The sequence below is a fragment of the Variovorax sp. BGA-UO-ETr-C22 genome (genome assembly GCF_059567965.1).
This window is the reverse complement of record NZ_JCAQPA010000011.1, coordinates 115,343-160,000: the sequence shown is the minus strand read 5'-3', so window position 1 is coordinate 160,000 and position 44,658 is coordinate 115,343. Positions and strand designations below refer to the sequence as shown.

Genomic DNA, 44,658 nt, shown 5'->3' with positions numbered 1-44,658 from the left:
GGGCGGGACACGAGAAATCCTGTCTGAATATGGGGGGACCATCCTCCAAGGCTAAATACTCATCATTGACCGATAGTGAACTAGTACCGTGAGGGAAAGGCGAAAAGAACCCCGGGAGGGGAGTGAAATAGATCCTGAAACCGCGTGCTTACAAAAAGTAGGAGCCCGCAAGGGTGACTGCGTACCTTTTGTATAATGGGTCAGCGACTTACATTCAGTGGCAAGGTTAACCGAATAGGGAAGCCGTAGAGAAATCGAGTCCGAATAGGGCGATCAGTCGCTGGGTGTAGACCCGAAACCAAGTGATCTATCCATGGCCAGGATGAAGGTGCCGTAACAGGTACTGGAGGTCCGAACCGACTAGTGTTGCAAAACTAGCGGATGAGCTGTGGATAGGGGTGAAAGGCTAAACAAACTTGGAAATAGCTGGTTCTCTCCGAAAACTATTTAGGTAGTGCCTCAAGTATTACCATCGGGGGTAGAGCACTGTTTTGGCTAGGGGGTCATGGCGACTTACCAAACCAAGGCAAACTCCGAATACCGATGAGTACAGCTTGGGAGACAGAGCACCGGGTGCTAACGTCCGGACTCAAGAGGGAAACAACCCAGACCGCCAGCTAAGGTCCCTAAAATTGGCTAAGTGGGAAACGAAGTGGGAAGGCTAAAACAGTCAGGATGTTGGCTTAGAAGCAGCCATCATTTAAAGAAAGCGTAATAGCTCACTGATCGAGTCGTCCTGCGCGGAAGATGTAACGGGGCTAAGCCAGTTACCGAAGCTGCGGATTTGCAATTTATTGCAAGTGGTAGGAGAGCGTTCTGTAAGCCTGTGAAGGTGCGTTGTAAAGCGTGCTGGAGGTATCAGAAGTGCGAATGCTGACATGAGTAGCGTTAAAGGGGGTGAAAAGCCCCCTCGCCGTAAGCGCAAGGTTTTCTACGCAACGTTCATCGGCGTAGAGTGAGTCGGCCCCTAAGGCGAGGCAGAGATGCGTAGCTGATGGGAAACAGGTCAATATTCCTGTACCGATTGTTAGTGCGATGTGGGGACGGATCTTAATAGGTCATCCAGTTATTGGATTATTCTGGTTTAGTTGGATGTAGGCGTGCATTAGGCAAATCCGGTGCACATATACCGAGGCCAACGATCGAGCGGACTTGTCCGTGAAGTGACTGAACGAGGTTCCAGGAAAAGCCACTAAGCTTCAGCTAACAACGACCGTACCGCAAACCGACACTGGTGCGCGAGATGAGTATTCTAAGGCGCTTGAGAGAACTCAGGAGAAGGAACTCGGCAAATTGACACCGTAACTTCGGAAGAAGGTGTGCCCTATTAGTGTGTAGTGAACAACGAAGCATGAATGGGTTGCAAAAAATCGGTGGCTGCGACTGTTTATTAAAAACACAGCACTCTGCAAACACGAAAGTGGACGTATAGGGTGTGACGCCTGCCCGGTGCTGGAAGATTAAATGATGGGGTGCAAGCTCTTGATTGAAGTCCCAGTAAACGGCGGCCGTAACTATAACGGTCCTAAGGTAGCGAAATTCCTTGTCGGGTAAGTTCCGACCTGCACGAATGGCGTAACGATGGCCACACTGTCTCCTCCTGAGACTCAGCGAAGTTGAAATGTTTGTGATGATGCAATCTCCCCGCGGAAAGACGGAAAGACCCCATGAACCTTTACTGTAGCTTTGTATTGGACTTTGAACAGATCTGTGTAGGATAGGTGGGAGGCTTTGAAGCAGGGTCGCTAGATCTTGTGGAGCCAACGTTGAAATACCACCCTGGTGTGTTTGAGGTTCTAACCTAGGTCCATTATCTGGATCGGGGACAGTGCATGGTAGGCAGTTTGACTGGGGCGGTCTCCTCCCAAAGCGTAACGGAGGAGTTCGAAGGTACGCTAGTTACGGTCGGACATCGTGACGATAGTGCAATGGCATAAGCGTGCTTAACTGCGAGACTGACAAGTCGAGCAGATGCGAAAGCAGGACATAGTGATCCGGTGGTTCTGTATGGAAGGGCCATCGCTCAACGGATAAAAGGTACTCTGGGGATAACAGGCTGATACCGCCCAAGAGTTCATATCGACGGCGGTGTTTGGCACCTCGATGTCGGCTCATCTCATCCTGGGGCTGTAGCCGGTCCCAAGGGTATGGCTGTTCGCCATTTAAAGAGGTACGTGAGCTGGGTTTAAAACGTCGTGAGACAGTTTGGTCCCTATCTTCCGTGGGCGCTGCAGATTTGAGGAAGCCTGCTCCTAGTACGAGAGGACCGGAGTGGACACACCTCTGGTGTATCGGTTGTCACGCCAGTGGCATTGCCGAGTAGCTAAGTGTGGAAGAGATAACCGCTGAAAGCATCTAAGCGGGAAACTCGTTTCAAGATGAGATCTGCCGGGGCCTTGAGCCCCCTAAAGAGTCGTTCAAGACCAGGACGTTGATAGGTCAGGTGTGGAAGCGCAGTAATGCGTTAAGCTAACTGATACTAATTGCTCGTGCGGCTTGACCCTATAACTTTGATCAATCTGATCAAGGTGTTATGCCAAGTTGACGCATTCAAAATAATTCGCCAAAAGCTGATTCCAAACTCTATGAATTCGTTTGATTGATCGTGTGATCAGTCAGACAACCCTTTATGCCTGATGACCATAGCGAGTTGGTACCACTCCTTCCCATCCCGAACAGGACAGTGAAACGACTCAGCGCCGATGATAGTGCGGGTTCCCGTGTGAAAGTAGGTCATCGTCAGGCTCTTACAGCCCAGAAAACCCCAGTCAGCAATGACTGGGGTTTTTTGCTTTGCGCAATGCAAAGACCAAACGCATAAAAAGCGCTGACTCGAAAGAAGCAGCGCTTTTTTATTGCAGCAGACAACCACCAATCAGGCGTTGCGGACTCCCAAGGCATCGGATTGCGCTGCGCCGACCGCAACCAGCTCTGCCAACAGGTCTCCCGTCAGATCGACCAACGACGCATCGGCAAAGANGAAAACCCCAGTCAGCAATGACTGGGGTTTTTTGCTTTGCGCAATGCAAAGACCAAACGCATAAAAAGCGCTGACTCGAAAGAAGCAGCGCTTTTTTATTGCAGCAGACAACCACCAATCAGGCGTTGCGGACTCCCAAGGCATCGGATTGCGCTGCGCCAACTGCAACCAGCTCTGCCAACAAGTCTCCCGTCAGATCCTCCAGCGACTCGTCAGCAAAGAAACGAGCCCCGATCCGCTCGAAATAGGGCGTTCCGGCCAGCCACGCACCCCACTCAGCGTGCGACACCGCATGCAGCTCCAGAAGCTTGAACTTCATCAGCACCTTCATCGCGTGACGCGCGTGCTTCACCGGGTCTCGCTCTAAGCCAGCTAAACGCTTGCGCGCCGTCTGCAACGCGCGCTCGACATCGGCGAAAACGCCGCCATGCCCTAGAATCACCTGCTGCGGCGACAATTGACCTGCGCCCAAAACAAAAAAAAGCCCGATGAGATGAACTCATCGGGCTTTCTATTGGGCCTTCAAAACCCGCACTTCGCAGGCTCCATGAGCCCGCGAGAAGAGCTTACTTAAGCCGCCAGCCGCTGCTCAATCGCAGCCTTCGTCTCCGGCAGTTCCTTCGGCAGATGGTGTGCCAGCTGCTGGAACAGTTCCGTGTGCAGCTTCAGCTCAGCCTGCCAGGCCGCCTTGTCGATGCTCGTGACCGTCGCGAACTGCTCGGCGCTGAAATCCAGGCCGGTCCAGTTCAGGTCTTCGTAGCGCGGGCTCACGCCGGTGATGTGCTCGACACCTTCCGTCGCCTTGCCTTCCACGCGGTCGATCATCCACTTCAGCACGCGCATGTTCTCGCCGTAGCCTGGCCAGACGAACTTGCCGTCCGCGCCCTTGCGGAACCAGTTGGTCGTGTAGATCTTCGGCAGTTGGGCGCCCGAGGCTTGCAGCTTCTTGCCCAGGTCGAGCCAGTGCTGGAAGTAGTCGCTCATGTTGTAGCCCATGAACGGCAGCATGGCGAACGGATCGCGGCGCACCACGCCCTGCTGGCCGGCGGCCGCAGCGGTGGTTTCCGAGCCCATCGTGGCGGCCATGTAGACGCCTTCGACCCAGTTGCGGGCTTCGGTGACCAGCGGCACGGTCGTCGAACGGCGGCCGCCGAAGATGAAGGCGTCGATCTTCACGCCCTTCGGATCGTCCCAGGCTTCGTCGAGCGCGGGGTTGTTGGTGGCGGCGACGGTGAAGCGCGCGTTCGGGTGGGCGGCCTTGGCGCCGGTTTCCTTGGCGATCTGCGGCGTCCACTCCTTGCCTTGCCAGTCGATGCAATGCGCGGGTGCGTCGCCCATGCCTTCCCACCAGACGTCGCCGTCGTCGGTCAGCGCCACGTTCGTGAAGATCACGTCACGGTGCAGGCTGGCCATGCAGTTCGGGTTGGTCAGGTCGTTGGTGCCCGGAGCCACGCCGAAGTAGCCGGCTTCGGGGTTGATGGCGCGCAGCGTGCCGTCGGCTTGCGGCTTGATCCAGGCGATGTCGTCACCGATGGTCGTGACCTTCCAGCCGTCGAAGCCCGCCGGCGGGATCAGCATCGCGAAGTTGGTCTTGCCGCAGGCGCTCGGGAAGGCGGCGGCCACGTGGTGCTTCTTGCCCTCGGGGCTGGTTACGCCGAGGATCAGCATGTGCTCGGCCAGCCAGCCTTCGTCGCGGCCCATGTTCGAGGCGATGCGCAGCGCGAAGCACTTCTTGCCCAGCAGCGCGTTGCCGCCGTAGCCCGAGCCGTAGCTCCAGATCTCGCGCGTCTCGGGGTAGTGAACGATGTACTTGGTCTTGTTGCAGGGCCAGGTCACGTCCTTCTGGCCGGCCTCGAGCGGTGCGCCCACGGTGTGGACGCAGGGCACGAACTCGCCGTCGGTGCCCAGCACCTCGTACACGGCCTTGCCCATGCGGGTCATGATGCGCATGTTGACGGCCACGTAGGGGCTGTCGGACAGCTCGATGCCGATGTGCGCAATGGGCGAGCCCAGCGGGCCCATGCTGAACGGCACCACGTACATGGTGCGGCCCTTCATGCAGCCGTCGAACAGGGGCTGCAGCGTCGCGCGCATCTCGGCCGGGGCCATCCAGTTGTTGGTGGGGCCGGCGTTTTCCTTCTGTGCGGAGCAGATGAAGGTGCGGTCTTCGACGCGTGCCACGTCGCTCGGATCGGACATCGCGAGGAACGAGCCCGGGCGCTTGGCGGGGTTCAGTTTCTTGAAGGTACCGGCGTCGACCAGCTGCTGGCAGAGGCGGTCGTATTCTTCCTTGCTGCCGTCGCACCAGTGGATGGCCTCGGGTTTGCACAGCGCGGCCATTTCGGCCACCCAGGCGATCAGCTTGGCGTTCTTGACGTATGAGGGCGCCTGAATGGGAAGGCCCTTCATCGTGGGTGCGTTCATCGGAAATCTCCTAAGTTGAAAAATCGTCTTTCCGAACGGGGCGCCGCGCCTGACCAGGCACGGAGGTCCGTTTGAGAAAACGTTTCGCTTCGGGAGATTGCGTCAACGCGGGCCGCACAGCCCGCGGACAAAAGCGCGAAAGCCTGTCAGCTCAGGCGAGAAAAACGGCGATCGACGCCAGCAGCAGCATCAGCACGCCGCCAGCCAGCGGGAGCACGAGCGGCATCAGGTGAACGACCGATTCGACGGCGTCATGTTCGGCGGCGGCAGCGTGGCCGTGCTCGGCGGGGGTGGGATGGGACATCGGGAAATACCTCGAATACGCAAATGACAACGCATCAAATGCAGTCAACCGCAAATGACAAAACTCCCGCCATTTTACCGGCGAGGCGCCGTCAGCGGGTCTAGGGGGTTGCGAGGAGCCCTCAGTGCTGCTCCACCGCTTCGAAACCGGCGTCTTTCAGGGCACTCAACACGCTCGCCAAGTGGGCCCGGCCGCGCGTCTGCAGCACCAGCTCGACGTCGACATTCTGCGCCGCCAGCATGGTGAAGGCGCGCTGGTGGTGCACCTCGTCGACGTTAGCGCCCGCTTCGGCCACGGTGGCCGTAATCTGGGCCAGCGAGCCCGGCACATCGCGCGCGCTGACGCGCACCCGGGCGAGCCGTCCGGCCCGCACCATGCCGCGTTCGATGATGGCTGCGAGCAGCAGCGGATCGATGTTGCCGCCTGACAGCACCAGGCCCACGCGCTTGCCGCGAAAGCGTTCCGGGTGCCGGATCAGCGCCGCCAAGCCGGCCGCGCCCGCGCCTTCGACCAGGGTCTTTTCGATCTCGAGCAGCATCAGCACGCCCTGCTCGATGTCGCCTTCGTCCACCAGCAGCAGGTCGTCGACCTTGGCGGCGATGATCTCCCGCGTCAGCACGCCCGGCGTGCCGACCGCGATGCCCTCGGCGATCGTGCTCGTGCCCTGCGCGTGGTGCGTGCCCTTGACGGCATTCACCATTGCCGGAAAACGCTGCGTCTGCACGCCGACGATCTCGATGCCGGGCTTGATCTCGCGCGCCGCCACGGCCATGCCGGCGATGAGCCCGCCGCCGCCGACCGCCACCACCAGCGTGTCGAGATCGGGCACTGCGTCGAGCATCTCGAGCGCGATCGTGCCCTGGCCGGCAATGATGGCTTCGTCGTCGTAGGGGTGCACGAAGGTCAGGCCTTCGCGCTCGGCCAGCGCCAGCGCATGGGCGCGCGCCGCGTCGAGCGTGTCGCCGTGCAGCACCACCTCGGCGCCGAAGCCGCGCGTGCGCTCGATCTTCACGCCGGGCGTGAAGCGCGGCATCACGATGAGTGCGCGCAGGCCCAGCCGCTGCGCGTGATAAGCCACACCCTGCGCATGGTTGCCGGCCGACATGGCGATCACGCCGCGCGTGCCGCCTTCAGAAAGATCGACCAGTTTGTTGCACGCGCCACGCTCCTTGAAGGACGACGTGAACTGCAGGTTTTCGAACTTCAGGAACACCTGCGCGCCCACGATTTCAGAGAGCGTGCGCGACTCCACGCAGGGCGTGTTGAGCACCTGGCCCTGCAGGCGCGCCGCGGCGCGACGGATAGCTTCGATTCCGACCATGGCGCGCATTGTGGCTGGAATCCAGCGGATCAGGGTTTTTACTCTTTCGGCGTCTTCCCGAAGCCAAAAGTCTGCGTTATGGTCGCTCCAAGTATTTCCTCGCAGGAGGTTGCCTGATGGTCAAGCGTGCGGGTGTCGATGTGGTGGCTGCTGCGGTGCGCGGGCAGGCCTTGCCTTCGCCCGGCCTCAAGGAAGCACCGGTGCTCGAGCTCATGTGCTCGCACTTCGTGCTCACGCTCGCCGCCAAGCAGGGGCCGCGCTTCAATGTGCGGCGCGATATCAACGGATTGCTCTCGCTCACCGGGCGCCACCTCGTGTGGCCCGCCGCGGTGCTGCAGCGATTGCGCGAGTTCCTGGGCCGCCGCTGTGCGGGCAACGAGGCGTGGAAAGGCGTCGAAGATTTCGACGGCCGCACGCTGCTCGAACGCCACGGCGTGTGGCGTGGCCCCTATGAAGAAGGCACGCTGTTCTTCTACCTCGACGAGTACGCGAAAGACCAGCCGAAAGACCTGCTCTCGGTGCTGGCCGTCACGCGCGACTGGCTCACGCACGCGCTGCGCAAGCAGTCGACGCTGGTCGAGAAGAACATCGACGCGCTCGCCGGCCTGCTGCAGCTCAACAAGGCCGAGCGCGCACTGCTCCTGTACGGCACGCTCGCGCGCTACCAGCGCGACCTGCGCTCGCTGCTGGTCGAGTTCAAGGTCAACAACGCGCCCGAGGCCTATGCCGCCATCGCCGACATCGCGGGCGTCAATGCGAGCGAGGTGGGCGAGGCGCTGCGCGCGGGCTCGCGGCTGGAGCGCATCGGCCTCGTCGAGAACCTCATCTCCGAGCACAACATCACCGACCTTGCCGACCTCATGAAGGTCAGCGAGAAGCTGCCGCCTGTGCTGATGCGCGAGTACCGCGACCACAACGAGCTGATGGCCGTGTTCACGCGGCCCTCGGCCAAGAGCGCGCTCACGCCGCACGACTTCTCCTTCGTGCAGGAAGACGCGCAGATGCTCGTCACGCTGCTGCGCGCGGCCGTCGCGCGCAAGGAGCCCGGCGTCAACGTGCTGCTCTACGGCCCGCCCGGCACCGGCAAGACCGAGCTGGCCAAGGTGGTTGCGCAGGCCGCGGGCCTGGAGCTCTTCGAGGTCGAGTACGCCGACCGCGACGGCAACTCGCTCAGCGGCCGCGACCGCTACCGCTCGCTGCAGATCGCGCAGGTGTTCCTCAAGGGCAGCGCGCAGGCCGCGCTGCTGTTCGACGAGGTCGAGGACGTGTTCCCGCCCATCAGCACCGAGGCCGCGCAGTTCATGGCGCGCGCCGAGCAGATCCCCGCGCCCGCCAGCGGCAGCGTGAGCGGCAAGGCCTGGGTCAACCAGATCCTCGAGGCCAACCCCGTGCCCACGCTGTGGGTCACCAACCGCATCGAGCAGATCGACCCGGCCTTCCGCCGCCGCTTCGCTTATCACCTGGAACTCAAGTCGCCGCCGCCCGGCGCGCGCGAGCAGCTCGTCAAGAAGACGCTCGAAGGCGTGGTCGTGTCCGAGGCCTTCACCGCCAAGCTGGCCGAGCGCAAGGGCCTCACGCCCGCGCAGATCCGCACCGCCGTGCGCTTCGCCGGCCTGGCGAAGACCGACGAGGCTTCGGTCGAGGCCCTCATCGAGCGCCAGCTGCGCAACGCCGACCTCGCGCTGGGTACGCTCGACAAGAGCCCGGCCGAGCGCCGCAGCGTCACCGCCTACGACCTGGACATGCTCCACGTCGAGACCCGCTTCGAGATCCCGCGCATCGTCGAGGCGCTGAAGGCGCGCGGCCACGGCACGCTGTGCTTCTACGGCGCGCCCGGCACCGGCAAGACCGCGCTGGCCGAGCACATCGCCAAGGCCGTGGGGCGCCCGCTCATCGTCAAGCAGGCCAGCGACCTCATGAGCAAGTACGTCGGCGAGACCGAGCAGAACATGGCCGCCATGTTCAAGGAGGCCGAGTCCGAGAAGGCCGTGCTGCTGCTGGACGAGGCCGATTCGTTCCTGCAGGACCGGCGCGGCGCGCAGCGCACCTACGAGGTCACCGAGGTCAACGAGATGCTGCAGGGCATGGAGCGCTTTCGCGGCGTGTTCGTGTGCACCACCAACCTGCTCGACCGGCTCGACCAGGCGGCGCTGCGGCGCTTCACCTTCAAGATCAAGTTCATGCCGCTCACCGCGGCCCAGCGTGAGCGCATGTTCGTCACCGAGGCACTCGCGGGCGACGCGGCCCTGCTCACGGGCGAGGTGCGCGCGCGCCTGGCGCTGCTGTCGCAGCTGTGCCCGGGCGACTTCGCGGCCGTGAAGCGGCAGACCGACATCCTCGCGGCCGAGTTCTCGGCGGCGGAGTTTCTCGAACAGCTCGAAGCCGAGCACCGCATCAAGCCCGAGGTGCGCGAATCGCGCGGCATGGGCTTCATCCAGTAGCGGGCGCGCGTCCCGCCCCCGCGCCCCGAACAAAAACCGATCAGCACTGTCCGCCACCGCGGACGCCAGGAGGACCCCGATGGCCTTTCGCAATGCACACGCGTCGCGGCGCTCGCGGGCCCTGGCCGCCACCACCGGCGCGGTGGCGCTCGCCCTGGCCGGCCTGCTGGCGGGGTGTGGCGGAGGCGGCGGGGGAGGAGGTGGCGGCGGTGGCTTCCCGATCGGCGTGCTGCCGACGCCCGCGCCGGGAGGCGGAGGCAACGGGGGCGAGGGCGGCATCGTCGCGTCCTCGACCGTCGCCGGCCAGTGCGTCGCGCCGCGCCGGGGCACCAACCCCGCGACGGGCCGCGCCTATCCCGACACCGCCGGCACCGTCGACAACGAGAAGAGCTGGGTGCGCGGCTGGATCGACGAAACCTACCTTTGGTACAACGAGGTGCCCACGACCCTCAAGGCGTCCGACTACGCCACGCCGTTGACCTGGTTCAGCGTGCTCAAGACGCAGGCCACCACGCCCTCGGGCCAGCTCAAGGACCGCTTCCATTTCTACCTCGACACCGAGGCGTACCGCCTGGAGTCCGAGGGCGGCGTGTCGGTCGGCTACGGCATGGACACGGCGGCGGTGCGCAGCTCGCCGCCGCGCAACATCCGCCTCGCCTTCGTCGAGCCGGGTTCGCCGGCGGCGGCGGCCGGCCTGGCGCGCGGGGCCAAGCTGGTCGCGGTCGACGGCGTCGACGTGGTGGCCAGCACCGGGCAGGCCAATGTCGACATCATCAACCGCGCGATCTCGCCGCAGGTCCTCGGCGAGAAGCACACCTTCACCTTCGAGGTGAGCGGCACGCGCGGCAGTCCGATCGAGCTCACGGCCCAGCGCATCACGAGCACGCCGGTGCTGTATACCCGCACCATCGGGCCGGCCGGCAACCGCGTGGGCTACCTGCTGTTCAACGACCACATCTCGACCGCCGAGGGGCAGCTCGTCACGGCCATGAACACGCTCAAGCAGGACGGCGGCGTCCAGGACCTCGTGATCGACATGCGCTACAACGGCGGCGGCCAGCTGCGCATCGCGAGTCAGCTGGCCTACATGGTGGCCGGGCCGGGCCCGACGAACGGCAAGACCTTCGAGTTGCTGACCTTCAACGACAAGAACCCGTACCGCACCACGCTCGCGGACAACCTCACGCCCTTCTTCACGACCACCCGGGCCGGCCAACCCCTGCCCACGCTGGGCCTGTCGCGCGTCACGCTGCTGACGGGCCGCAGCACCTGCTCGGCCAGCGAGTCGGTCATCAACAGCCTGCGCGGCGTGGGCGTCACGGTCAACCTCGTGGGCGCCACCACCTGTGGCAAGCCCTACGGGTTCGTCCCGCAGGACAACTGCGGCACCACCTACTTCGCGGTCAACTTCAAGGGCGTCAACCAGGCCGGCTTCGGCGACTACGGCGACGGCTTTGCACCCAATGCCAGCTGCGCCGTGGCCGACGACTTCGACCACCTCCTGGGCGACGCCGCCGAAGGTCGGCTGGCCGCGGCGCTGCGGCTGCGTGACACCGGTTCGTGCACCGCGGCCACGGCATCCGCCAAGGCCGCGGACGCCCCGGGCCTGGAGAAGGCCGCCGCGCCGGTGGAAGAAGACGAGCCCTTCCTGCGCCCCCGCTCGCCGCTGCGCGAGAACCGGCTGATCGACCTTGTGCCCAACCCGGGCTGATAGACGGCCTGACCCCGCGCGCGAGGCCGGCGCCAGCCTCGCGGAAAACCCCTAGCCGCACCCCATTGCCACGCCTGCGGCCTGCCACTTAGAGTTTGGCAAACGTTTGCGCAAAGGTTTGCGCAAACGTTTTCACTCCTGGCGCTCCTCTGGGAACCGGGCTTGAAACCAAACACTTAGGAGAAGCAGATGCGCAAATGGACAGTGACGACCTTCTGGCTCGTCGTCGTGGCCGTGCTCACGGCATGCGGCGGCGGGGGCGGCAATGACGGCATCGGCCTGGCGCCCGGGTTCGCCGCGCCGCCGGTGGCGCAGAAAGTCATCATCGACAGCGACTACAACACCATGAGCGACGACGGCCAGCTCGGCGTCATGGCCGCGCAGCTGCAGGCCGAGGGCAAGGTGCAGGTGATGGGCATCAGCGTCGTCTCGGGCAACCAGTGGCTCAAGCAGGGCGTGGCCGACGCGCTGATGTCGGTCGAGCGCCTGGGCGTGGGCCAGCGCATCGGCGTCTACGTGGGCGAGAACTACGCCATCAACCACGACTACGCCACCATCGAGGCCGAGATGAAGGCCGGCGCGGGCGGCGACGGCTACCTGGGCGCCTGGAGCGGCCCCGAGCCCAAGACCGACGCCGACCTCAAGCCCTCGCCCGACGGCTTCGCCACGCGCACCGTGGTGCAGCGCAAGAGCGCGGTCGACTTCATCATCGACACCGTCAAGGCCAACCCGAACGAAATCACCATTCTGGCCATCGGCCCGCTCACCAACATCGCGCTGGCCGTGAAGAAGAGCCCCGAGATCGTGCCGCTGATCAAGAAGATCATCTACATGGGCGGCGCCGTCGACGTGGCCGGCAACACCACCCATTTCGCCGAGTTCAACTGGTGGTTCGACCCCGAGGCCGCGCAGTTCGTGGTGCGCCTGCCGATCCCGCAGGTGGTGGTGCCGCTGGACGTGACCGACACCGTGTTCCTCACCAAGCCCGTCTACGACCGCATCGCGCACCCGGCCAAGCCGACGGCCGTGACCGAGGTGTTCCGCAAGCTCAACGGCTACGGCTTCAGCGGCACCAACGGCTTCGAGAACAACCCGAACTACACGCAGAACATCTGGGACACGCTGGTGCTGGCCTACCTCATCGATCCGCGCTACGCCACGCAGACCGTCGAGCGCTATGTCGACGTGGTCGCCAAGCCCGGCGCCGCCGACAACGGCCGTTCCATCGGCTACACCACGCCGCCCGCGGGCGTGCCGCTGCAGAAGATGACGGTGGTGAAGAAGTTCGACAACGCGCGCTTCTTCGAGCTCTACATCGACCTGCACACGCGACCGGTGCCGATCACGCTGCCGGCGAGCGGCTCGTAAATCAACTGTCGCCCACAGCCTGCGCGCGGGGCCGGAGCGCCGATACTCCAGCCCTCGAACAGGGAACACACGCATGCTGATCGGCATCGATATCGGAACCTCCGCGGTCAAGATCGTCCTGACCGACCTGCAGCTGCTGCATGTCGTAGCCACGGTCGATCGGCCGCTTACTTCGCAGTACCCGCAGCCGCTGTGGTGCGAGCACGACCCCGACCAGTGGTGGGCTGCCGTGGCCGACGGCCTCGACGAACTGGCGCGCACGCACCCGACAGCGATGGCCGGCGTGCAAGGCATCGGCCTGTCGGGCCAGATGCACTCGCTGGTGCTGCTCGATGCGGCCGACCGCCCCGTGCGCCCCGCGATCTTGTGGAACGACGGCCGCGCCGCTGCCGAGGCCGCCGAACTCATGCAGACCGACCTGGCCCTGCGCCGCGCGGTCGGCGTGCAGCCGATGGCGGGCTTCACCGGCCCCAAGCTGCGCTGGCTGCGCACCCACGAGCCCGAGGCCGTGGCGCGTGCCCGCTCGCTGCTGCTGACCAAGGACTACGTGCGCCTGCAGCTGTCGGGCGAGAAGGTGACCGACGTCACCGACGCGGCCGGCACCTGGCTGTTCGACCAGGCGCAGCGCCGCTGGTCGCCGCAGGCGCTCGCCGCCTGCGGGGTCGATCCCGCCTGGCTGCCGCGCGTGGTCGAGTCGTGCGAACCCTGCGCCACCGTGCGCGATGCATTGGCTGCGCGCTGGGGCTTGCCGCGCGGCGTGCCGATTGCGGGCGGCGCGGGCGATGCCGCGGCGGGCGGCGTCGGCATCGGCGTGGTCGGGCCGGGCGACGGCTTCGTGTCGCTCGGCACCTCGGCGCAGATCCTGGTGGCCGACACCGCGCACCGTCCCGATCCCGAGCGGCTGGTGCACGCCTTCTGCCATGCGCTGCCGCAGCGCTGGTACCGCATGGCGGCGCTGCTCAACGGCGCGAGCCCGCTCGCGGCGCTGGCGTCGTGCACCGGCGGTGCCTCGGTCGGCGCGCTGCTGGCCGAGGTCGAGGCCGCGTACGCCGGGCCCTCGCGCCTGCTCGCGCTGCCTTATCTGTTCGGCGAGCGCACGCCGCACAACAACCCGTTCGCGCGCGGCGCGATCGTCGGGCTCTCGGGCGCCACCACGCGCGCCGACCTGATGCAGGCGGTCTGCGAAGGCATCGCCTTCTCGCTCGCCGACGGGCTGGAAGCGCTGAGCGCGCAGACGGCGCGGCCCGAGCGCCTGGCGCTGATCGGCGGCGGCGCGCGCTCCGCCTTCCTGGCGCAGCTGATCGCCTCGGTGCTCGACGTGCCGCTGGTGCTGTACGAATCCGCCGACCGCGGCCCGGCCTTCGGTGCGGCGCGGCTCGCGCGGCTGGCGGTCACGGGCGAAGACCCGGCGGGTGTGGTCGTCGCGCCTGCCGTGCGCCAGGTGCTGGCGCCCGACGCCGCCTTGCATGCGGCCTACCAGCCCCGGCTGGAGGCCTTCCGCACGCTCTACCGCGCGATGGCGCCCGTGTGGGCATCGGTGGCCTGACGAGGCGCTCGTCGGCTCAGTCCGGCGTGAGCCCGGCGGTGTCCACCACCTTCTTGTACACGTCGAACTCGGCGGCGATCTGCTGCGTGAATTCCTGCGGCGTGTTGCCGACGACGAAGGAGCCGGTGTCCTGGATGCGCTTGCGCACGGCAGGATCTTCGAGCGACTTGCGCGCCGCCGCGTGCACCTTGTCCACCACGTCCTTGGGCAGGCCCTTGGGGCCCACGATGCCGTAGTACGCCATGCGGTTCACCGGCGCGAGGCCGACCTCCTTGAAGGTCGGCACGTCGGGCAGGTCCTTCAGGCGCTCGGACGCCGCCACGACGATCGGGATCAACCGGCGGTCCTTGATGAAGGGCAGCGCCGACGGCAGGTTGTCGAAGATCATCGCGACCTGGCCCGCGACGGTGTCGTTGAGCGCCGGGCCCGACCCCCGGTACGGGATGTGCGTGACGGACGCGCTGGCCATGCCCTTGTACAGCTCCATCTGCAGGTGCCCGATGCTGCCCGTGCCTGCGGTGGCGTAGGCGTACTTGCCGGGATTCTTCTTCAGCACCTCGATGAAGCCCTTGTAGTCCCGTGCCGGAAAGCTGGGGTGGACCGCAATGACATTGGGCGTGGCCGCCAGGTTGATGATCGGCGTGAAGTCGGCCTTCGGGTTGTACGGCACCTTGGGGTTGATGGCCGGATTCGCCGCCGTCGTGGACACCGTACCGATGCCCAGCGCGTAGCCGTCGGGCGTGGCGCGCGCGGTCTCGGCGGCCCCGATCGCGCCGCCCGCGCCCGACTTGTTCTCGACGATGACGCTCTGCCCCAGGTGCCTGCCCAGGGGCTCGGAGATGACGCGCGCAATGATGTCCGTCGTGCCGCCCGGCGCGAACGGCACCTGCAGCTTGACGGGCTTGTCGGGGTAGCCCTGCGCATGGACGGGCACGGCCGCTGCCAGCAGGCAGGCGAGGGCGAACAGGGTGGGGTTTTTCGGCAAGGTGTCTTCCTCCTCTTGGATTGATGGAATGGGTGGGATGAGTGGGGGGCGGGTCAGGGGCTCCGCGGAATCAGGCAGCTCGCATCGAGCTCACCCGGGTCGTTGACGCCGAGCATCGCCATGTTCCGGTCGACCTCGTCCCGCAGCAGCCGGATCGCGTGCGTGACGCCCGCGTGGCCGCCCACGGCGGCGGCATACATGAACGGCCGGCCGGCGAACACGGCCTTGGCGCCCAGCGCCAGCGCCTTCAGCACATCGCTGCCGCGGCGCACGCCGCCGTCGACCATCACGGGCAGTTCGCCCGCGGCGTCCAGCACCTGCGGCAGGGCGCGCAGGGCCGGGGCCGCGCCGTCGAGCTGCCGGCCGCCGTGGTTGGAGACGATGAGGCCGTCGGCACCGAGCTGCCGCGCGCGCCGCGCATCGGCCGGATGAAGAATGCCCTTCAGGATCAGCGGTCCGCGCCACTGCTGCCGGATGCGGGCGATGTGGTCCCAGTGGATGTGGTCGCGGCCGGTCGTGTCGCGGATCGCGGTGCTGGAGAAAAGAGGCGCGCCGCGCGTGGCGAACGAGTTCTCGAAATGCGGCATGCCCTGCGCCACGAAGGTCCGCGCGAGCGTGCCGAGCAGCCAGCGCGGCCGCACGAGGCCGTCCCAGGCCAGCCGCAAGCTGGGCCGCAGCGGCGTCGTGAAGCCGGCACGCACGTTGTTTTCGCGGTTCGCCCAGACCGGAATGTCGACCGTGACGACCAGGTGGCGAAAGCCCGCGCCGGCGATGCGCGCCACCAGGCCGTCGATGCGCGCCGCATCGCCCGGCAGGTAGGCCTGGAACCACGTGCCGGGCGCGGCCTGGGCCACTTCTTCCATCGGAATGAGCGAGGTGCCGCTCATGACCGCGGGAATGCCGGCCGCCTGCGCCGCCTGCGCGAGCACCAGGTCGCCGCGGTAGGCCGACAGCGCGCTGATGCCGACAGGCGCGATCCCGAAGGGCGACGCGTAGCGCTGGCCGAACAGCGTGACCTCCTGCGAGCGCCGGGAGACGTCGACCAGCACCCGGGGCAGGAAGTCGTGCGCGTCGAACGCGGCGCGGTTGGCGTCCAGCGAGCGGTTGTCTTCCGCCGCACCGGCGATGTAGCCGAACAGCGGGCGCGGCAGCCGGCGCTTGGCCGCGTGCTCGAAGTCCTGCAGCGACAGGATGCCGGCCAGACGCCGCGGCGTCGCGGCGGCAGCAGCAGGGGCTTGCGCCGGCGCGGTGCGCGGGGCATCGAAGGCACGCGAGAAAACAGTCATGTCCGCCATCCAGTCAGTCGTTCGGTCCGCGCGGACTGTAGGCGTGCAGAAGGTTTAAAAAAAGCGAATTTATGGTAATTTGCCATTTCGCTTTTTTCGAAATGACAGAGGGGGACGGCGCATGACGCTGAAGCAACTGGAGGCGTTCTACTGGGCCGCGACCTGCGCCAGCTTTGCGCTTGCGGCGCAGCGGCTGCACCTGTCGACCTCGTCGCTGTCCAAGCGACTGGCCGAGCTGGAGGTGTCGCTCGGCGCGTCCTTGTTCGACCGCGCCGGGCAGCGGGCCACGCTCACGGATGCGGGTGAGCGTTTCCTGCCGCGCGCCGCCGCGCTGCTGCTGGCGGCCGACGAGACGAAACGGTCGATCGGCGCGCCCGCCAGCCTCGGAGGTCGCTGCACCTTCGGCATCGGAGAACTGAGTGCGCTGACCTGGCTGCCCCAGCTCGTCGCGCACGTCGGTCGGCACCTGCCGGACCTGCGCCTGGAGCCGCATGTCAACTTCGGCTCGGCGCTGGACGAGCGCCTTCGCAACGGCGAGCTCGACTGCGCGGTGATCGCCGGGCGCTCACCGCACCACGGGCTGATCTCGTCGCACACCGTGGGCCAGGCGCATTTCGTGTGGGTGGCCGCGCCCGCGCTGGCGGGCAAGACCACGACCCTCGGCGCGCCGCTGCTCGCGCAGCATCCCATCGTGACGCTGCCGACCGGCGCGGGCACCAGCCGCCTGCTTGACGAATGGCTCATGGCCGAGAACCTCGAGGCGCCGCATCGCCTCAGCTGCAACAGCTGGGGCGCCGTCGCCGGCCTGCTGATCGAGGGGATCGGTGTCGGGTTCCTGCCGGAAGGCTGGGCGCGCCTGCTGTCGCGCCGCGGCGACCTGCGCATCCTGAAGACCCGCCAGGCCCTGCCCGCGCTGACCTACACCTTCCAGAAGCGCAGCAACGACGAGCGCCATCTGCTGACGGCCATGCGCGCCGCGGTGCTCGCGTCCATCGATTTCTCGAAGGCGGCCCGCCTGCTCTAGGTGGAGAGGGTCAGAAGGCTTCGCACACGCGAAGCACTTCAGAGCCGTAGGCCTCGAGCTTCTTCGTGCCGATCCCGCTGATGCCCTGCAGGTCTTCGAGCGTCGCGGGCGCGCGCTCGGCAATGGCGGCCAGCGTGGCGTCGTGGAAGATCACGTAGGCCGGCAGGTTGTGTTCCTTGGCCACCTCGGCGCGCCAGGCCTTGAGCGCCTCGAAGCGCTTCTTGCCCACGTCGTCCAGCGAGGCGGCCGCCGGCGACGGTGCGCCCTTGGCCACCTTCTCGCGCCGGGGCTTGCGCTCGGCCGGCGACGACACCGACTCGCGCAGCGACACCGAGGTCTCGCCCTTGAGCACCGCGCGCGAGCCCTCGGTGAGCTTCAGCGTGTTGAACGCTTCGGCGTCCACCGCCAGCGCGCCGGTGGCGATCAGCTGGCGCAGCACGCCGCGCAGCGCCACCTCGCTGAACTCCGCGCCGATGCCGAAGGTGCTGATGCGCTCGTGGCCGAACTGCTTGACCTTCTCGGTCGCCTTGCCGCGCAGGATGTCCATGATGTGGCCCGCGCCGAAGCTGATGCCGCTGAGCTGCTGCACGCGGTAGATGGTGCTCAGCAGCTTGCGCGCGGCATCGGTGCCGTCCCACACCTGCGGCGGGTTCAGGCAGTTGTCGCAGTTGCCGCAGGGCGTGCTCTTCTCGCCGAAGTAGCCCAGAAGGCGCACGCGGCGGCAGTCGCTGGCCTCGGCCAGCGAGAGCAGGGCGTCGAGCTTGCCGCGCATCACCTGCTTGAACTCTTCGCCGGCCGGGCTCTCGTCGATCATGCGGCGCTGGTTCACCACGTCGTTCAGGCCGTAGGCCATCCAGGCGTCGGCGGGGGCGCCGTCGCGGCCCGCGCGACCGGTTTCCTGGTAGTAGCCCTCGATGTTCTTGGGCATGTCGACGTGGCCCACGAAGCGCACGTCGGGCTTGTCGATGCCCATGCCGAAGGCGATGGTCGCGACCATCACGATGCCTTCCTCGCGCAGGAAGCGGTCCTGGTGCTTCTGACGCACCGCCGCGTCCAGGCCTGCGTGGTATGGCAGCGCGTTGATGCCGGCGCCCTGCAGCGTCGTCGCGAGGTCTTCCACACGCTTGCGCGACTGGCAATAGACCACGCCCGCGTCGCCCTCGTGCTCGCGCTCGATGAAGCGCAGCAGCTGCGTGGTGGCGTCTTTCTTCTCGACGATGGTGTAGCGGATGTTCGGGCGGTCGAAGCTGGAGACGAACTGGCGCGCTTCCTCCAGCTGCAACCGTTCGACGATGTCGGCGCGCGTGAGGTCGTCGGCCGTGGCCGTGAGCGCGATGCGCGGCACGCCCGGGTAACGCTCGTGCAGCACGGTGAGCGCGCGGTACTCGGGGCGGAAGTCGTGGCCCCACTGGCTCACGCAATGCGCCTCGTCGATGGCGAACAGCGAGAGCTTGCCGCGCTCGTTCAGCGAATCGAGCTGCGACAGGAAGCGCGGCGTGTTCACCCGCTCGGGCGCCGCGTACAGCAGCGTGATCTCGCCGCGCAGCATGCGGCGCTCCACGTCCTGCGTCTGCTCCCAGTCCAGCGTGGAATTGAGGAACGCCGCGCTCACCCCCGCCTCGTGCAGCGCGCCGACCTGGTCGTGCATCAGCGCGATCAGCGGCGACACCACCACCGCCACGCCGCGCCCCGCGCGCTGCCGCGCGATGGCCGGAATCTGATAACAGAGCGACTTGCCGCCGCCCGTGGGCATGAGCACCAGCGCGTCGCCGCCGCCCACCACGTGCTCCACGATGTCCTGCTGGGCCCCGCGAAAGCGCGCGTAGCCGAACACGTCGTGAAGGATGTCGGCGGGGGCCGCGCTGCCGGAGCTGCTGCCGTCGCTGGACGCGTCGAAGGGGCGGGGAGCGAGGGAAGACACAGGCGGGGGTGCGAAGGGCGGGGGAGGGGGAGAAAAGGGCCGGAGCCGGGGCGGACGCCGATTGTCCCCCAGCGGCTCCGATATGACTGTGGCACGGCGTTTGCAATGGTGAACCCCGTCCCGGCACCCCTCTTGTCTAGACAGCAAACTGGGGCATTTCTCTCGGAGATGCACCAAAACAGGACTTTCGGGTTATCCTGTATATACAAGTTGGGGCGCCTGGCAACAATGCGAGGCGTGCTGCCCATATCCCCCGGGCATGTATCGCCGAGTCACCTCTCTCAAAAAATGGAACCAGGAGTCCCCATGGTCAAGACGGTAGTTGTGAAAGTCGCTTCGCTGCTGGCAGCAGGTGCATGTGCAGCGGGCATGGCCGGAACGGCCGCCGCCCAGGACACGAAGATTTCGCTCGGCATGTCCGGCTGGACCGGCTTTGCGCCGCTGTCGCTGGCCGACAAGGCCGGCATCTTCAAGAAGAACGGGCTGGACGTCGAACTCAAGATGATCCCGCAGAAGGACCGCCACCTGGCGCTGGCCTCCGGCGCGATCCAGTGCGCGGCCACCACGGTGGAGACGCACGTGGCCTGGAACGCCAACGGCGTGCCGATCGTGCAGATCTTCCAGATGGACAAGTCCTACGGCGCCGACGGCCTGGCCGTGCGCAACGACGTGAAGAGCTTTGCCGACCTCAAGGGCAAGAGCATCGGCGTGAGCGCCCCGGGCACCGCGCCGTACTTCGGCCTGGCCTGGATGCTCAGCAAGAACGGCATGAGCCTGAAGGACGTGAAGGTGGTCTCGCTCGAGCCGCAGCCCGCCGCGCAGGCTTTCGTGGCCGGCCAGAACGACGCCGCCATGACCTACGAGCCCTACCTCTCGACCGTGCGCGCCAACCCCGCCGCCGGCAAGATCCTGGCCACCACGCTCGACTACCCGATGGTGATGGACACCGTCGGCTGCGCGCCCACCTGGCTCAAGGCCAACGCCAAGGCCGCCGCCGCGCTCACCAAGTCGTACTTCGACGCGCTGGACATGATCAAGGCCGACCCGGCCAAGGCCAACGAACTCATGGGCTCGGCCGTCAAGCAAAGCGGCGAGCAGTTCGCCAAGTCGTCGGCCTACCTGCGCTGGCAGGATAAGGCCGCCAACCAGAAGTTCTTCGCGGGCGAGCTCACCAGCTTCATGAAGGAAGCCGCGGCCATCCTGCTGGAGGCCGGCGTGATCCGCAAGGCGCCGGAAGACTATGCCGCCACCTTCGACGCCAGCTATGTCAAGTAAGGCCTTGCCGCAGATGCAACCGATGACCGCCGCTCCGGCGCGCGCCGTGACGCCGCCGCCCGCGCCTCCCGTGCGGCGCCGCGTGTTCGCGCCGCTCGAACCCATCAGCGCATCCGCGCGCACGATGCTGGGGCTGGGCTTCTTCGTGCTCTTCGTGGTGGTGTGGGGCATCGCCACGCTGGGCGGCTTCGTGTCGCCCACCTTCCTGGCGAGCCCGATCACGATGGTCAAGGAGGGCTGGCTGCTCTTCACCGAGTACGGCTTCATCGGCGACATCGGCATGACCGTGTGGCGCGTGTTCGGCGGCTTCCTGCTGGCGGCCGTCATCGCGGTGCCGCTGGGCGTGGCCATGGGCACCTGGAAGACGGTCGAGGCTTTCTTCGAGCCCTTCGTGTCGTTCTGCCGCTACCTGCCGGCCTCGGCTTTCATCCCGCTGCTCATCCTGTGGGCGGGCCTGGGCGAAATGCAGAAGCTGCTGGTGATCTTCATCGGCTCGTTCTTCCAGATCGTGCTGATGGTGGCCGTCACCGTGGGCGGCGCGCGGCGCGACCTCGTCGAAGCGGCCTACACGCTGGGCGCCAACAGCCGCGGCATCGTGGCGCGCGTGCTCATTCCGGGCGCCGCGCCGGGCATCGCCGAAACGCTGCGCCTCGTGCTGGGCTGGGCCTGGACGTATGTGATCGTGGCGGAACTCATCGGCTCCTCGTCGGGCATCGGCCACATGATCACCGACAGCCAGGCGCTGCTGAACACCGGGCAGATCATCTTCGGGATCATCGTGATCGGCGTCATCGGCCTGTTGTCCGACTTCGCTTTCAAGGCGATGAATCGCCGTCTGTTTGCATGGGCTGCACTGTGAAGAATCAACTCTCCATTCAAGGCGTCTCGCGCGTCTTCACCGGCACCAAGGGCCAGCGCACGCAGGCGCTGCAGCCGATCGACTTCGAGGTGAAGGAGAACGACTTCGTCACCATCCTCGGCCCCTCGGGCTGCGGCAAGTCGACGCTCTTGCGCATCGTGGCGGGGCTCGACTTCCCGACCACCGGCCAGGTGATGCTCGACGGCGAGCGCATCGAAGGCCCCGGCGCCGACCGCGGCGTGGTGTTCCAGAGCTACACGCTCTTCCCGTGGCTCACGGTGGCGCAGAACATCCGCTTCGGCCTGCGCGAGCGCGGCATGAGCGAGGCCGACCAGAAGGAACGCAGCGAGTTCTTCATCGCCAAGGTCGGCCTGCGCGGCTTCGAGCACCACTTTCCCAAGCAGCTCTCGGGCGGCATGCAGCAGCGCACCGCCATTGCGCGCGCGCTGGCCAACGACCCCAAGATGCTGCTGCTCGACGAGCCCTTCGGCGCGCTCGACAACCAGACGCGCGTGCTGATGCAGGAGCTCTTGCTCGGCATCTGGGAGTCGGCGCAGAAGACGGTGCTGTTCGTCACGCACGACATCGACGAGGCGATCTTCATGGCCAACCGCGTGGCGGTGTTCAGCGCGCGGCCGGGCCGCATCAAGACCGAGATCGCGGTCGACTTTCCGCACCCGCGCAGCTACACCATCAAGACCTCGCCCGAGTTCATGGACATCAAGGCGCGCCTGACCGAAGAAATCCGCGCCGAGTCGATGGCCGCTGCGGAGCATTAAGCCCCCGATGAAACGCGACCTGCCGTCCCTCGCGCTCTATGCGCAAGTCAAGGATCACATCTCCCGCAAGATCCAGGACGGCACGTGGCCGCCCGGCCACCGCCTGCCTTCCGAGAACGAGCTGGTCGCGCAGTTCGGCATGGCGCGCATGACCGTGAACCGCGCCCTGCGCGAACTCATGGAGCAGGGGCGCATCGTGCGCGTGGCCGGCGTCGGCAGCTTCGTGGCCGAGAACAAGCCGCAGTCGACGCTGCTGCAGATCGCCAACATCGCCAGCGAAATCCGCCAGCGCGGCCACGACTACCGCTGCGAGATGCTCGCGGTCGAGCGCCTCGCGGCCTCGCCCGACGTGGCGGCCTGGCTCGACCTGCGCGCGGGCGACTCGGTGTTCCACAGCGCCTGCCTGCACCTGGACAACGACACGCCCGTGCAGCTCGAGGAGCGCTACGTCAACCCGCTGGTCGTGCCCGACTTTCTCGAGCAGGACTTCACGGTCGTGCCGCCCAGCGAGTACCTGGTGCGCAACGTGCCCTTCGACCAGATCGAACACGTCGTCGATGCCGTGCTGCCCAGCGCCGAACAGGCCGAGCGGCTCGCGATGGCGCCCACCGACCCCTGCCTGCTGCTGACGCGCCGCACCTGGATCCGCAACACGCCCGTGACCTGGGTGCGCTGCCTGCATCCCGCTTCGCGCTACAGCCTGGGCAGCCGATTCAAGTCCGACGGCAACCCGACCTTCGGCTAGACAGACCGTTTTTTTTCGACCCTCAGAGGCTTACGTTTTCTCTCGCAACCACTTGTATAGACAGGTTCACATGCCAAGCAATCACACCGCCACTTCCCACGCCACATTGACCCTCACGCCCGGCAAGGTCGACCTCGCGATGCTGCGACGCATCCAGGCCGGCGGCGTGCACCTTGCGCTCGACCCGTCGGTGCAGGACGGCATGGCCAAGGCCGAGGCCGCGGTGCGCCACATCGTCGAGAACGACGAGGTGGTCTACGGCATCAACACCGGTTTCGGCAAGCTCGCCAGCACGCGCATCGGCAACGACCACCTGGCCGAGCTGCAGCGCAACCTCGTGCTCTCGCACAGCGTGGGCACCGGCGAGCCGCTGGCCGCGCCGGTGGTGCGCATGATCCTCGCGACCAAGGCCGTGAGCCTGGCGCGCGGCCACTCGGGCGTGCGGCCTGCGCTGGTCGATGCGCTGCTGGCGCTGTTCAACGCCGGCGTCACGCCCAGCATCCCGTGCAAGGGCTCGGTCGGCGCCTCGGGCGACCTCGCGCCGCTGGCCCACATGGCCTGCGTGCTCATCGGCGAAGGCGAAGCCACGCTGGCCGACGGCAAGAAGGTGAGCGGGGCCGAAGCCATGCGCAGCATCGGCCTCGAGCCCTTCGTGCTCGGCCCCAAGGAAGGCCTGGCGCTGCTCAACGGCACGCAGGTGTCGACCGCACTCGCGCTGGCCGGCCTGTTCGGCGCCGAAGACGTGTTCGCCGCCGCGCTGATGTCGGGCGCGCTGTCGCTCGAAGCCATCCAGGGCTCGATCAAGCCCTTCGACGCGCGCATCCACGCCGCACGCGGCCAGCCCGGCCAGATCGCCGTGGCCGGCGCCGTGCGCACGCTGCTCGACGGCAGCGAGATCGTGCCTTCGCACGCTGACTGCGGCCGCGTGCAGGACCCGTACTCGGTGCGCTGCATCCCGCAGGTGATGGGCGCCTGCCTCGACAACCTGGCCCACGCCTCGCGCGTGCTGGTCATCGAAGCCAACGCCGCATCGGACAACCCGCTCGTGTTCTGCGACACCGGCGAGGTGATCTCGGGTGGCAACTTCCACGCCGAGCCCGTCGCCTTCGCGGCCGACATCATTGCGCTGGCCGTGAGCGAAGTCGGCGCCATCGCCGAGCGTCGCCTCGCGCTGCTGCTCGACAGCGGCCTGTCGGGCCTGCCGCCCTTCCTGGTGCGCGACGGCGGCCTGAACTCCGGCTTCATGATCGCGCAGGTCACGGCCGCCGCGCTCGCCTCGGAAAACAAGTCGCACGCGCACCCCGCCAGCGTCGACAGCCTGCCGACCTCGGCCAACCAGGAAGACCACGTCTCGATGGCCACCTTCGCGGCGCGCCGCCTGGGCGACATGGTCAACAACACCGCCGTGGTGGTGGGCATCGAAGCGATGGCCGCCGCCCAGGGCATCGAACTCAAGCGCAAGCTGAAGAGTTCGCCGCTGGTGGAGGCGGAATTCGCCCGCATCCGCCAGAAGGTCGCGTTCCTCGAGACCGACCGCTACCTCGCACCCGACATCGAAGCCATGCGCCTGTGGGCGCTCGCGGCCGACCTGCCGGCCGCGCTGCTCGACATCCTGCCCAGCCACTCGAAGTGATCCGTACCGACCGCCACCCGACAAGGAGAACCACGCCATGAACGCACCCGACAAATTCGCCCTGAACACCCCCACCGGCGCCGATCCGCGCCATGACCCGACCCGCGTGATCCGCGCCCCGCGCGGCACCGAACTCAACTGCAAGAGCTGGCTCACCGAAGCGCCGTACCGCATGCTGCAGAACAACCTCGACGCCGAGGTGGCCGAGCGCCCGCAAGACCTCGTGGTGTACGGCGGCATCGGCCGCGCTGCGCGCGACTGGGCCTGCTACGACCAGATCCTCGCCTCGCTGAAGGAACTGGAAGACGACGAAACCTTGCTCATTCAATCGGGCAAGCCCGTGGGCGTGTTCAAGACGCACGCCGACGCACCGCGCGTGCTGCTCGCCAACTCCAACCTCGTGCCGAAGTGGGCCAACTGGGAGCACTTCAACGAGCTCGACCGCCAGGGCCTCTTCATGTACGGCCAGATGACGGCGGGCAGCTGGATCTACATCGGCAGCCAGGGCATCGTGCAAGGCACCTTCGAGACCTTCGTCGAAGCCGGCCGCCAGCACTACAACAACAGCCTCGCGGGCAAGTGGATCCTCACGGCAGGCCTGGGCGGCATGGGCGGCGCGCAGCCGCTCGCGGCCACGCTGGCCGGCGCCGTGTCGCTGAACATCGAGTGCCAGCAGTCGAGCATCGACTTCCGCCTGCGCACGCGCTACGTCGACAAGCAGGCACGCGATATCGACCACGCCTTCGAACTGATCAAGCAGCATTGCGACGCCAAGGAAGCCGTGTCGATCGCGCTGCTGGGCAACGCGGCCGACATCCTGCCCGAGCTGGTCAAGCGCGCGAAGGCCGGCGGCCTCAAGCCCGACCTCGTGACCGACCAGACCTCCGCGCACGACCTGATCAACGGCTACCTGCCCTCGGGCTGGAGCGTGCCGCAGTGGCAGGCCGCCATGAAGGACGCGTCGCAACACGACGCCCTGAAGAAGGCCGCCGCCAAGTCGTGCGCCGTGCACGTGCAGGCCATGCTCGACTTCCAGGCCATGGGCATCCCCACGGTCGACTACGGCAACAACATCCGCCAGGTCGCGTTCGACGAAGGCGTGAAGAACGCCTTCGACTTCCCGGGCTTCGTGCCGGCCTACATCCGCCCGCTGTTCTGCGAAGGCAAGGGCCCGTTCCGCTGGGTCGCGCTCTCGGGCGATCCGGAAGACATCTACAAGACCGACGCCAAGATCAAGGAGCTGTTCCCCGACAACACCCACACGCACCGCTGGCTCGACATGGCGCGCGAGCGCATCGCCTTCCAGGGCCTGCCCGCGCGCATCTGCTGGCTCGGCCTGGGCGAGCGCCACATCGCCGGCCTGGCCTTCAACGAGATGGTGAAGAACGGCGAGCTCAAGGGCCCGATCGTCATCGGCCGCGACCACCTGGACACCGGCTCGGTCGCCAGCCCGAACCGCGAGACCGAAGCCATGAAGGACGGCACCGACGCCGTCTCCGACTGGCCGCTGCTCAACGCCCTGCTCAACACGGCCGGCGGCGCGACCTGGGTCAGCCTGCACCACGGCGGCGGCGTGGGCATGGGCTACTCGCAGCATTCGGGTGTGGTGATCGTGTGCGACGGCACCGACGCCGCCGCCAAGCGCATCGGGCGCGTGCTCTTCAACGACCCGGCCACTGGCGTCATGCGCCATGCCGACGCGGGCTACGACATCGCGGTCGCCACCGCGAAGAAGCAGGGCCTGAAGCTGCCGATGATCAAGTAACGCCAGCAGGCGCCGCAGGTGAAGTAAAAAAGCGGGTCACCGACACCCCGACAAAGAAGGAGACCCGACGATGACCCTCGATGCTTCCGACCTGCAGCGCCGCGTGCGCGAACGCGTGGACGACGCGCTGGTGGCGCAGTTCCAGCGCGACGGCGCGGTCTGCATCCGCCAGCTGCTCACGGCCGACGAACTCGCGCTGCTGCGTGACGGCATCGAGGCGAACCTGGCCGCGCCCAGCCCGCGCGCCAAGGTCGCGAGCCGGCCCGACGACCCGGGCCGCTTCTTCGAGGACTTCTGCAACTGGCAGGAGATCGACGCCTTCGGCCGCTTCATCCGGCAGGCGCCGCTGGCGCCCCTCGCGCAGCGGCTCATGGGCTCGGACACCGTGCGCCTGTACCACGACCACCTGCTCGTGAAGGAACCCGGCACGCGCCAGCGCACGCCGTGGCACCAGGACCAGCCCTACTACAACATCGAGGGCATGCAGAACGTCAGCATGTGGATTCCGGTCGATCCGGTGTCGCGTGCCGCCACGCTCGAGTTCGTGGCTGGCTCCCACAAGGGGCCGTGGCTCATGCCGCGCACCTTCATGGACAACCACGCCAAGTGGTTCCCCGAAGGCAGCCTCGACGACCTGCCCGACATCGAGGGCGCGCGCGAGCGCTTCCCCATCGTCGGCTGGGACATCGAGCCTGGCGACTTCGTCTGCTTCCACATGCTCACGCTGCATGCGGCCGCCGGCGTGGAGGGGCCGAACCGGCGCCGCGTGTTCTCGGTGCGCTTTATGGGCGACGACATCCGCCACGCGCCGCGCAGCTGGAAGACCTCGCCCGATTTCCCGGGCCTGGCCGAGCGCCTGCCGGCCGGTGCGCCAATGGACGATCCGCTCTTTCCGCTGCTGGTGCGCTGAGCCTCGGTAAGACGAAGGTAGAAAGAAAAAACGCGCTCATTCCCATCGAGTGGGAATTCGGGCTTGGTCGTGAGAACGGCGAGCAAGATACTGCACGCCGCATCCACTTTCGACCGCCCAGCGATTGCCCCCGATGACGACCCCCCTTGACGCTCCCGCCCACAACGACCGCGCGCTGTTCGTGCTGTCGGTGCTGGCGCAAAGCAAGGCGGCGATGACGGCGGCCGAGCTCGTGCAGGCCACGGGCCTGTCGCAGAGCACGCTGTACCGCCAGGTCGCCACCTTGCGCCGCTGGGGCTTCGTGATGGAGTCCGAGGGCCGCTACTCGCCGGGGCCCGTCAGCGTGCAGCTGGCCAGCGGCTTCGACGGCAACTCCGACCTCGTGATGGCCGCGCGCGCCGACATGCGCGTGCTGGCGCAGCAGAGCCACGAGAGCGTGGCGCTCGTCACCCTGGTGAACGAGCGCGTCGTGTGCCTGGAGATGATCGACAGCGAACAGTCGCTGCGCTGCTCCTTCGACCGCGGCCGCAGCGTGCCCGCGCGCGACGGCGCCAGCGCCAAGTGCCTGCTGGCCCACGCGCCCGACGACGCGCGCGACCTGCTGCTCGACGGGCTGGACGAAGGCCCCGAACGCCGCGCCGAGCGCGCCGCCGAACTCGACGCCATCCGCGCCGCCGGCCATGCCGTGACCCACGGCGAGGTCGATGCCGGCGTGTGGGGCGCGAGCGCGCCGGTGCTGGCCGCGGGCCGGCGCCTGCGCGGGGCGATCACGTTGATGGCGCCGCTCACGCGCGTCGAAGGCATGGAAGCTGCATTGGTCCACATGACCGTCGTCACGGCGGCCCGCATCTCGCGCGCACTGCAGTAGCAGCCAGGCCGCCTTTTTCTTTTCTTTCTCCCTCCCTCACCTCCACGAAAGCCCTCCCCATGAACACCCGTCGCACCCTCGTCGCCGCCGCCCTGTCCGGCCTCGCCTTCTTCGGTTTCGCTGGCGCCGCGCAAGCCCAGGGCGAGCCGCTGCGCGTGGCCACCGACGCCACCTTCCCGCCGATGGAGTTCGTGGAAAACGGCAAGCGCACCGGCTTCGACGTGGAGCTGGTCGAGGCCATCGGCAAGACGCTGGGCCGCAAGATCGAGTGGATCGACATCGACTTCAAGGGCCTCGTGCCGGGCCTCATCTCCAAGCGCTTCGACATGGCCGTGTCGGGCATCTACATCACCGACGAGCGTAAGAAGGTTGTCGACTTCACCGTGCCGTACTACGCCGGCGGCCTCGTGGTCATGGTGAAGGACAACAACACCACCATCAAGAAGCCGGCCGACATCAACGGCAAGAAGGTCAGCGTGCAGGTGGGCACCAAGTCCGTGTCGTACACGAAGGAGAAATTCCCGCAGGTGCAGCTGATGGAAGTCGAGAAGAACCAGGAGATGTTCAACCTCGTGGACATCGGCCGCGCCGACGCCGCCGTCACAGGCAAGCCCGCGGCCTTCCAGTACGTGCGCACGCGCGGCGGCCTGAAGGTGCTCGACGAGCAGATCACCACCGAGGAATACGGCATGGCCATCCGCAAGGACACGCCCGAGCTCACCAAGGCCGTGAACGGCGCGATCGAGAAGCTCAAGGCCGACGGCACCTACGCCGCGATCGTGAAGAAGTGGTTCAGCGCCAACGCCAAGTAAGCGCGCCATGGACTTCGATTTCTCGCCCGTCTGGCAGGGCTGGCCCGACCTGCTGCGCGGCGCGCTGGTCACGGTGGAGATCACCGCCTGCGCGTTGGCGCTCGGTTGCGTGCTGGGCCTCCTGGTCGGCATCGGCCGGCTGAACCCGAAGCGGCGCTGGATCTACGGCGTGTGCACCGCCTACGTGGCGGCGATTCGCGGCACGCCGCTGCTGGTGCAGCTGTTCATCCTGTTCTTCGGCCTGCCGCACTTCGGCATCCTGCTGCCGGCCTTCGTGTGCGGCGTGCTGGGGCTCGGCGTGTACTCGGGCGCCTATGTGTCCGAGATCGTGCGCGGCGCGATCCAGTCGATCGACAAGGGCCAGACCATGGCCGCGCAGTCGCTGGGCATGACGCCCGGCGTGGCGATGCGCCAGATCGTGCTGCCGCAGGCCGTGGTGCGCATGATTCCGCCGCTGGGCAACGAGTTCATCGCGCTCATCAAGAACTCGGCGCTGGTGTCGCTCCTGACCATTCATGACGTGATGCACGAAGGCCAGAAGATCATCAGCGTGTCGTACCGCTCGCTCGAGGTGTACCTGGCCATCGCGCTCGTGTACTTCATGCTCACGGGCACGATGACCCTGATCCTGCGGCATTTCGAACAGAAGCTGCGCCAGGGCGGGTTGATGCGATGAGCGTGCAGCGTTTTTCGCGCGCGACCCTGCGCGCCACGCCCTGGAAGAACGGCGGCGGCACCACGCAGGAAATCGCCAGCTGGCCGCCAGGCGCGGGGCTCGACAGCTTCGGCTGGCGTGTGAGCATCGCCACCATCGCGTCGCCGGGCCCGTTCTCGGTGTTCCCGGGCATCGACCGCCAGATCATGCTGCTCGAAGGCGACGGCGTGCGCCTCTTCACGCACGACGGCCGCGTGTCGCACCGGCTCGACGTGCCGCACCAGCCCTTCGCCTTTTCGGGCGACGCCCCGATCGACTGCACGCTGCTCGGCGGCGCCTCGAACGACTTCAACGTGATGGCGCGCGGCGGCCAGTGGCGTGCCGACGTGCAGGTGCTGGAACGCGCCGCCGACATCGCGCCCGCACCGCACGGCGTGCTGTTGGCGTTGCGCGGCGAGTGGCGCTTGAATGACGGCGAAGCCCTGGCTGAAGGCGACGGCCTGTGCTGGACCGACGCCGCGCAGGCATGGCAGGCCGCACCGGCGAGCGACGGCGCGCGGCTGGTGGCCGTGCGCTTCGTGCCGGCCTGAGCGGCCCAAGCAAAGAACAGGAGATGACGATGACACCCCCCAGCGAATTCCCCTCGGCCGACGGCCTGTGGACCGGCCTGCGCCTGGCGCCCGGTGCGGCCCCCGGCGTCACCTTGGCGCCCGACGCCGAAGCCGCCCTCGTGGTCGCGCAGGGCACGGTCCGCTGGGTCGGCGCGCGCGCCGACCTGCCCGGCGAGTTCGCGGGGCTCGCGCCGCACGACGGCGGCGGTGCGCTCGTCACGCCCGGCCTCGTCGACTGCCACACGCACCTGGTCTACGGCGGCCAGCGCGCCAACGAGTTCGCGATGCGGCTGGCGGGCGCCACCTACGAAGAGGTGGCCAAGGCCGGCGGCGGCATCGTGTCGTCGGTGCGCGCCACGCGCGAAGCCGACGAAGACACGCTGTTCGCCCAGGCCGCCGCGCGCCTCGAGCAGCTGCTGGCCGACGGCGTCTGCGCCATCGAGATCAAGTCGGGCTACGGCCTGGCGCTCGAGCACGAGCGCAAGCAGCTGCGCGTGGCACGGCGACTTGGCGAGGCTTACGGCGTCACCGTGCGCACCACCTTCCTCGGCGCGCACGCGCTGCCGCCCGAGTACGCCGGCCGCAGCGGCGACTACATCGACCTCGTCTGCCACGAGATGCTGCCTGCGCTCGCCGCCGAAGGGCTGATCGATGCGGTCGACGTGTTCTGCGAACGCATCGCCTTCTCGCTCGCGGAAACCGAGCAGGTCTTCCAGGCCGCCAAGGCGCTGGGCCTGCCGGTGAAGCTGCATGCCGAGCAGCTGTCGGACATGGGCGGCGCGGCGCTGGCCGCGCGCTACGGCGCGCTGTCGTGCGACCACATCGAGCACCTGTCGGCCGACGGCATCGCGGCCATGCGCCAGTCGGGCACCGTGGCCGTGCTGCTGCCCGGCGCCTACTACACGCTGCGCGACACGCACCTGCCGCCCATCGACGAGCTGCGCGCCGCGGGCGTGCCGATGGCCGTCTCGACCGACCACAACCCCGGCACCTCGCCGACGCTGAGCCTGCTGCTGATGGTCAACATGGCCTGCACGCTGTTCCGCCTCACCGTGCCCGAGGCGCTGGCCGGCGTCACCGTGCACGCCGCGCGCGCGCTGGGCCTGCAGGACACGCACGGCGCCATCGCGCCCGGCATGCCCGCCAACTTCGTGCTCTGGAACCTGCACGACGCCGCCGAGCTGGCCTACTGGTTCGGCCAGCAGCCGGTGCGCGCCGTGGTGCGCCAGGGACGCATCGCCATCGGAGCCACCGAATGACACACACGCTTTTCGCAGCCGATGCGCTGCTGCCCGCAGGCTGGACGAAGAACGTCCTGCTGTCGTGGAACGACGCCGGCCAGCTCACGCAGGTCCAGTCCGGCGCGCAACCGCCAGCGGGCGCGCAGGTGGCGACCGGCCCGGTGATCCCCGGCATGCCCAACCTGCATTCGCACGCCTTCCAGCGCGCCTTCGCGGGCCTCACCGAGCACCGCGCCGAACAGCAGGACAGCTTCTGGAGCTGGCGCACGCTGATGTACCGTTTTGCCGCGCGCCTCGGCCCGCAGCACATGGAGGCCATCGCGACCTGGCTCTACGCCGAGATGATCGAGGCGGGCTACACCAGCGTGTGCGAGTTCCAGTACGTGCACCACGACACCGACGGGCGCCCCTACGCCGACGACGCGGCGCTGAGCCGCGCGCTGCTGCGCGCCGCGCAGAACACGGGCATCGGCTTCACGCTGCTGCCCGTGCTCTACCAGACCAGCGGTTTTGGCGACCAGCCGCCCACCGAGGGGCAGCGCCGCTTCATCCGCTCGACCGAATCGATGCTGCGCCTGCTCGACGCGCTCAAGCCCGACTGCGACGCGCAGGGCGCGCGCCTGGGCCTGGCGCCGCACTCGCTGCGCGCCGTGCCGCCCGAGGCGCTGCGCGAGGCGCTCGCCGGCCTGGACGCCATCGACCGCACCGCGCCGGTCCACATCCACATCGCCGAGCAGACGAAGGAAGTGGACGACTGCGTGGAGTGGAGCGGCCTTCGCCCGGTCGAATGGCTGCTCGACCACGCGAGCGTCGATGCGCGCTGGTGCCTCGTGCATGCCACGCACATGAACGACGCCGAGTACGAGTACGCCGCCCAGAGCGGCGCGGTCGCGGGCCTGTGCCCGACCACCGAGGCCAACCTGGGCGACGGCATCTTCGACTTCGCGCGCTGGCGCAGCCACGGCGGCGCCTGGGGCGTGGGCTCCGACAGCCATGCCAGCGTCAACGCGGCCGAGGAGCTGCTGATGCTCGAGTACAGCCAGCGCCTGGGCCGGCGCCAGCGCAACGTCGGCGCCAGCGCGGCGCAGCCGCACGTGGCCACCGCGCTCACGCTCGAAGCCGTGCAGGGTGGGGCGCAAGCTTCGGGCCGCGCGGTCGGCGGGCTGGCCGCGGGGCAGCAGGCCGACTTCGTCGTGCTCGATGCCCATCACCTCGCGCTGCAGGGCCTGTCGGCGCCTGACATGCTCTCGGCCCATGTGTTCGCGAGCCACCGCACCTCGGCCGTCGACGCGGTCTGGGTGGCGGGCCGCCCGCGCGTCACGGCCGGGCGCCACGCGCTGCATGGCGATGCCGCAGCCGCCTTCGTTGCCGCGCGCACCCAACTCCTCAAGGACTGAATTCCCATGGCCTTCACTACCACCGAACCGGCGTTCCGCTTCCGCCAGGGCACGCGCCCGCTGCTGATCTCGATGCCGCACGTCGGCACGCACGTGCCGCCCGCGCTGGCCGCCCGTTTCACCGACGAGGCGCGCCACGTGCCCGACACCGACTGGCACCTCGAGCAGCTCTACGACTTCGCCGACGCACTCGGCGCCTCGGTGCTCGTGGCCACGCACTCGCGCTACGTGGTCGACCTGAACCGTCCGCCGGACGGCGCAAGCCTGTACCCGGGCCAGAGCGTCACCGGCCTGTGCCCGGTCGACACCTTCGACGACACGCCGGTCTATGCGAAGCCCGAAGACCACCCGTCCGACGAAGAAGTTGCCGAACGCCGCGAGGCCGTCTGGCGCCCGTACCACCAGCAGCTGCAGGCCGAGCTCGATCGCCTCACGGCCGCGCACGGCACCGTCGCGCTGTGGGACGCGCACTCGATCCGCTCCGTGCTGCCGCGCTTCTTCGAAGGCAAGCTGCCCGACCTGAACCTGGGCACCGCCGACGGCAAGAGCTGCGACCCCGCGCTGGCCGCCACGCTGCGCGGCATCGCCGAATCGGCGCCGGGCTACACCGGCGTGCTCAACGGCCGCTTCAAGGGCGGCCACATCACGCGCCAGTACGGCAACCCGGCCGGCGGCGTGCACGCGGTGCAGCTGGAGATGACCCAGTCGAGCTACATGCAGGAAGCGCTGCCCTTCGACTACCTGCCCGACGTGGCCGCGGGCGTGAAGCCGCACGTGCGCCGCATGCTGGAAGCGGTGCTGGCCTTCGTCGAAGGCGGCGCCCGGTGAGCGCCGCCATCCACGCGTTCGCGCGCCCCGAGGTGCCGCCGCTGCCGCCCTACAACGCGGGGCTGTCCTCGGAGGCTGTGCGAGCGCGCTACGGCGTCAGCGAGATCGCGCGGCTGGCGAGCAACGAGAACCCGTACGGCCCCAGCCCCGCGGTGGCGCGTGCACTGGTCGACCTGGCGGCACGTGCGGGCACCTACCCCGACGCCAACTCCACGGCGCTGCGTGCCGCCATCGCGCAGCGCACCGGTGCGCAGCCCGGCGAGGTGGTGATCGGCAACGGCTCCGAGGACATCCTGCAGATGCTGTGCCAGGCGTTGCTGTCGCCGGGCGACCGCGTGCTCACGCAGCGCCCCGCCTTCGGCCTGCACGAGATCTACCCGCGCATGATGGGCGCGCAGGTCGAGCTGCTGACGCTCACGCCGGAACTCGGCTTCGACGTCGACGCCTGGTGCGCGGCGCTCGCGCGCGGGCCCAAGGTGGTGATGCTGGCCAACCCCTCGAACCCGGTCGGCTGCATGTTCGATGCCGGCGACTTCGCGCGCCTGCTCGCGGCGGTGCCCGCGGGCACGCTGCTGGTGGTGGACGAGGCCTACTACGAATATGCGCGGCTGGCGCCCGGCTACCCCGACGTGCTCGCCCTGCTGCGCACATGGCAGGCGGCGGGCGAAGGCCGCGCCCCCTGGATCGTGCTGCGCACCTTCTCCAAGGCCTGGGGCCTGGCCGGCCTGCGCGTGGGCTACGGCATGGCGTCCGACGCGGCGCTGGTGCAGCTGCTCGACCGCGTGCGCACGCCCTTCAACGTGAACCTGGCGGCGCAGGCCGCGGCGCTGGCGGCCTGGGGCGACGAGGCCTTCATGGCGCAGGCGGTGGCGCGCACCGTGCAGCAGCGCGAGGCGCTGGCGGCGCAGCTTCGCGCCCTGGCCGGGTCGGTCTGGCCGGGCCTGCGCATCGCGCCGTCGGCGGCCAACTTCCTGTTCGTCGACCTCGGCCGGCCCAACGCGCCGGTCAACGAGGCCCTGCTGGCGCGCGGGATCATCGTCAAGCCCTGGAAAGAGCCGGGCTTCGAGACCTTCATCCGCGTGTCGGTGGGCACCGACGCGGACAACGCGCGCTTCGTGCAGGCGCTGGCGGAGATCGCGGGCGGGCAAGGCTGACGCCGGCAAGACCCGCCTGCGCGCCGGGCCAGGCCGGGGTTTTTACAATCGCGGACATGACCAAGCCCCTCATCTATACCCGCGGCCAGGCGCTGCCGGGCATCCTGGCCAACCGCATTGCCATCCTCGACGGCGCGATGGGCACGATGATCCAGCGCTTCAAGCTCACCGAAGAGCAGTACCGCGGCGAGCGCTTCAAGGACTTCGAGCGCGACGTGAAGGGCAACAACGAGCTGCTGTCGCTCACGCGCCCCGACGTCATCACCGACATCCACGAGGCCTACCTCGCGGCCGGCGCCGACCTCATCGAGACCAACACCTTCGGCGCCACCACCATCGCGCAGGAGGACTACAAGATGGCCCACCTGGCGCGCGAGATGAACCTCGAATCGGCCAAGCTCGCGCGCGCGGCCTGCGACAAGTACAGCACGCCCGACAAGCCGCGCTTCGTGGCCGGCGCCCTCGGCCCGACGCCCAAGACGGCGAGCATCAGCCCCGACGTGAACGACCCGGGCGCGCGCAATGTCGATTTCGAATCGCTGCGCGCCGCGTACTACGAGCAGACCGAAGCGCTGGTCGAAGGCGGCGCCGACGTGATCCTGGTCGAGACCATCTTCGACACGCTCAACGCCAAGGCCGCGCTGTTCGCGGTGGACGAGTACTTCGACAACAGCGGCCAGCGCCTGCCGCTGATCATCAGCGGCACGGTCACCGATGCCTCGGGCCGCATCCTCAGCGGCCAGACCGTCACCGCCTTCTGGCACAGCGTGCGCCATGCGCAGCCGCTGGCCATCGGCCTGAACTGCGCGCTGGGCGCGACGCTGATGCGCCCCTACATCCAGGAGCTGGCGCGCGTGGCGGGCGACACCTACATCAGCTGCTACCCGAACGCCGGCCTGCCCAACCCGATGAGCGACACCGGCTTCGACGAGACGCCCGACGTCACCTCGCGCCTGCTGCACGAGTTCGCGGCGGAGGGGCTGGTGAACATCGTGGGCGGCTGCTGCGGCACCACGCCGGACCACATCGCGGCAATCGGTGCGGCGGTGGCGCCTGCGAAGGGCCGTCTCCTGAACAGCAACGGCTTCTACAAAGAAGCCGCCTGACGCCGGGCGCCGCGCGCGCCCTCGGCTGATTGACGGCTCCCCGCCCCACGCCTACGCTGGGGCGCACAGGAGCCTCCCATGAACGCCACATCCTTCTTGCGCCGCGCTGCCTTGGGCGCGCTCGTCCTGCTGCTGCCGCTCGCGGCGGCGGCGCAGCAGGCCTTCACGCGCGGCGCGGTCAACCTGCGCGCCGGGCCCTCGGGCGACTACCCGCTGGTGGCACGGCTCGGGCCGGGGCAGCCGGTCGACGTGGTCGGCTGCACCAGCGGCTACGGCTGGTGCGACGTGGTGCTGCCCGACGGCGGGCGCGGCTGGGTCTGGGCAAGGAACCTCGACTACGCCTACCAGCAGCAGCGCGTGCCGCTGGCCACCTACGGCGCGGTCATCGGCGTGCCCATCGTGAGCTTCGTGATCGGCAGCTACTGGGCCGACTACTACCGCGACCGCCCCTGGTACGGCGACCGGCGCTGGTGGGGCCACCGGCCCCCGCCGCCGCCGATCGCGGGCTGGCGCCCGCCGCCGCCCGTGCACCCGGGCTGGCAGCCGCGGCCCTGGCCGGGGCCTGGCGTGCGTCCGCCCCACGGACCCGGGGTCCGTCCGCCTCATGGGCCTGGGGTTCGTCCCCCGCACGGGCCGGGCATCCGGCCGCCCGTCGACCCGGGGTTCCGCCCGCCGCGACCGCAGCCGGGCTTCCGGCCCGGGCCGCCGCCGGGCGTGTCGCATCCGCATCCGGGCGGGGGCCGGCCCGGTGGGGGCGGCGGGGGTGGAGGAGGGCGTCCGCACGGCGGGGGCGGTGGGCACGGCGGTGGAGGCGGGCACGGCCACGGCCACGGAAAGAATTGACCCGGCTCACACAGCCGGCGTCCCGATGCCGGCCGCCGCCTGCCGGTCGCGCGCGATCAGTGCCACGAAGCGCTGCGCGCCCAGGCCCAGCGGCCGTTCGCGCGACCACACCACGTCCACCCACAGGTCCAGCCCGTTGCTGAGGTTCTCGAACGGGATCTCGACCAGCGCGCCCGCCGCCACGTGCGGCCGCGCGAAGTTGCGCGGCAGCCAGCCCCAGCCCAGCCCGGCGGTGATCAGGCTCAGCGCGGCCAACGCGTTGTCGGTGCGCCAGACATGCCGCGCGAACACGAAGCGCGGGTCGCTGGTGGCCAGGTCGCGCCCCGCGACCACGATCTGGCGCGTGTTCGTCAGGTGCTCCTCGCGCAGGCGCCCGCCGGCCGCCGCGCGCAGCACCGGGTGCTCGGGCGCCATCACGGCCACCATGGTGTCGCTGCCGACCTCCTGGAAGCCCTCGCGGCCGTCGAGGCTGGGGCGCTCGAACACCAGCGCCAACTGCGCCCGGCCGCTGTGCAGCAGCGCCAGCGCGTCGGCCTGCGGCGCGGCCAGCACCTCGACCTGCAGCAGCGGGTAGTCGTCGGCCAGCGCGGCCAGCGGCCCGCTCCAGGGCGCGGCCAGCAGCTCGGGCGCGATGGCCAGCGTGAGCCGGTCTTCCAGCCCCTGCGTGAGCGCCAGCGCCTGCACCTGCAACTGCCGCAGCTGGGCCGCGAGCAGCCGCGCCTGCGGCTCGAGCGAGCGCGCGGCGGACGTGGGCTGGGGCTCGCGGCCGCTGCGGTCGAACAACGGCAGCGCCAGCTCGGCCTCGAGGTTGGCGATGGCCATGCTGACGGCCGACGGCACCTTGCGCAGCGCGCGTGCGGCGGCCGAGAAGGAGCCGTGGTCGATCACGGCCAGGAAGACCTCGACGTTGTCACTGGAGAAAGCCATGGCGTACCGATCTATCAATAAAACTGAAATAAGTTAACTTTTTATATCAACTAAAAGCAAATAAAGTCCCGCCATCGCAGTCAAACACACAGAGAAACAGTCATGCAGGGCCTTCAGCGTCGGATCGTTTACATCTCCCTCTACGAGGGCATCGCCATCGTGGCGGCCAGCGCCGGCCTGGCCCTGATGTCGGACGCGGGGCTCGGTCACTCGGGCCTGCTGGCCGTGGGCGCCTCGGTGATCGCGGTGATCTGGAACCTGACCTTCAACGCCCTGTTCGAGCGCTGGGAGTCGCGCCAGGCGGTGCGCGGGCGCAGCCTGAAGCGCCGCATCGCCCACGCCATCGGCTTCGAGGGCGGCCTGATCGCCTTCCTGGTGCCGATGCTGGCCTGGGGCCTGGGCGTGTCGCTCTGGCAGGCGCTGGTGATGGACCTGGGCCTGGTGGTGTTCTTCCTGGTCTACACCTTCGTCTTCAACTGGGCCTTCGACCGCGTGTTCGGCCTGCCGGCCTCGGCCATGGGCGAAGCGCAGCCTGCATAAGCCTGCGCTTACTTAGCCGATTCACTTTGCCGGCTTGGACGCGGCAGCCGAGCGCATCGCCAGGGCTCCGCTCAGGCGCAGGCGCTCGTTCTCGTTGAAGAGCGTCTCGCGCAGCTGGGCCCGCTCGGCCTCGGGCGCGCTGGCGTAGCGGTCGAGCCGGGCGTTCCATTCCTGGGTTTCCTGGTCGAGCGTGGCCAGGCCGCGCGCCACCTCGTAGCCGTAGGCCTCGCTGCGCGCGGCAAAGCGCTCCTGGGGGCTGGCGCCACGCGCCTGCAGCGCCTCGGTCTGGCGCATCACGTCCAGATGGGCCACGGCCTCCTTGCGCACCTCGCGCTGCGCCGGCGACAGCCAGGCCTGCTCGCTTTGCGCCAGCGCCGCGGCGCGCTGCTCGGGCGTGAGGCCGGGGTTGGACAGCAACTCCATCTTCTCGGCCATGAATCGGTCCTGCCGGATCTGGTCGCCGAACAGGCCTTCGATTTCCTCGGGCGCGAAGAACTGCCGGCGCACCGCCTCGCGCGCCTCCAGGCTGCGCCGCAAAAAGGCCGGGTCGCCCGGCGCGGGCGGCTGCAAGGTGCGCAGGGCTTCCTGCATGTCGACGTAGCGCTCCAGCAGGGCCAGCGCGCGCACGCGCCAGTCCTCGCGCAGGCGCTGGGCGAGCAGGGCGGGCGCGCGGGCCATCAGCGTGGCCTTGCTGTCGGCCTGCGCTTCGGCGAGCACCTGGTCGAAGAGGGTGATGAGCTCGCTGGTGAGCAGGGCGTCGGGGGCCGCCGCAGCTTGCGGCACCGGCGGGGGCGCGCCGGGCACCGCGACCGCCGCCGTGGCGCGGGGCGCGGCGGCCTGCGGCGCATCGACCGCCCCGGGGCCGAGCGCCAGCCAGCCGGTCCCCGCGGCCACCAGCGCGACGGCGCCGATGGTCAAGGCCACACCGCGCATGCGCAGCGTCCTCAGAGCCCCGCGCTCTTGAGTCGCGCGGCCTGCTCCCTGAACAGCTCCGGCGGCTTCTTCTCGTAGTACGGGAACTGGCTGCCGTAGGTGTTGCCGAAGGCCTGGTTCACCTCGTCCAGGTGGTTCTGGCGGTAGTCGCCCAGGTGGGTGCCCAGTCGCGTGGTGCAGACCGCGAGCAGGCCGTCGTTGGCCTCGCCGAAGAAGAACAGGCTGCCCAGCGTCGACAGCGCCGTGTCGCTCGGGTCGAACAGGTTGAAGCTGGTCGACACGCCCGACCAGGAGTAGTAGCGCACGCCGTTGGCCACGGCCGCACCGCTCTTCACGTCGCACGACGAGCCCGGCGCGGGGCGCCCCTGCGGGAACTTGGCGTCGAAGGCCGCGCCGCCCGCCGTGGTCAGCGAGGCCAGCGCGTTCAGCGGCACCTCGGGCAGCTGGCTCGGGTCCTTGCCCGAGAGAAAACCGATCAGCCCCGTCAGCAGGCCGACGGCCTTCACCACCAGGGTCTGGCCGATGCCGCCTTCGGGCAGCTTGGCCAGCAGGTCGGCCACCTTCGAGCCGCCGTTGGCGCCGCCCACCGAGGTGACCGAGGCCACCATGTCCGGCGCCACCGCCGCCACGTAGCGCACCGTGGGCGAGCCCTGCGAATGGCCGATGAGGTTGAACTTGAGCGTGGGGTTCTGCTCCAGCGCGCGGATGGTCTTGAGCTCCTGCAGCAGCTGCTCGCCGCGGATCTCGGAGGTGTTGGTGCCCGACACTTGCGCCACGTACACCTTGGCGCCCGCGGCGGCCAGCCTGCCGGGGATGTCGTAGAAGTAGTCGACGCCCAGCAGGTTGTCGAAGCCCAGCAGGCCGTGGACCAGCACGATCGGGTACTTCGTCTTCGCCGTGTCGGAGGTGACGCGGGCCTCGACGCGCGTGGCGCTGTCGCCGGCGGCGGCACGCGCCGGTGGCGCATGAACCGCGAGGGCCGCGGCGGCCAGGAGGCCGCAGCTCAAGGCCACGGCGCGCATCGGGGTGGCTGCATGCTGCAACCGGACATTCCACTTCCTGGCCATCGGCGAACTCCCTTACGTTTGGTTAAAAACACGAACGTTCGTTCAGAAACGGTGGGCGCATTCTGTTGACACGTGCAGGAATGAAAACTGGGGTTTTCCCAGGGCGCAATCGAATCGACCTAAAATGCGCGACTTCCCAAGGAGCGTTGCAGCGGTTCGCCACAGAGGCGAATCGTCAGGCTTGGGGCGACAACGACGCTCGCCTGTCCGACTCTTCCGCAGGTGAGGCCATGTCCCAGATTCCCGCATCCGTTTCCGCTCCCGTCGCTCCCCCTCCCATGAAGCTGTCCGGCCTCGAGCCGGTCGCCATCGGCGAGGGCACGCTGTTCGTCAACATCGGCGAGCGCACCAACGTCACCGGCTCCAAGGCCTTCGCGCGCATGATCCTCAACGGCCAGTTCGAGGACGCCCTGGCCGTCGCGCGCCAGCAGGTGGAGAACGGCGCGCAGGTGATCGACATCAACATGGACGAGGCCATGCTCGACAGCAAGGCCGCCATGGTGCGTTTCCTGAACCTCATCGCCAGCGAGCCCGACATTGCGCGCGTGCCGGTGATGGTCGACAGCTCCAAGTGGGAGGTCATCGAGGCCGGCCTGCGCTGCATCCAGGGCAAGGGCATCGTCAACTCCATCTCCATGAAGGAGGGCGTCGACAAGTTCAAGCACGAGGCCAAGCTGGTCAAGCGCTACGGCGCCGCCGCCGTGGTCATGGCCTTCGACGAGAAGGGCCAGGCCGACACCTACGCACGCAAGATCGAGATCTGCGAGCGTGCCTACCGCGTGCTGGTCGACGAGGTGGGCTTTCCGCCCGAAGACATCATCTTCGACCCGAACATCTTCGCCATCGCCACCGGCATCGAGGAGCACGACAACTACGCGGTCGACTTCATCAACGCCGTGCGCTGGATCAAGCAGAACCTGCCCGGCGCCAAGGTGTCGGGCGGCGTGAGCAACGTGAGCTTCAGCTTCCGCGGCAACGACCCGGTGCGCGAGGCCATCCACACCGTGTTCCTGTACCACGCGATCCAGGCGGGCATGGACATGGGCATCGTCAACGCCGGCATGGTCGGCGTGTACGACGACCTCGAACCCACGCTGCGCGAGCGCGTGGAAGACGTGGTGCTCAACCGCCGCCCCGACGCGGGCGAGCGCCTGGTCGAGGTGGCCGAGACCGCCAAGAGCGGCGCCAAGGACGACAGCAAGAAGCTCGAATGGCGTGGCACGCCCGAGCACCCGGTGCACGTCAACCAGCGCCTGTCGCATGCGATGGTGCACGGCATCACCGACTTCATCGTCGAAGACACCGAAGAGGCCTACCAGCAGATCCTCGCCAAGGGCGGGCGTCCGCTGCACGTGATCGAAGGCCCGCTCATGGACGGCATGAACATCGTGGGCGACCTGTTCGGCCAGGGCAAGATGTTCCTGCCGCAGGTGGTGAAGTCGGCGCGCGTGATGAAGTCGGCCGTGGCCCACCTCATTCCCTACATCGAGGAAGAGAAGCGCCAGGACGAGGCGGCGGGCCGCGACGTGCGCACCAAGGGCAAGATCATCATCGCCACCGTGAAGGGCGACGTGCACGACATCGGCAAGAACATCGTCACCGTCGTGCTCCAGTGCAACAACTTCGAAGTGGTGAACATGGGCGTGATGGTCCCGTGCCACGAAATCCTGGCGAAGGCGAAGGTCGAGGGCGCGGACATCGTGGGCCTGTCGGGCCTCATCACGCCCAGCCTCGAAGAGATGCAGTACGTAGCCGGCGAGATGCAGAAGGACGACCACTTCCGCATCAAGAAGATCCCGCTGCTCATCGGCGGCGCCACCACCAGCCGCGTGCACACGGCCGTGAAGATCGCGCCGCACTACGAAGGCCCCGTGGTCTACGTGCCCGACGCCTCGCGCAGCGTGAGCGTGGCGCAGTCGCTGCTCTCGGACCAGGCCACCGCGTACATCGACGAGATCAACGCCGACTACGAGAAGGTGCGCACCCAGCACGCCAACAAGAAGCAGGTGCCGATGTGGCCCCTGGCCAAGGCGCGCGCCAACAAGACGCCCGTTGACTTCGCGAACTTCGTGCCCACCGTGCCCAAGTTCATCGGCCGGCGCGTGTTCAAGAACTTCGACCTCACCGAACTGGCCAAGTACATCGACTGGGGCCCGTTCTTCCAGACCTGGGACCTGGCCGGCCCGTTCCCCGCCATCCTGAAGGACGAGATCGTCGGCACCGAGGCCGTGCGCGTGTACGCCGACGGCCAGCGCATGCTCAAGCGCCTCATCGAAGGGCGCTGGCTCAGCGCCAGCGGCGTGGTCGGCTTCTGGCCCGCCAACACCGTGAACGACGACGACATCGAGCTGTACACCGACGAGACGCGCAGCGAAGTCGCGCTCACCTGGTACGGCATGCGCCAGCAGACCGAGAAGCAGATGATCGACGGCGTGATGCGCCCCAGCCGCTGCCTGGCCGACTTCGTCGCCCCCAAGGACAGCGGCGTGAAGGACTACGTCGGCGTGTTCGCCGTCACGGCCGGCTTGGGCGTCGAGAAGAAAGAGAAGTTCTTCATCGACGACCTCGACGACTACTCGGCCATCATGCTCAAGGCCCTGGCCGACCGGCTGGCCGAGGCTTTTGCCGAAGCCATGCACCACCGCGTGCGCACTGACCTGTGGGGCTACGCGCCCCAAGAGGGCCTGAGCAACGACGACATGATTGCCGAGAAGTACCGCGGCATCCGCCCCGCGCCCGGCTACCCGGCCTGCCCCGACCACAGCGTGAAGGGCCCGATGTTCGACCTTCTGAACTGCGCGGACATTGGCATGACCCTGACGGAGAGCCTCGCTATGATGCCCGCCGCCAGCGTGAGCGGCTTCTACCTCGGGCACCCCGATGCGACGTACTTCAACGTCGGCAAGATCGGGCACGACCAGTTGCAGGACCAGGCCGCGCGGCGCCGCACGAGCGAATCGGAGCTCGAGCGCCTGCTGGCGCCGAACCTTTGAACCTGCCGGCCGGTCGGCGCGACCGGAGTGACCGGCCACGGGAGTTGATATTCAGAAGCTGATCTTTGCCGCCGCGCACTACGCCCAGTTCGCGATCTTCGTGATTGTCTGCTGGGGTGCCGGCCGCGCGGTGCTCGCGCGCCTGCGCCCGCCCTCGCGCCGCGACGCCTGGCTCGAAGCGGCCATGTCGGCCGCGCTCGGTGTCGGCCTTTACATCTGTGCCTTCCAGGTGCTGGCCATCTTCGGGCTCTTCCGCCGCGAGGCCACGCTGGGGCTGATCGGCGCGGGCGTCGTGGCCGCCGCGTGGCAGTGGCGCGGCTGGCGTGCCGAGGTGCGTGCGCTGCGCGCGGCCGCGCCCGCCACGCCGCCGTGGACCCGCTTCGAACGCATCGCCGCCATCGCGCTGGCGCTGGTCGCACTGCCCGCGCTGGTGGCGCCGCTCGCGCCGCCGGCCGCCTTCGACGAGCTGATGTACCACCTGCCGTATGCACGCCTCGTGGCGCAGCAGGGCACGCTGGGCATCCACGACTGGCTGCGCTACCCCTGGTTCCCCTACAACTACAACCTGCTGTACGCCGCCGCGCTGCAGGTGGGCGACGACGTGCTGCCGCACTTCCTCAACGCCCTGGCGGGCGCGCTGTCGGTGCTGATGATCTTCCGCCTGGGCATCCTGCACGCCAACCGGCTCACCGCCTGCATCGGTGCGGCCATCTGGCTGGGCATGGGCGACTACGCCAACGCGCTGATCGACATGGGCGTGGCGCTGTTCGTGCTGTCGGCCTTCGTGGCGCTGTGGTGGTGGCGCGAGTCCGAACCGCTGCGCGACGGCACGCGCTGGCTCTGCCTGGCGGCGTTCTGCCTCGGCGTGGCGGCGGGCTCCAAGTACCAGGCGCTGATCTTCCTGCCGCTGGTGGCGCTGTTCGTGGTGCGCCACGAGCGCCGCCTGCTGCAGGCCTGGGCGCCGGCGCTGCTGTGCTTCCTGATCCCGTGCATCTACTGGTACGCGCGCAACGCGATCATGACGGGCGACCCCTTCAACCCGATCGGCGCGCGCGTGTTCGGCTTCACCGAATGGGTGCCGGCCGACTACGTGCAGCAGGTGGCCGACGTGCGCGACCACGCCGAGATGCCCAACGCGCTGATCTGGTCGGTGTTCCTCGCGCCCTTCAGCGTGTGGTGGAAGCGCTCCGCCGCCGTGCGCGCGGCGGGCTGGTTCTGCCTGTACTCGGTGGCCGTGTGGGTCGTGACCTCGCGCTACCCGCGCTACCTCATGGCCTCGTTCCCGCTGCTCGCGGTGACGGCCGCCGTGGGCTGGCAGGTGCTGTTCGGCTGGATCGCGGCCGGCGTGCGCCGCCTGCGCGCAGCGCCCGCTGCGGTCGCACCCGACGGCCCGCGCAGCGGCGCCG

At 68.1% G+C, this 44,658-nt stretch carries 35 protein-coding genes, 2 rRNA genes and 1 riboswitch (2 of these 38 only partly in view); of the genes, 27 read left to right on the top strand and 10 right to left on the bottom strand.

Going from position 1 to position 44,658, the window contains the following annotated elements:
• Together AC57B8_RS20555 and rrf are read left to right on the top strand one after the other, a co-directional pair.
• Positions 1 to 2,504: ribosomal RNA gene (locus AC57B8_RS20555) — 23S ribosomal RNA — on the top strand (it extends 370 nt beyond the left edge of the window).
• A 128-nt stretch (positions 2,505 to 2,632) separates the two neighbouring features.
• Positions 2,633 to 2,745, top strand: a 5S ribosomal RNA gene (rrf, locus tag AC57B8_RS20550).
• Positions 2,746 to 3,098: 353 nt separating this feature from the next.
• On the opposite strand, the gene AC57B8_RS20545 is transcribed toward rrf, so the two are convergent.
• From AC57B8_RS20545 to AC57B8_RS20530, 4 genes are all read right to left on the bottom strand, one after another.
• The gene (locus AC57B8_RS20545) at positions 3,099 to 3,437 is read right to left on the bottom strand and encodes a hypothetical protein (RefSeq protein WP_496480626.1); all 339 of its coding nucleotides are present in this window, start codon (positions 3,435 to 3,437) and stop codon (positions 3,099 to 3,101) included.
• 113 nt (positions 3,438 to 3,550) lie between these two features.
• Positions 3,551 to 5,404: a phosphoenolpyruvate carboxykinase (GTP) gene (locus AC57B8_RS20540; RefSeq protein WP_496480625.1), complete on the bottom strand. Its 1,854-nt coding sequence runs from the start codon at positions 5,402 to 5,404 to the stop codon at positions 3,551 to 3,553.
• 151 nt (positions 5,405 to 5,555) lie between these two features.
• The gene (locus tag AC57B8_RS20535; RefSeq protein WP_169805104.1) at positions 5,556 to 5,708 is read right to left on the bottom strand and encodes a hypothetical protein; all 153 of its coding nucleotides are present in this window, start codon (positions 5,706 to 5,708) and stop codon (positions 5,556 to 5,558) included.
• Positions 5,709 to 5,829: 121 nt separating this feature from the next.
• A complete protein-coding gene (locus AC57B8_RS20530; protein WP_169805105.1) occupies positions 5,830 to 7,029 on the bottom strand; it encodes a threonine ammonia-lyase in 1,200 nt (399 codons plus the stop codon).
• A gap of 116 nt (positions 7,030 to 7,145) precedes the next feature.
• On the opposite strand from AC57B8_RS20530, the gene AC57B8_RS20525 reads away from it, so the two are divergent.
• The 4 genes from AC57B8_RS20525 (at position 7,146) to xylB (ending at position 14,095) form a co-directional block, all read left to right on the top strand.
• Complete coding sequence (locus AC57B8_RS20525; RefSeq protein ID WP_496480624.1) at positions 7,146 to 9,470, top strand: ATP-binding protein; 2,325 nt, start codon at positions 7,146 to 7,148, stop codon at positions 9,468 to 9,470.
• A 79-nt stretch (positions 9,471 to 9,549) separates the two neighbouring features.
• Positions 9,550 to 11,181, top strand: a complete 1,632-nt coding sequence (locus AC57B8_RS20520; protein ID WP_496480623.1) for a S41 family peptidase — start codon at positions 9,550 to 9,552, stop codon at positions 11,179 to 11,181.
• Positions 11,182 to 11,370: 189 nt separating this feature from the next.
• The gene (locus AC57B8_RS20515) at positions 11,371 to 12,549 is read left to right on the top strand and encodes a nucleoside hydrolase (protein ID WP_496480622.1); all 1,179 of its coding nucleotides are present in this window, start codon (positions 11,371 to 11,373) and stop codon (positions 12,547 to 12,549) included.
• A gap of 73 nt (positions 12,550 to 12,622) precedes the next feature.
• Positions 12,623 to 14,095, top strand: a complete 1,473-nt coding sequence (gene xylB, locus AC57B8_RS20510; protein WP_496480621.1) for a xylulokinase — start codon at positions 12,623 to 12,625, stop codon at positions 14,093 to 14,095.
• A gap of 16 nt (positions 14,096 to 14,111) precedes the next feature.
• Here xylB and AC57B8_RS20505 read toward each other — a convergent pair whose 3' ends face one another.
• Together AC57B8_RS20505 and AC57B8_RS20500 are read right to left on the bottom strand one after the other, a co-directional pair.
• Entirely contained in the window at positions 14,112 to 15,080 is a 969-nt protein-coding gene (locus AC57B8_RS20505; RefSeq protein WP_496480620.1) for a tripartite tricarboxylate transporter substrate binding protein BugE, read from the bottom strand.
• A 53-nt stretch (positions 15,081 to 15,133) separates the two neighbouring features.
• The gene (locus AC57B8_RS20500) at positions 15,134 to 16,366 is read right to left on the bottom strand and encodes an alpha-hydroxy acid oxidase (RefSeq protein ID WP_496480619.1); all 1,233 of its coding nucleotides are present in this window, start codon (positions 16,364 to 16,366) and stop codon (positions 15,134 to 15,136) included.
• A gap of 121 nt (positions 16,367 to 16,487) precedes the next feature.
• Here AC57B8_RS20500 and AC57B8_RS20495 point away from each other — a divergent pair, with 121 nt between their 5' ends.
• Positions 16,488 to 17,390, top strand: a complete 903-nt coding sequence (locus AC57B8_RS20495) for a LysR family transcriptional regulator (protein WP_139703347.1) — start codon at positions 16,488 to 16,490, stop codon at positions 17,388 to 17,390.
• A gap of 10 nt (positions 17,391 to 17,400) precedes the next feature.
• On the opposite strand, the gene recQ is transcribed toward AC57B8_RS20495, so the two are convergent.
• On the bottom strand, positions 17,401 to 19,311 hold the full coding sequence (gene recQ / locus AC57B8_RS20490) for a DNA helicase RecQ (protein WP_496480618.1): 1,911 nt from the start codon (positions 19,309 to 19,311) through the stop codon (positions 17,401 to 17,403).
• A 306-nt stretch (positions 19,312 to 19,617) separates the two neighbouring features.
• Here recQ and AC57B8_RS20485 point away from each other — a divergent pair, with 306 nt between their 5' ends.
• From AC57B8_RS20485 to AC57B8_RS20405, 17 genes are all read left to right on the top strand, one after another.
• Positions 19,618 to 20,586 (top strand): ABC transporter substrate-binding protein, encoded by a 969-nt coding sequence (locus AC57B8_RS20485; protein WP_307696564.1) that lies wholly within the window; start codon positions 19,618 to 19,620, stop codon positions 20,584 to 20,586.
• Between the two features lie 13 nt (positions 20,587 to 20,599).
• Positions 20,600 to 21,445, top strand: coding sequence for an ABC transporter permease (locus AC57B8_RS20480; protein WP_370681937.1), 846 nt, complete (start codon positions 20,600 to 20,602; stop codon positions 21,443 to 21,445).
• The gene (locus AC57B8_RS20475; protein WP_062481286.1) at positions 21,430 to 22,224 is read left to right on the top strand and encodes an ABC transporter ATP-binding protein; all 795 of its coding nucleotides are present in this window, start codon (positions 21,430 to 21,432) and stop codon (positions 22,222 to 22,224) included. The genes AC57B8_RS20480 and AC57B8_RS20475 overlap by 16 nt, the downstream gene beginning before the upstream one ends.
• Positions 22,225 to 22,231: 7 nt before the next feature.
• Entirely contained in the window at positions 22,232 to 22,969 is a 738-nt protein-coding gene (hutC, locus tag AC57B8_RS20470) for a histidine utilization transcriptional repressor HutC (RefSeq protein WP_496480617.1), read from the top strand.
• Positions 22,970 to 23,039: 70 nt separating this feature from the next.
• On the top strand, positions 23,040 to 24,602 hold the full coding sequence (gene hutH, locus AC57B8_RS20465; RefSeq protein ID WP_095951037.1) for a histidine ammonia-lyase: 1,563 nt from the start codon (positions 23,040 to 23,042) through the stop codon (positions 24,600 to 24,602).
• Positions 24,603 to 24,639: 37 nt separating this feature from the next.
• Entirely contained in the window at positions 24,640 to 26,367 is a 1,728-nt protein-coding gene (hutU, locus tag AC57B8_RS20460; protein ID WP_496480616.1) for a urocanate hydratase, read from the top strand.
• A 70-nt stretch (positions 26,368 to 26,437) separates the two neighbouring features.
• Entirely contained in the window at positions 26,438 to 27,277 is an 840-nt protein-coding gene (locus AC57B8_RS20455; RefSeq protein ID WP_496480615.1) for a phytanoyl-CoA dioxygenase family protein, read from the top strand.
• A 133-nt stretch (positions 27,278 to 27,410) separates the two neighbouring features.
• The gene (locus tag AC57B8_RS20450; RefSeq protein ID WP_095951039.1) at positions 27,411 to 28,145 is read left to right on the top strand and encodes an IclR family transcriptional regulator; all 735 of its coding nucleotides are present in this window, start codon (positions 27,411 to 27,413) and stop codon (positions 28,143 to 28,145) included.
• A 59-nt stretch (positions 28,146 to 28,204) separates the two neighbouring features.
• Positions 28,205 to 28,957, top strand: coding sequence for a transporter substrate-binding domain-containing protein (locus AC57B8_RS20445; protein WP_496480614.1), 753 nt, complete (start codon positions 28,205 to 28,207; stop codon positions 28,955 to 28,957).
• A gap of 7 nt (positions 28,958 to 28,964) precedes the next feature.
• A complete protein-coding gene (locus AC57B8_RS20440) occupies positions 28,965 to 29,633 on the top strand; it encodes an amino acid ABC transporter permease (RefSeq protein WP_062482282.1) in 669 nt (222 codons plus the stop codon).
• On the top strand, positions 29,630 to 30,202 hold the full coding sequence (locus AC57B8_RS20435) for a HutD/Ves family protein (protein ID WP_496480613.1): 573 nt from the start codon (positions 29,630 to 29,632) through the stop codon (positions 30,200 to 30,202). Before AC57B8_RS20440 ends, AC57B8_RS20435 begins: the two co-directional genes overlap by 4 nt.
• Before the next feature lie 29 nt (positions 30,203 to 30,231).
• Entirely contained in the window at positions 30,232 to 31,482 is a 1,251-nt protein-coding gene (hutI, locus tag AC57B8_RS20430; RefSeq protein ID WP_496480612.1) for an imidazolonepropionase, read from the top strand.
• Positions 31,479 to 32,861, top strand: a complete 1,383-nt coding sequence (locus tag AC57B8_RS20425) for a formimidoylglutamate deiminase (protein ID WP_496480611.1) — start codon at positions 31,479 to 31,481, stop codon at positions 32,859 to 32,861. Before hutI ends, AC57B8_RS20425 begins: the two co-directional genes overlap by 4 nt.
• Before the next feature lie 6 nt (positions 32,862 to 32,867).
• Entirely contained in the window at positions 32,868 to 33,689 is an 822-nt protein-coding gene (hutG, locus tag AC57B8_RS20420) for an N-formylglutamate deformylase (protein ID WP_062482294.1), read from the top strand.
• Positions 33,686 to 34,843: a histidinol-phosphate transaminase gene (locus AC57B8_RS20415; RefSeq protein WP_496480610.1), complete on the top strand. Its 1,158-nt coding sequence runs from the start codon at positions 33,686 to 33,688 to the stop codon at positions 34,841 to 34,843. Before hutG ends, AC57B8_RS20415 begins: the two co-directional genes overlap by 4 nt.
• A gap of 56 nt (positions 34,844 to 34,899) precedes the next feature.
• On the top strand, positions 34,900 to 35,949 hold the full coding sequence (locus AC57B8_RS20410; RefSeq protein ID WP_070064057.1) for a homocysteine S-methyltransferase family protein: 1,050 nt from the start codon (positions 34,900 to 34,902) through the stop codon (positions 35,947 to 35,949).
• 78 nt (positions 35,950 to 36,027) lie between these two features.
• Positions 36,028 to 36,792 carry an SH3 domain-containing protein gene (locus tag AC57B8_RS20405; RefSeq protein WP_159278916.1) on the top strand — a complete coding sequence of 255 codons (765 nt, stop codon included), beginning with the start codon at positions 36,028 to 36,030 and terminating at the stop codon, positions 36,790 to 36,792.
• A gap of 6 nt (positions 36,793 to 36,798) precedes the next feature.
• Here the strand turns inward: AC57B8_RS20405 and AC57B8_RS20400 are convergent, their stop codons facing one another.
• Positions 36,799 to 37,719, bottom strand: coding sequence for a LysR family transcriptional regulator (locus tag AC57B8_RS20400; protein ID WP_062474000.1), 921 nt, complete (start codon positions 37,717 to 37,719; stop codon positions 36,799 to 36,801).
• A 102-nt stretch (positions 37,720 to 37,821) separates the two neighbouring features.
• Between AC57B8_RS20400 and AC57B8_RS20395 the strand changes: the two genes are divergently transcribed.
• Complete coding sequence (locus AC57B8_RS20395) at positions 37,822 to 38,259, top strand: PACE efflux transporter (protein WP_062473998.1); 438 nt, start codon at positions 37,822 to 37,824, stop codon at positions 38,257 to 38,259.
• A 21-nt stretch (positions 38,260 to 38,280) separates the two neighbouring features.
• Here AC57B8_RS20395 and AC57B8_RS20390 read toward each other — a convergent pair whose 3' ends face one another.
• Together AC57B8_RS20390 and AC57B8_RS20385 are read right to left on the bottom strand one after the other, a co-directional pair.
• Positions 38,281 to 39,192: a lipase secretion chaperone gene (locus AC57B8_RS20390; RefSeq protein ID WP_496480609.1), complete on the bottom strand. Its 912-nt coding sequence runs from the start codon at positions 39,190 to 39,192 to the stop codon at positions 38,281 to 38,283.
• Positions 39,193 to 39,203: 11 nt separating this feature from the next.
• Positions 39,204 to 40,259: an esterase/lipase family protein gene (locus tag AC57B8_RS20385; protein WP_235926910.1), complete on the bottom strand. Its 1,056-nt coding sequence runs from the start codon at positions 40,257 to 40,259 to the stop codon at positions 39,204 to 39,206.
• A gap of 132 nt (positions 40,260 to 40,391) precedes the next feature.
• Positions 40,392 to 40,467: riboswitch (S-adenosyl-L-homocysteine riboswitch) on the top strand.
• A gap of 22 nt (positions 40,468 to 40,489) precedes the next feature.
• Between AC57B8_RS20385 and metH the strand changes: the two genes are divergently transcribed.
• Positions 40,490 to 43,252, top strand: a complete 2,763-nt coding sequence (metH, locus tag AC57B8_RS20380; RefSeq protein WP_496480608.1) for a methionine synthase — start codon at positions 40,490 to 40,492, stop codon at positions 43,250 to 43,252.
• 100 nt (positions 43,253 to 43,352) lie between these two features.
• Positions 43,353 to 44,658, top strand: partial view of an ArnT family glycosyltransferase gene (locus tag AC57B8_RS20375; protein WP_496480607.1) — the 5' portion only. It continues 452 nt past the right edge of the window; the window shows 1,306 of its 1,758 coding nt (coding positions 1–1,306); its start codon is at positions 43,353 to 43,355; its stop codon lies beyond the right edge, outside the window.

Coding starts and splice junctions, on each gene's coding strand:
- metH (WP_496480608.1), top strand. CDS start 40,490: ATGTCCCAGATTCCCGCATCCGTTTCCGCTCCCGTCGCTCCCCCTCCC.
- AC57B8_RS20520 (WP_496480623.1), top strand. CDS start 9,550: ATGGCCTTTCGCAATGCACACGCGTCGCGGCGCTCGCGGGCCCTGGCC.
- AC57B8_RS20440 (WP_062482282.1), top strand. CDS start 28,965: ATGGACTTCGATTTCTCGCCCGTCTGGCAGGGCTGGCCCGACCTGCTG.
- AC57B8_RS20500 (WP_496480619.1), bottom strand. CDS start 16,366: ATGACTGTTTTCTCGCGTGCCTTCGATGCCCCGCGCACCGCGCCGGCG.
- AC57B8_RS20530 (WP_169805105.1), bottom strand. CDS start 7,029: ATGGTCGGAATCGAAGCTATCCGTCGCGCCGCGGCGCGCCTGCAGGGC.
- AC57B8_RS20405 (WP_159278916.1), top strand. CDS start 36,028: ATGAACGCCACATCCTTCTTGCGCCGCGCTGCCTTGGGCGCGCTCGTC.
- AC57B8_RS20485 (WP_307696564.1), top strand. CDS start 19,618: ATGGTCAAGACGGTAGTTGTGAAAGTCGCTTCGCTGCTGGCAGCAGGT.
- hutI (WP_496480612.1), top strand. CDS start 30,232: ATGACACCCCCCAGCGAATTCCCCTCGGCCGACGGCCTGTGGACCGGC.
- AC57B8_RS20495 (WP_139703347.1), top strand. CDS start 16,488: ATGACGCTGAAGCAACTGGAGGCGTTCTACTGGGCCGCGACCTGCGCC.
- hutC (WP_496480617.1), top strand. CDS start 22,232: ATGAAACGCGACCTGCCGTCCCTCGCGCTCTATGCGCAAGTCAAGGAT.
- AC57B8_RS20535 (WP_169805104.1), bottom strand. CDS start 5,708: ATGTCCCATCCCACCCCCGCCGAGCACGGCCACGCTGCCGCCGCCGAA.
- hutU (WP_496480616.1), top strand. CDS start 24,640: ATGAACGCACCCGACAAATTCGCCCTGAACACCCCCACCGGCGCCGAT.
- AC57B8_RS20450 (WP_095951039.1), top strand. CDS start 27,411: ATGACGACCCCCCTTGACGCTCCCGCCCACAACGACCGCGCGCTGTTC.
- AC57B8_RS20525 (WP_496480624.1), top strand. CDS start 7,146: ATGGTCAAGCGTGCGGGTGTCGATGTGGTGGCTGCTGCGGTGCGCGGG.
- AC57B8_RS20410 (WP_070064057.1), top strand. CDS start 34,900: ATGACCAAGCCCCTCATCTATACCCGCGGCCAGGCGCTGCCGGGCATC.
- AC57B8_RS20395 (WP_062473998.1), top strand. CDS start 37,822: ATGCAGGGCCTTCAGCGTCGGATCGTTTACATCTCCCTCTACGAGGGC.
- hutG (WP_062482294.1), top strand. CDS start 32,868: ATGGCCTTCACTACCACCGAACCGGCGTTCCGCTTCCGCCAGGGCACG.
- AC57B8_RS20515 (WP_496480622.1), top strand. CDS start 11,371: ATGCGCAAATGGACAGTGACGACCTTCTGGCTCGTCGTCGTGGCCGTG.
- AC57B8_RS20390 (WP_496480609.1), bottom strand. CDS start 39,192: ATGCGCGGTGTGGCCTTGACCATCGGCGCCGTCGCGCTGGTGGCCGCG.
- AC57B8_RS20480 (WP_370681937.1), top strand. CDS start 20,600: ATGCAACCGATGACCGCCGCTCCGGCGCGCGCCGTGACGCCGCCGCCC.
- AC57B8_RS20445 (WP_496480614.1), top strand. CDS start 28,205: ATGAACACCCGTCGCACCCTCGTCGCCGCCGCCCTGTCCGGCCTCGCC.
- AC57B8_RS20400 (WP_062474000.1), bottom strand. CDS start 37,719: ATGGCTTTCTCCAGTGACAACGTCGAGGTCTTCCTGGCCGTGATCGAC.
- AC57B8_RS20435 (WP_496480613.1), top strand. CDS start 29,630: ATGAGCGTGCAGCGTTTTTCGCGCGCGACCCTGCGCGCCACGCCCTGG.
- AC57B8_RS20425 (WP_496480611.1), top strand. CDS start 31,479: ATGACACACACGCTTTTCGCAGCCGATGCGCTGCTGCCCGCAGGCTGG.
- AC57B8_RS20475 (WP_062481286.1), top strand. CDS start 21,430: ATGGGCTGCACTGTGAAGAATCAACTCTCCATTCAAGGCGTCTCGCGC.
- AC57B8_RS20455 (WP_496480615.1), top strand. CDS start 26,438: ATGACCCTCGATGCTTCCGACCTGCAGCGCCGCGTGCGCGAACGCGTG.
- xylB (WP_496480621.1), top strand. CDS start 12,623: ATGCTGATCGGCATCGATATCGGAACCTCCGCGGTCAAGATCGTCCTG.
- AC57B8_RS20540 (WP_496480625.1), bottom strand. CDS start 5,404: ATGAACGCACCCACGATGAAGGGCCTTCCCATTCAGGCGCCCTCATAC.
- AC57B8_RS20385 (WP_235926910.1), bottom strand. CDS start 40,259: ATGGCCAGGAAGTGGAATGTCCGGTTGCAGCATGCAGCCACCCCGATG.
- hutH (WP_095951037.1), top strand. CDS start 23,040: ATGCCAAGCAATCACACCGCCACTTCCCACGCCACATTGACCCTCACG.